The organism is Nostoc sp. UHCC 0870 (assembly GCF_022063185.1).
In the GTDB taxonomy this organism is placed as follows: Bacteria; Cyanobacteriota; Cyanobacteriia; order Cyanobacteriales; family Nostocaceae; genus Trichormus.
Genome location: NZ_CP091915.1, coordinates 57,672 through 115,342, shown reverse-complemented (window position 1 = coordinate 115,342; position 57,671 = coordinate 57,672). Strand labels below are relative to the sequence as shown.

The 57,671-nt window shown below is 41.4% G+C and carries 55 protein-coding genes and 4 pseudogenes (2 of these 59 cut by a window edge); 24 read left to right on the top strand and 35 right to left on the bottom strand.

Annotated features, from left to right (window positions below):
* The 10 genes from L6494_RS28850 to L6494_RS28805 all read right to left on the bottom strand — a co-directional run.
* Positions 1-1,027, bottom strand: partial view of an NACHT domain-containing protein gene (locus L6494_RS28850; protein WP_237997339.1) — the beginning only. 1,292 nt of this gene lie to the left of the window's left edge; only the first 1,027 of its 2,319 coding nucleotides appear in the window; its start codon is at positions 1,025-1,027; its stop codon lies beyond the left edge, outside the window.
* A 403-nt stretch (positions 1,028-1,430) separates the two neighbouring features.
* The gene (locus L6494_RS28845) at positions 1,431-2,114 is read right to left on the bottom strand and encodes a 2,3-bisphosphoglycerate-dependent phosphoglycerate mutase (RefSeq protein WP_237997051.1); all 684 of its coding nucleotides are present in this window, start codon (positions 2,112-2,114) and stop codon (positions 1,431-1,433) included.
* A gap of 56 nt (positions 2,115-2,170) precedes the next feature.
* Entirely contained in the window at positions 2,171-3,157 is a 987-nt protein-coding gene (locus L6494_RS28840) for an L-lactate dehydrogenase (RefSeq protein WP_237997049.1), read from the bottom strand.
* Between the two features lie 145 nt (positions 3,158-3,302).
* Complete coding sequence (locus tag L6494_RS28835) at positions 3,303-4,859, bottom strand: pyruvate kinase (protein WP_237997041.1); 1,557 nt, start codon at positions 4,857-4,859, stop codon at positions 3,303-3,305.
* 350 nt (positions 4,860-5,209) lie between these two features.
* Complete coding sequence (locus tag L6494_RS28830; RefSeq protein ID WP_237997034.1) at positions 5,210-6,109, bottom strand: polymer-forming cytoskeletal protein; 900 nt, start codon at positions 6,107-6,109, stop codon at positions 5,210-5,212.
* 94 nt (positions 6,110-6,203) lie between these two features.
* Positions 6,204-6,548, bottom strand: a complete 345-nt coding sequence (locus L6494_RS28825; protein WP_237997032.1) for a hypothetical protein — start codon at positions 6,546-6,548, stop codon at positions 6,204-6,206.
* An 841-nt stretch (positions 6,549-7,389) separates the two neighbouring features.
* A complete protein-coding gene (locus L6494_RS28820) occupies positions 7,390-7,836 on the bottom strand; it encodes a DUF1269 domain-containing protein (protein ID WP_237997030.1) in 447 nt (148 codons plus the stop codon).
* 186 nt (positions 7,837-8,022) lie between these two features.
* Complete coding sequence (locus L6494_RS28815; protein ID WP_237997028.1) at positions 8,023-8,406, bottom strand: hypothetical protein; 384 nt, start codon at positions 8,404-8,406, stop codon at positions 8,023-8,025.
* A 325-nt stretch (positions 8,407-8,731) separates the two neighbouring features.
* Positions 8,732-8,956: a hypothetical protein gene (locus L6494_RS28810; RefSeq protein WP_237997026.1), complete on the bottom strand. Its 225-nt coding sequence runs from the start codon at positions 8,954-8,956 to the stop codon at positions 8,732-8,734.
* Between the two features lie 221 nt (positions 8,957-9,177).
* On the bottom strand, positions 9,178-10,101 hold the full coding sequence (locus tag L6494_RS28805) for a transposase (RefSeq protein ID WP_237997024.1): 924 nt from the start codon (positions 10,099-10,101) through the stop codon (positions 9,178-9,180).
* 60 nt (positions 10,102-10,161) lie between these two features.
* Between L6494_RS28805 and L6494_RS28800 the strand changes: the two genes are divergently transcribed.
* Together L6494_RS28800 and L6494_RS28795 are read left to right on the top strand one after the other, a co-directional pair.
* A complete protein-coding gene (locus tag L6494_RS28800; RefSeq protein ID WP_237997023.1) occupies positions 10,162-10,926 on the top strand; it encodes an IS5 family transposase in 765 nt (254 codons plus the stop codon).
* A gap of 233 nt (positions 10,927-11,159) precedes the next feature.
* A complete protein-coding gene (locus L6494_RS28795) occupies positions 11,160-11,609 on the top strand; it encodes a hypothetical protein (RefSeq protein WP_237997021.1) in 450 nt (149 codons plus the stop codon).
* Between the two features lie 330 nt (positions 11,610-11,939).
* Here the strand turns inward: L6494_RS28795 and L6494_RS28790 are convergent, their stop codons facing one another.
* Positions 11,940-13,016: a strawberry notch C-terminal domain-containing protein gene (locus L6494_RS28790; RefSeq protein ID WP_237997019.1), complete on the bottom strand. Its 1,077-nt coding sequence runs from the start codon at positions 13,014-13,016 to the stop codon at positions 11,940-11,942.
* A 103-nt stretch (positions 13,017-13,119) separates the two neighbouring features.
* On the opposite strand from L6494_RS28790, the gene L6494_RS31030 reads away from it, so the two are divergent.
* The 3 genes from L6494_RS31030 (at position 13,120) to L6494_RS28780 (ending at position 15,054) form a co-directional block, all read left to right on the top strand.
* A complete protein-coding gene (locus L6494_RS31030; protein ID WP_237989128.1) occupies positions 13,120-13,491 on the top strand; it encodes a helix-turn-helix domain-containing protein in 372 nt (123 codons plus the stop codon).
* Positions 13,492-13,510: 19 nt separating this feature from the next.
* Positions 13,511-14,044 carry an HARBI1 family protein gene (locus L6494_RS31025; RefSeq protein WP_237989127.1) on the top strand — a complete coding sequence of 178 codons (534 nt, stop codon included), beginning with the start codon at positions 13,511-13,513 and terminating at the stop codon, positions 14,042-14,044.
* Between the two features lie 374 nt (positions 14,045-14,418).
* Complete coding sequence (locus tag L6494_RS28780; protein WP_237997010.1) at positions 14,419-15,054, top strand: type I restriction enzyme HsdR N-terminal domain-containing protein; 636 nt, start codon at positions 14,419-14,421, stop codon at positions 15,052-15,054.
* A gap of 126 nt (positions 15,055-15,180) precedes the next feature.
* Here the strand turns inward: L6494_RS28780 and L6494_RS28775 are convergent, their stop codons facing one another.
* The 4 genes from L6494_RS28775 to L6494_RS28760 all read right to left on the bottom strand — a co-directional run bounded on the left by L6494_RS28775 (position 15,181) and on the right by L6494_RS28760 (position 20,841).
* On the bottom strand, positions 15,181-15,552 hold the full coding sequence (locus L6494_RS28775) for a hypothetical protein (protein WP_237997008.1): 372 nt from the start codon (positions 15,550-15,552) through the stop codon (positions 15,181-15,183).
* Positions 15,553-16,003: 451 nt separating this feature from the next.
* Entirely contained in the window at positions 16,004-16,516 is a 513-nt protein-coding gene (locus L6494_RS28770; RefSeq protein ID WP_237997006.1) for a GNAT family N-acetyltransferase, read from the bottom strand.
* A 160-nt stretch (positions 16,517-16,676) separates the two neighbouring features.
* A complete protein-coding gene (locus L6494_RS28765) occupies positions 16,677-18,536 on the bottom strand; it encodes a hypothetical protein (RefSeq protein ID WP_237997004.1) in 1,860 nt (619 codons plus the stop codon).
* 160 nt (positions 18,537-18,696) lie between these two features.
* Positions 18,697-20,841 carry a peptidase domain-containing ABC transporter gene (locus L6494_RS28760; protein ID WP_237997001.1) on the bottom strand — a complete coding sequence of 715 codons (2,145 nt, stop codon included), beginning with the start codon at positions 20,839-20,841 and terminating at the stop codon, positions 18,697-18,699.
* Positions 20,842-21,274: 433 nt separating this feature from the next.
* Between L6494_RS28760 and L6494_RS28755 the strand changes: the two genes are divergently transcribed.
* The 5 genes from L6494_RS28755 to L6494_RS28735 all read left to right on the top strand — a co-directional run bounded on the left by L6494_RS28755 (position 21,275) and on the right by L6494_RS28735 (position 25,613).
* Positions 21,275-21,574, top strand: a complete 300-nt coding sequence (locus L6494_RS28755) for a microviridin/marinostatin family tricyclic proteinase inhibitor (protein ID WP_237996999.1) — start codon at positions 21,275-21,277, stop codon at positions 21,572-21,574.
* 380 nt (positions 21,575-21,954) lie between these two features.
* Positions 21,955-22,944, top strand: coding sequence for an MvdC family ATP-grasp ribosomal peptide maturase (locus tag L6494_RS28750; RefSeq protein WP_237996989.1), 990 nt, complete (start codon positions 21,955-21,957; stop codon positions 22,942-22,944).
* A 2-nt stretch (positions 22,945-22,946) separates the two neighbouring features.
* Positions 22,947-23,924 (top strand): MvdD family ATP-grasp ribosomal peptide maturase, encoded by a 978-nt coding sequence (locus L6494_RS28745; RefSeq protein ID WP_237996978.1) that lies wholly within the window; start codon positions 22,947-22,949, stop codon positions 23,922-23,924.
* Positions 23,925-23,941: 17 nt separating this feature from the next.
* Positions 23,942-25,453, top strand: coding sequence for an HlyD family efflux transporter periplasmic adaptor subunit (locus tag L6494_RS28740; RefSeq protein ID WP_237996968.1), 1,512 nt, complete (start codon positions 23,942-23,944; stop codon positions 25,451-25,453).
* Positions 25,446-25,613, top strand: coding sequence for a hypothetical protein (locus L6494_RS28735; RefSeq protein ID WP_237996966.1), 168 nt, complete (start codon positions 25,446-25,448; stop codon positions 25,611-25,613). The genes L6494_RS28740 and L6494_RS28735 overlap by 8 nt, the downstream gene beginning before the upstream one ends.
* 223 nt (positions 25,614-25,836) lie before the next feature.
* On the opposite strand, the gene L6494_RS28730 is transcribed toward L6494_RS28735, so the two are convergent.
* Positions 25,837-26,118, bottom strand: coding sequence for a hypothetical protein (locus L6494_RS28730; RefSeq protein ID WP_237996964.1), 282 nt, complete (start codon positions 26,116-26,118; stop codon positions 25,837-25,839).
* 35 nt (positions 26,119-26,153) lie between these two features.
* Between L6494_RS28730 and L6494_RS30930 the strand changes: the two genes are divergently transcribed.
* Positions 26,154-26,285, top strand: a complete 132-nt coding sequence (locus L6494_RS30930) for a hypothetical protein (RefSeq protein ID WP_269139265.1) — start codon at positions 26,154-26,156, stop codon at positions 26,283-26,285.
* A 56-nt stretch (positions 26,286-26,341) separates the two neighbouring features.
* On the opposite strand, the gene L6494_RS28725 is transcribed toward L6494_RS30930, so the two are convergent.
* From L6494_RS28725 to L6494_RS28715, 3 genes and pseudogenes are all read right to left on the bottom strand, one after another.
* Positions 26,342-27,313 (bottom strand): ExeA family protein, encoded by a 972-nt coding sequence (locus L6494_RS28725; RefSeq protein WP_237996962.1) that lies wholly within the window; start codon positions 27,311-27,313, stop codon positions 26,342-26,344.
* A pseudogene (locus tag L6494_RS28720) lies at positions 27,303-28,761 on the bottom strand (IS481 family transposase). The gene L6494_RS28725 and the pseudogene L6494_RS28720 overlap by 11 nt, the downstream one beginning before the upstream one ends.
* Before the next feature lie 16 nt (positions 28,762-28,777).
* Positions 28,778-29,038 (bottom strand): annotated as a pseudogene (locus L6494_RS28715) (recombinase family protein); the annotation flags it as partial.
* Positions 29,039-29,106: 68 nt separating this feature from the next.
* On the opposite strand from L6494_RS28715, the gene L6494_RS28710 reads away from it, so the two are divergent.
* Together L6494_RS28710 and L6494_RS28705 are read left to right on the top strand one after the other, a co-directional pair.
* Complete coding sequence (locus L6494_RS28710; protein ID WP_237996960.1) at positions 29,107-30,030, top strand: transposase; 924 nt, start codon at positions 29,107-29,109, stop codon at positions 30,028-30,030.
* A 229-nt stretch (positions 30,031-30,259) separates the two neighbouring features.
* Positions 30,260-30,835: an MT-A70 family methyltransferase gene (locus L6494_RS28705; protein WP_237996959.1), complete on the top strand. Its 576-nt coding sequence runs from the start codon at positions 30,260-30,262 to the stop codon at positions 30,833-30,835.
* A 64-nt stretch (positions 30,836-30,899) separates the two neighbouring features.
* Here L6494_RS28705 and L6494_RS28700 read toward each other — a convergent pair whose 3' ends face one another.
* The gene (locus tag L6494_RS28700; protein WP_237997335.1) at positions 30,900-31,856 is read right to left on the bottom strand and encodes a cytosolic protein; all 957 of its coding nucleotides are present in this window, start codon (positions 31,854-31,856) and stop codon (positions 30,900-30,902) included.
* A gap of 80 nt (positions 31,857-31,936) precedes the next feature.
* Between L6494_RS28700 and L6494_RS28695 the strand changes: the two genes are divergently transcribed.
* From L6494_RS28695 to L6494_RS28675, 5 genes and pseudogenes are all read left to right on the top strand, one after another.
* A complete protein-coding gene (locus tag L6494_RS28695; protein WP_237997334.1) occupies positions 31,937-33,319 on the top strand; it encodes a helix-turn-helix domain-containing protein in 1,383 nt (460 codons plus the stop codon).
* A 43-nt stretch (positions 33,320-33,362) separates the two neighbouring features.
* Positions 33,363-34,724 (top strand): replicative DNA helicase, encoded by a 1,362-nt coding sequence (gene dnaB / locus L6494_RS28690; protein ID WP_237997333.1) that lies wholly within the window; start codon positions 33,363-33,365, stop codon positions 34,722-34,724.
* A pseudogene (locus L6494_RS28685) lies at positions 34,724-35,489 on the top strand (DNA cytosine methyltransferase). Before dnaB ends, L6494_RS28685 begins: the two are co-directional and overlap by 1 nt.
* Complete coding sequence (locus tag L6494_RS28680; RefSeq protein WP_237996873.1) at positions 35,486-35,980, top strand: DUF1392 family protein; 495 nt, start codon at positions 35,486-35,488, stop codon at positions 35,978-35,980. Before L6494_RS28685 ends, L6494_RS28680 begins: the two are co-directional and overlap by 4 nt.
* Before the next feature lie 2 nt (positions 35,981-35,982).
* Positions 35,983-37,305, top strand: a complete 1,323-nt coding sequence (locus tag L6494_RS28675) for a DUF488 family protein, N3 subclade (RefSeq protein ID WP_237997331.1) — start codon at positions 35,983-35,985, stop codon at positions 37,303-37,305.
* Positions 37,306-37,338: 33 nt separating this feature from the next.
* On the opposite strand, the gene L6494_RS28670 is transcribed toward L6494_RS28675, so the two are convergent.
* The 3 genes from L6494_RS28670 to L6494_RS28660 all read right to left on the bottom strand — a co-directional run bounded on the left by L6494_RS28670 (position 37,339) and on the right by L6494_RS28660 (position 40,658).
* Entirely contained in the window at positions 37,339-38,148 is an 810-nt protein-coding gene (locus L6494_RS28670) for an SDR family oxidoreductase (protein ID WP_237997330.1), read from the bottom strand.
* A 291-nt stretch (positions 38,149-38,439) separates the two neighbouring features.
* Positions 38,440-39,210 (bottom strand): acetoacetate decarboxylase family protein, encoded by a 771-nt coding sequence (locus tag L6494_RS28665; RefSeq protein ID WP_237997329.1) that lies wholly within the window; start codon positions 39,208-39,210, stop codon positions 38,440-38,442.
* 329 nt (positions 39,211-39,539) lie between these two features.
* Positions 39,540-40,658: a Vgb family protein gene (locus tag L6494_RS28660; protein ID WP_237997328.1), complete on the bottom strand. Its 1,119-nt coding sequence runs from the start codon at positions 40,656-40,658 to the stop codon at positions 39,540-39,542.
* A gap of 284 nt (positions 40,659-40,942) precedes the next feature.
* Here L6494_RS28660 and L6494_RS28655 point away from each other — a divergent pair, with 284 nt between their 5' ends.
* Complete coding sequence (locus L6494_RS28655) at positions 40,943-41,227, top strand: hypothetical protein (protein ID WP_237997327.1); 285 nt, start codon at positions 40,943-40,945, stop codon at positions 41,225-41,227.
* 64 nt (positions 41,228-41,291) lie between these two features.
* Here the strand turns inward: L6494_RS28655 and L6494_RS28650 are convergent, their stop codons facing one another.
* From L6494_RS28650 to L6494_RS28605, 10 genes and pseudogenes are all read right to left on the bottom strand, one after another.
* Positions 41,292-43,151, bottom strand: coding sequence for a DEAD/DEAH box helicase (locus L6494_RS28650; RefSeq protein ID WP_237997325.1), 1,860 nt, complete (start codon positions 43,149-43,151; stop codon positions 41,292-41,294).
* Between the two features lie 190 nt (positions 43,152-43,341).
* The gene (locus L6494_RS28645) at positions 43,342-44,355 is read right to left on the bottom strand and encodes a hypothetical protein (RefSeq protein WP_237997323.1); all 1,014 of its coding nucleotides are present in this window, start codon (positions 44,353-44,355) and stop codon (positions 43,342-43,344) included.
* A gap of 55 nt (positions 44,356-44,410) precedes the next feature.
* Positions 44,411-45,220 (bottom strand): IS5 family transposase, encoded by an 810-nt coding sequence (locus L6494_RS28640; RefSeq protein ID WP_237994456.1) that lies wholly within the window; start codon positions 45,218-45,220, stop codon positions 44,411-44,413.
* Between the two features lie 155 nt (positions 45,221-45,375).
* Complete coding sequence (locus tag L6494_RS28635; protein WP_237997321.1) at positions 45,376-46,584, bottom strand: glycosyltransferase; 1,209 nt, start codon at positions 46,582-46,584, stop codon at positions 45,376-45,378.
* 604 nt (positions 46,585-47,188) lie between these two features.
* Positions 47,189-47,584: a hypothetical protein gene (locus L6494_RS28630; RefSeq protein WP_237997341.1), complete on the bottom strand. Its 396-nt coding sequence runs from the start codon at positions 47,582-47,584 to the stop codon at positions 47,189-47,191.
* A gap of 81 nt (positions 47,585-47,665) precedes the next feature.
* Positions 47,666-48,574: pseudogene (locus tag L6494_RS28625) on the bottom strand (IS982 family transposase).
* Between the two features lie 53 nt (positions 48,575-48,627).
* The gene (locus L6494_RS28620) at positions 48,628-48,855 is read right to left on the bottom strand and encodes a hypothetical protein (protein WP_237997319.1); all 228 of its coding nucleotides are present in this window, start codon (positions 48,853-48,855) and stop codon (positions 48,628-48,630) included.
* Between the two features lie 171 nt (positions 48,856-49,026).
* Positions 49,027-49,758, bottom strand: coding sequence for a response regulator transcription factor RpaB (gene rpaB, locus L6494_RS28615; protein ID WP_237997338.1), 732 nt, complete (start codon positions 49,756-49,758; stop codon positions 49,027-49,029).
* 122 nt (positions 49,759-49,880) lie between these two features.
* The gene (locus L6494_RS28610; RefSeq protein ID WP_237997317.1) at positions 49,881-50,564 is read right to left on the bottom strand and encodes an SDR family oxidoreductase; all 684 of its coding nucleotides are present in this window, start codon (positions 50,562-50,564) and stop codon (positions 49,881-49,883) included.
* A 278-nt stretch (positions 50,565-50,842) separates the two neighbouring features.
* On the bottom strand, positions 50,843-51,727 hold the full coding sequence (locus L6494_RS28605) for a hypothetical protein (protein WP_237997315.1): 885 nt from the start codon (positions 51,725-51,727) through the stop codon (positions 50,843-50,845).
* 146 nt (positions 51,728-51,873) lie between these two features.
* Here L6494_RS28605 and L6494_RS28600 point away from each other — a divergent pair, with 146 nt between their 5' ends.
* From L6494_RS28600 to L6494_RS28590, 3 genes are all read left to right on the top strand, one after another.
* On the top strand, positions 51,874-52,137 hold the full coding sequence (locus L6494_RS28600; protein WP_237997313.1) for a hypothetical protein: 264 nt from the start codon (positions 51,874-51,876) through the stop codon (positions 52,135-52,137).
* Between the two features lie 77 nt (positions 52,138-52,214).
* On the top strand, positions 52,215-52,721 hold the full coding sequence (locus tag L6494_RS28595) for a hypothetical protein (protein WP_237997311.1): 507 nt from the start codon (positions 52,215-52,217) through the stop codon (positions 52,719-52,721).
* A 482-nt stretch (positions 52,722-53,203) separates the two neighbouring features.
* On the top strand, positions 53,204-54,007 hold the full coding sequence (locus tag L6494_RS28590; protein WP_237997309.1) for a filamentous hemagglutinin N-terminal domain-containing protein: 804 nt from the start codon (positions 53,204-53,206) through the stop codon (positions 54,005-54,007).
* A 35-nt stretch (positions 54,008-54,042) separates the two neighbouring features.
* On the opposite strand, the gene L6494_RS28585 is transcribed toward L6494_RS28590, so the two are convergent.
* Entirely contained in the window at positions 54,043-55,335 is a 1,293-nt protein-coding gene (locus L6494_RS28585; RefSeq protein ID WP_237989459.1) for a hypothetical protein, read from the bottom strand.
* A 2-nt stretch (positions 55,336-55,337) separates the two neighbouring features.
* Positions 55,338-55,583, bottom strand: coding sequence for a hypothetical protein (locus L6494_RS28580; protein ID WP_237988609.1), 246 nt, complete (start codon positions 55,581-55,583; stop codon positions 55,338-55,340).
* Positions 55,584-55,627: 44 nt separating this feature from the next.
* On the opposite strand from L6494_RS28580, the gene L6494_RS28575 reads away from it, so the two are divergent.
* Both L6494_RS28575 and L6494_RS28570 read left to right on the top strand, forming a co-directional pair.
* Complete coding sequence (locus L6494_RS28575) at positions 55,628-57,262, top strand: hypothetical protein (protein ID WP_237997307.1); 1,635 nt, start codon at positions 55,628-55,630, stop codon at positions 57,260-57,262.
* 95 nt (positions 57,263-57,357) lie between these two features.
* A protein-coding gene (locus L6494_RS28570; protein WP_237997305.1) for a ShlB/FhaC/HecB family hemolysin secretion/activation protein crosses the window boundary here: on the top strand, positions 57,358-57,671 show its start. The gene runs 1,105 nt beyond the window's last position; 314 of the gene's 1,419 nt are visible here — the first part of the coding sequence; it begins with the start codon at positions 57,358-57,360; its stop codon lies off the right edge, out of view.

The following is a 57,671-nucleotide window of genomic DNA, read 5'->3' as shown; positions in this document are numbered from 1 at the left end:
CTTTTTGGCTGGTCTTGCTAAAAACCATAAACCATTTTTGAGCGAAGGCTCGGATTTGTTCTAAGGTAAATGGGGCAATTTCAACATCGGTAAAGCCTCGAAGTCTGAGTTTTTGAGCTGCTGTTCGACAGGTCGCCACGAACCGATTTTTGTGATACTTCTCTGAAAACCTCCGAATTTCGTTCAAGACAGCATTGCTTTGTTGATTAAGAACTTCATCCATGCCATCAAGCAACAGTAATACCCTACCTTCATTCAGCAAGGTTTCGATGACTGAGGGATCAGGAATTCCAGATGCAAGGAACTCCTGGCTGATGTATTTTAATAAGCTGAAATCGTTGGTAATCTTAGACTCTTGAGCAAAGTTTCTCAGTGTGATGAAGATTGGTACCTGATTTGCCGCAAATGCGTTTTGGTTACACCCAATGGCAAGATGTTGCAAAAAGGTTGTTTTACCTACTCCTGGTTTACCTAGTACCCTAATTTTGGAGTAAGTTTTAACCGCCTGTGTACCAGGTATCTGTTTCTCGTCAACTTCACCTAAGCCAAAACGGTCGAATTCTTTGCGATCAAGGTTTTGCAGATCGGTGATTTCTAACCACTGAAGGCTAGCAATCTCCTCCAAAATATTCACATCTATATATATGTCATTGATCGCAACTGGACGGCTAATATCCAATAACTGCAAAATACCACACTGGTCTTGAATTTTGTCGAAGCGTTGCGATCGCACTTTCTGCACTAGTTTATCAATATCCAGTACAGTCGGCTGGGCGTATTCTTCTAGTTCACGGAATTCTGCTGGAGGATTAGTCGTAATCTCCCGCCAATTCAGTTCTAAAATCAAACAAATTTCAATAAAGGTATGACGCTCAACTGGACGACCACTGAAAAACCGCCAAATTGGTTGTCTAGTCTTGAGGTTGACTTCTGCTGCTAGATTCTCTTGTGTCCACCCCTTACGGGCAAACGCTCTTTTAGCCTCTTGAATCCCAGTGAGTGATGCTTCAAGCGATCGCTTGACCATAGGACAAAGACTTGATCCTAAAATCAAGAACTCAAACTTTTATTAACATCTTTCATCCTAGAGCTTTTTTTTGTGGTAATCACTCTCTCCTTGGTTAAGGATATACACAATTAAGAATTAAGAAAAAATACTCTAGCTCTAGTGAGATCCTGTTAAATATATTAACTTTTGTAATAACTCAAACACTATAAACTTATTTTATACATTTCAAGCTTGTAGCAATACTTAATCTCAAGCATCCACCCCAGAACAATTTCCCATACCCTCGCCGAGGCTAAGTATTTAACCCACATTCCGCACGTCATTTTGTAGTATAAAAAGCAATACAAAAATTTGGAAGTAGTTACTGAATTATCCGAATATAAATACTAAATCTGTATTATCACTATAGTCAGCCTCGATCTCAATTCAAAATGATTTTGTTAGTGGTCTGACCATGAGCATCAATATCATAGATAATTGGAATTGCTGTTCCTAACTCAACATTGACAATCTCCCCTTCGGATAGGTTTTCCAGGTGCTTAATGATGGCACGAAGTGAGTTTCCATGTGCTGCAATCAAGACGTTATCTCCTGTGATTAACTGCGGCAAAATGCGATCGCAAAAGAATGGAACAGTGCGCTTCACCGTATCTGCCAAACTTTCGCCCCCTGGTGGAGGCACAGCATAGGATCGTCGCCAGAGTTGCACCTGTTCTTGTCCAAATTTTATGGCGGTTTCAGCTTTATTCAAACCTTGCAGTTCACCATAGTACCGTTCATCCAGCATAGCTGTGGGATAAACTGGCAGTTCCCGTTCGGGGCTACCCTTGTATTTATCCCAACCATGCCAGGCTTGATGCTTGATGATTGGAATTCTCCCGTCGCAAATATCATCGACTTCTGTTAAGATAATAATTGCTGTTTCAATAGCTCGAAACAGCATACTGGTAAAGCAAACTCTGACTCGATAATGCTTCAGTCTACAGGAGGCGATCGTTGCCTCTGCTCGTCCCTGTTCGCCTAAAGGAACATCAACCCATCCTGTAAATTTATTCTCTGCATTCCAAAGGCTCTGTCCGTGACGGATCAAAATTAATTTAGCCATTGTGTACTGCTTCGGTATGCGATAGCGAAGCGCTGCTGCAAGCAGATCGCGTGGTTCTAGAGTTCCAGGGTGTCAAAAATGTCACGCAGAATCTGTGCAGAATGAATAAGCTGTTGTTGCTCCATGTCGTTGAGAGTAAAGTTGACCCTCTTAATGACACCTTTTTCATTGACGACAGAGGGTAGGCTGAGACAAACATCGCTAATGCCATAGAAGTCATTCACCAGGGAGCTAACTGTAAGAATACGCTCCTGTCCACGCAGAATGGCTTGGACAATTTCAGTCGTTGCCAATCCAATGGCGTAGGAAGTACACCCTTTGCGTTTGATGATTTCGTAGCCAGCGTTTTTAACGCGCTCAAAAATCTCTTGTGCAGCCTTATCTACTGCCGAATTACCCTCTCGGTCATAGAGAGGCATTCCGGCAATATTCACCTTGCTCCAAACGGGCACTTCACTGTCGCCATGTTCACCAATGATGTAAGCATGAACACTGCGTGAATCAATGCCCATTTTCTGCGCCAGCAGGGTACGAAAACGGGCAGAGTCAAGCACCGTTCCAGAGCCAATTACCCTAGCAGCAGGAAAAGCGGAGAGCTTTAGTGTCACATAAGTCATAATGTCTACGGGATTGCTGACAATCAGCAAGATAGCATTGGGGCAATATTTGACGACATCTGCAATCAAGCTCTTAAAGATGGCAACGTTGCGTACAACCAAGTCGAGGCGGCTCTCTCCCGGCTTCTGACTGGCTCCAGCAGTAATAATTACCAGGTCTGCATTCTCTCCGACATCGGCAACTGTGCCAGCTTTAATCTCAACAGGTTCGACAAAAGGAATGCCATGCCTTAGATCCATGACCTCTCCCTGAAGCCGCTCTGTCTGAATATCTTGAAGAATTAACTCATCAAAACAGTTTTGGATCATCATCGAATAGGCACATGCCATCCCTACTTGTCCAGCACCAATAATGACACCTTTGCGAGGACGGATGCTGACTTTATTTTCAACACTGGGATTAGGCGTAAAGAGGGTTTCAAACATTTTTACTGCTGCAATAACTTAGTAAGCGATCGTCAACATAATTCGTAGTTACAATCAGTGGGGGCTTGTACCCTCTTTAATTACGAATTACGAATTAGTAATTATTTGGTCAATCTAAAATCCAAAATTGTTTGACCTTATGCACTTACCAGGAGTGGAGCGCCCGGAGTTGAGGTGTTTTCTTTAATTGATGCGTCTGCATCCGAGTCAAGACATCATCCAAAATCGTCACGGCTTCAGCAACAAACGGGCCCTTGTTGAGCATGACGCACTCAGCCCGCTCTGCCATTGCTGCATCCGTCATTTCTGCTCGTGAGGGAATGCCTTTCTTCACCAGATTTTCTAGCACCTGAGTTGCCCAAATCACCGGGATATGAGCCGCCTCACAGAGCCAGAGAATTTCTTCTTGCATTTCAGCCAGTCGTTGATACCCAATTGCGATGGCCAAATCGCCTCTAGCAATCATCACCGCAAAGGGTTGTTGACCTGCTGCTTGCACAATCAACTCAGGTAAATTACTGACGGCTTGGGGTGTTTCAATCTTAGCAACAATGGCAATTTCACTCTTTTGAGGCATCCGATTTGCTAACTCTTGCTGGAGCAGTTTAATATCATTCGCAGATTGCACAAAAGAATAGCCCACAATATCGGCATGGGTGGCAACAAAATCTAAATCCTCTCGATCTTTATCAGTAAGTGGGCTAAGTTGCAAATCTGTATCGGGGAAGTTAAGCCCCTTGTCTGGCAGAAGTTTACTACCCTTTAAACTCGCATGGGTGATGCGTAAAATAACACCCTGATCCGTAAGAGATTCTACACGCGCTCCAATACGACCATCATCAATCCAGGCAGTTGCGCCCACCTGCAATTGATCGAGTACTCCAGGGAGAGTACAATTTGCCTGGAAACACTTAGCATTTGTCATACTAGGCATATCACGGGTTAAGACAAGACATTCCCCTTGAAAGATGCGGTGTTTCTGATTAGGTGTCATTACTAAGCCAATCCGGGGCTTCGGCCCTGCCAGATCCATTAAGACTTTGCAGGAATTTCCGGTTTCTTTCTCTGCCAGACGGACATTGCCAATCATCGCTTCCCAAAGGTTAGCGTGATCGTGGGCACAGTTAATGCGTACACAGTTAGTCCCTCGCTGAAGCAGATCCCGGACAAATTCGTAATGGCTGGCGGCTTCCATTGGCAATGTCACCATGATTCTGACCCGGCGATGAGCTAAAGTCTGACCAAACACATCTTCGGTATGTTGGTGAAGTAGGCGATCGCCCTCCAGAAATGCCCCAATAGAAGGACGAATCGGCAAACTAGCCGAACTTACCTGACAGATTGCCCCCAGAGTGGCAATCACCGCATCTAAATTCGGCATGACTCGCGCTTCCAAACGACCCAAAGAAGATAAGCCCCAGGGGATTAAGGTAGCTTGCAGAGGACGTAGGTCATGTCTTCGTAGAGCCATGTAATGGGCAAGATTGAGTCCACTGCTGAGAAACTCTTGTCGTTGAATGCGCGAGATTGCTCCGCAACGCTGGCGCGAACGCCACTGGTAAAAAATGTCTTGCCCTTCTTGAACAACCACCTGACGCAATTTTTGCAGCGTATTTAATAAGACACAAGGATTAGATAGGTCTAATGCAAGGTAGTCAAAAGTATCTTCTTCCTGATTATGCTCTAGAGTAGAAATTGTCATTAAATAACCCTCAAAAGACTGTATTAACAATTTAATAACGAACCACAGAGGCACAGAGAACACAGAGAGAAAGATTCTAAAACTTAGTTTACGTAAGCATTTTTGGCTTGACAGACTACTAGTAGTCCACCACACTAACGGTGATGGGTGAATAAGTTCGTACTAAGGACTTTAGTCTTTGATTTGAGCGGTGAAGCTCTCACTACAAACCAAGCATTGTTGACTTGGCGTACTACTAGTTGAAACGATAAAAAATAATTCAGTGGCGATGAGATGCTGCAAAGCTGATTTAAGTAACTGTTACTTAATCGCCGTAATATCTCATCCATCTACAGGATGTGGAGCGTCAGTTACCCCAAAACCGGGGGTTGTGTCTTACCAAATTGCCAGCTAAGGAGCGATCCCAAGCCCAACAGACTCACAACAAACACTACAATCCCGCCCACAAATGGAATCAGCGCAAGTACTGTGACAATCAGCAACCCAATCAAGAACTGCTGCAAGCTGCTTTGCCGTTGGTGTAGCCTCTCTGTAAGAAAATCGCTTTTTACCACTTGTTGACCGATGAATAGTGAAATTCCCAATGCCCCAACCAATGATGTCAGACTCACCATCAACATCAGGAGTGGAATCAATGGAATACCAATTAGGGTGATTGCTAAAAAAATGTTAAGGGCAAATAAGGTAAACATTGCCCCAATTCCCCATAAGGCGCTTTTACCGGGATATTGACGCACGGTAGCTGCTAAATTCGGCAGAAAAGGTGGTGCGGTTTGTAATAAAATTATGCCCAGAATTGCACCGACGATCTCAGAGAAAATCCGAAAAACAGCCTGAAAGAAATACATCGGCAAAAATCGATCTCGATGACGGTAAATTCCCGTCATGCCTCGTTGATTATATTGACCGTTGAATGTGCTGTTTGAGCCGCCAATTGTGGCTCCTTCTGCTAATACGACTTTGCCACCGATCGCATAGGCATCGCCATCTACCCGTGCGCCTTGCTTGAGAATGATATTTCCACCGATAGCGATCGCAGTTTGTGTCACCCGTCCATTGGGTTGGACGATCGCCGAACCACCAATGGCAATAGCATTTTCTACAACTTGTTTTTCTACAACCGTGACATTTCCGCCCAATCGAATCAGATTGGTATTATTAATATTTAGATCAGTCTGTGCGATCGCATTTCCGGCAAACAGAAATACTATCGTAGAGATAAACACGATTGTCAACTGCTTCCAGCTCATGGTTAAGACTCCTAATTTTATTTTCCAATCTCGCCAGTTAAATTAGGCAATACTTGACCGAAGAGGCAGAGGGAATTATCTTCAACAATCTTCTCTAATCTTCTTCAACTAGTTTCACCTGATTATGTGGACTGTAATCTAAACAATTAATGGCTTGATCGGTTAGCACAGTTGATGGATGGACGGTGCATTTGAGATATGAATTATGACTAAAATATCGACAGTGAGGACACTTGGCTTTGTGAGGCAATTTGAGGCTAAATAAATACTGCTGCACCCGCTTAGGAATGAAGGCATAAATTAAAGTAGCGATCACCGAAATAATCATAGCGCTGACTACTATCAGGAAACCCATATCTAGCACAGAAAGAGTTTCTACTCCCCGATGATCTAGAGGGAGTGAATTAGCTGGCAGAGTTGCGATCGATTTTTCTTCCATGACTCCATTACGCTCCTATATTCTGTTATAAATAGGTTCAAAATGAAGATACTTAACATCATAGTCATTAAATCATCTCGTTTTTTATACTGTTCCACTACTTTGGACGAGTACCGTTTGATTTACTGCATGAATTAATTGATTACGATATAAATTGTAATCAAAAGCAATAAAAATTTTGAGGATACAATAACGGGTAAAGGTATTTTTTATAGCTTTACCCCTATAACTAAATACAGTTCAGTATGCTTTACTAATAATCACAGCTTTTAATGCTGCTGTGCTGTATCTACATATCTACAGGTTATACCCTGAGATATTGTGATTTGAACGATAATTTAGCCAAACGGTCACGAAATACTTCACTCTGTACTAGGACAACATATAGTTCAAAGCTATAAATGGAGTTCAAAAAACTCAAAACTTAATTACAGCAAGGAACATGGTCTTATAGTTCATTTGTACCGTACCGCGATGAGAGAGAAATAAAAATTCAGATTTCAGGCGATCGCTTTATCACTCAATTTTTGGCTAAACATATTTTTGAACCATATTGTGGGCATTTTGAACCAAATTTTGACCGAAAGTTTAAAATTTAAGGGTTAAATTAGTGTGTCTTGCTCTGCATTTTTTACCAAGTCAAAAAATAAAACTTTTGGTTGCATTATGGTTCGCATTTAAAACACGCGGACATAATTTGATTCATAAAGTTAGGTTTTTGATTGGCTAAAAACCTTGAAATTACGTTAACTTTTGGTCACGCTATGGTTCACAGTTTGGTCATGCAAGGAGTAAAATCACAGATATTTTTTTAATCAATTGTCAACTTTTCAAACAACCTCTAAGCAGGACTAAGAGTTTTTTGCAAGTTCTCAATTTTGTCTTGAGAAAAACTTGTTCTAATTAACTTTCCTCCAAAACGATTAAATTCTGCAATTATTTTCTCTAGATTAACGGAGGAAATTAGAACAAACAATGATGAAGAATTTGGTTTTAAAGATTCTTCAATTTCTGTTAAAAAACTACTATCAAATGTACCCTCTTTAATAGTAAAAGTGCGATGAAAGAAAACTGCGCTAATGATTCCACCCCAGAGTTCATTACTCAGGTCTCCAGGTTCAACCAAATCGTGATATGGTTTAACCCTAATCTTACCATCTGCATTTTTGGTAATCACAACTGCATCTTTCAAATCTGCTAAGTTTTCTCGCTCAAGTTTGAGTAGTTCTAAAAGTACTTCATCTGCTTTATATTTGTCATCGAAATTGACTACAACTAATTCACTCATACTATTTTTGGATTGTAATTGTTTAAAGGAAAAATGACTTTTTACTCGATCTGCATTTTACCTCATAGACCGCTTATTTTTAGTTTACGATACCTGCGATCGCTGCTACTGCATTTACTGATTCTGCGATAGACTTGGCGTAAATGGGAAAGCGATCGCCCAATCCAACCTTTCAAGCGCATGATGCTAAACGCGACGGTTTACCCAGTGTCCTGGCACCCATCGCCGAGATTGGTAATGTCCTGCCACCCATCGCCGAGATTGGTAATGTCCTGCCACCCATCGCCGAGATTGGTAATGTCCTGGCACCCATCGCCGAGGTTGGTAATGTCCTGGCACCCATCGCCGAGGTTGGTAATGTCCTGCCACCCAGACACGGCGTGTAGTATTGCGCCGAGTTTGTTCGCGCTGGGTTTGAGCCAATCGATCTGGTGCAACCCGGCCTACCTCGACGACACCGGAACGAGTTGAATTCTGCCTATCATTAACATTGAACTCTGCGGCTGAGGCAGATTTTGCCAAGACTCCAAGGGGAAGAGCAAGCATCAGGATAGCGATTATGCGTTTCATTAGATGTTCCTTCCGATAAGTTGAGAGTAGCTAGAATTAAAGCGGTTGAACTGGAATTTCCTGCCTGCTTGACACACTGACAAGTTCATTGCTGATACTCATCAATTCATTGCGCTCTTTTTCTGAAAGTTAGTCAATCAGGCAATGTTGTTGGACAAGATTTCAGATAACTCTCCTCGTTAACTACTCTGAGGGGCTATAGCTTGATTTCTTGAGTGAATTGATTCATTACGATATAAATCGTTACCAAATTCATCTTGACGGTTAGAGAGATGCGATAAATCGCCGTCTCTACAGGAAATTTATCCATCAATTATTTATGTTTTCAAAGCTTGTGCTGCAATCTGTTAGGGCTTTTATTTCTTTTTGCTTCTTGCCTGATCAAGCGTGCCATTCGGTTCAGTCTCTTTCTTTCTGGTTGGTTGGGATTGGAGTTGCCACCATGAGGTTTCGCTTGGTGAGCATAAAGTTTGCGGCGTGCTGGATTAGCGATCGCTTTGGCGTTAAGATGCGTTTGGGAGCGAGACTGACGAGACTGTGGGGTTTTCATACATATTCACCTGTGGAATCAATTCTGCAAAGACCTTATGAAGATGGAGTTGCGGGCTTCTATGTATTAGACATCTCCGAAAACAGTCAAAGCCTTTGTTTGGCTAGGCTGTAGCCACTAAATGCAATCATCTTAAATTAGCTATTCTGTACGATGAAATAAGACTTTGAGATATTTGCTGTTGATAATTAGGCAAAAATATCTAGTTATATGCGATAATTTTAACCTGATGATATAGCTGATATTTCTAATGGTAATATTAGCCCTCGAATCCGTAACCTTACTAGCCCACAAATCGTCAAAATTACTTGCTTATATTTGCGGGTATTTAACCTAAATCTCTCTTGGACAACTCGAAAGATTTTGACTGACCGTATTCGATGTTCAACAAAGATTCGTTTAGATGAAAATATTTTGTTCTGTTCTTTCTGTTCAGTTGTTAGTTCTTGATTTCTTGGTTTCTTAATTGGAGTTGTAATTAAATCTTCTCCAAGATATGCCTTATCTCCTTTAAATCTTTGTTTGGCATCAAACTCTGAACGATATTCTCGGAACAAAGTTATATCGCTTTTTGGACCAGGTTCACCTGCCACAACATCAACGATATCACTAGCATCAGGTAAAATAATCATTTGAGTTTTAAATGTATGATTACTCTTCTTACCTGAAAAATATTTCTTTTGTTCATCATTGTCTCTAGGTCTTTCTCTGACTTGTTCATAGCTATCTACTATTAATTCATATTCTGTGAGCATTTCTTTTACTACTTCATAGTCAGAAGCGTTTTTTTTTACTTGTTCAAGCAAACTTGATGGCAGTAATTCTCGCAAGTTAGGCAACCAATAGTTAAACGTATCGTTGGCTGTAGACTCACTTACTTCAAACTGAATACCTAGAAGTTGAAAGGTTGTCAGATGTCGGAGATACACTAAAGTTAAAATGATATGTTCAGAAATAGATAATTTTGGTTTCCGACCTCCTCCACCAGCAATAATTCTCACTTTCTTAGATTCCAGTAAAGCTTTTTTTTCATGATATAATCTTTCCCCATTTATGATTAATTGTTGTAACTGTTCATATTCCAGACCTATTAACCTTTGGGTTTGTTTAGGATTCTCTTCAATGTAATTCAGTATATTGCTCATGCTTCTGTGTCAAAATAACGCTTTAATGTTCTTTTATCACAGAATAATACTATTTTGGAGATGTCTATTAAATCAATGATTCCAGCAGAACGTAAGCACAAACGTGGAAAAAAGCGTGAAATCGAGATGCGGGAAGTGGTAAATGCGATTTTTTACATCTTGCGCGCTGGCTGCTCATGGCGAATGATGCCTCACGATTTACCAGCATGGCAAACTGTATACTCATATTTTCAACGTTGGCAGCGCAAAGGTACATGGCAAAAAATTCATTCAGTTCTGCGAGCGCAACTCAGGCAACTCGAAGGACGAGATGTAGAACCATCCGCAGGAATTATAGACTCACAAACAGTGAAAACAACTGAGAAAGGAGGGGTGAAGGGCTATGATGCCGGAAAAAAGATTAATGGTCGCAAACGCCATATCCTTGTTGATACGATGGGTTTAATTTTGATGGTTGTTGTACATACAGCTTCAATTCAAGACCGTGACGGAGCAAAACTGGTACTAGATAAAATTCAATACTCATTCCCCAAACTGCATTTAATTTGGGCAGATGCTGGATATGCTGGAAAACTAGTTGATTGGGTCAGGTATTTTATTGGCTGTGCAATTGAGATTGTTAAACGCTCTGATGACACTTCAGGCTTTAAAGTATTACCTCGACGTTGGGTTGTGGAACGTACACTTGCATGGTTAGGTCGTTATCGTCGTCTCAGTAAAGATTACGAGTATCATCCCCAAACAAGTGAAACCATGATATACGCCGCTATGACGCATTTAATGTTACGTCGATTAGCCCGTAATCATAGTCGCTCAACCGCTTAAGAATTATTTTATAAACACCCTCTTAGAGAGGCTGTGCCAACGCTTAGAGCGAGTCTGCGTACCCTTACAGGGGATCTTGCTACGCTTTTAGCGTCTGTCTGCGACACGCTGCGCGTACCCCTCCGGGGAAGCAAGCTACGCGTAAGCGTCCCGCAGGGAACGTAGAGAGCGTCGGCAGTTTGCAATATCAAAGCTTTGAAAAATACTAAGTACTGTCTTCAGGGATTATCGCAATGAACCTAACCGATCGCCAAGATACAGATTTTCTCAAATTTATAGGAAAATTGCCACCCCAAGACAATTACATCCCTGTTCAATCTTTTAATCAGGGTGCATGGTATTGGGTCGATAAAAACACCCCTTGCCTACAAATTATTTCGCTCGATCCACACCCGTGGGGTCAGGAGTGGGTAATTTCACTCATAGTAGATAGAGGGATTAAAGACCTCGTTGAATCACCTCCATTAAGTGTGAGCTTAAAACTTTCCCCTCTCCCACCCTTAGACAAGGTTACTTCTGTGGAAATAACTCGGCAGATAGAATACGGTAAGTTTGTCCACACGCAAGAGCAACTATATTACTTTGTGACATTTATTTGTCAAGGCGATAACTCTTTGGCAGAACATGAAAACCCACTGAGTGAGTGGGTGACATATTTGTTTTATCCGAAGGCGAAACGATGAGAGGAAAGGAACTTCCAACTAAAAAAATATACCATCACTAAGTCAGCAGGGGAGCAGGGGCGCAGAGGAGAAACAGAAAATATGACCTGACTAAAATAGTTAAGTAATGCTTGAGGCTAAAACAACGGTAAGTCAAGGTTTTCGGTATCTAGATTTACATAACTTTACAACGTGTCCCATTTTGCCGTTATCTCGGCGGATACCCATCTACGACTTCAACATTTCTCCCCTCGGGACGCTTGCGGCTAATAATAAGATTTACAAAAAGTGCAACTGCACACCAGAATTTTAAAAAAATAAAGCGGCAGGAAAACCCACCGCCTTATCACATTAGCCCAGAATCCCAATTACTGTCGCCAGCACACCAGCAGCACGCTCTCCAGTTGGTACAAACACCCGCTTGCGCCATTGAATAATTTCGGTGAAACATCCAACAGCCACAAGCTGATCAGCCAGTGGAAGGGCATCGACTATTTCTAGACGTGGCTCACCAGCAATATAAGAACGTCGCAAAGTTACGCCACCGGGCAACTGCTGAGAGTACCCTTCGTTCAGCACCAATGAAACCAATTCCTCTGGACTCAACAGCTTGTTCTTCATACCCAATTGTTCAGCCACAGATTGGATATCTACTGCTTGAACCATCCGACCAAGAATCTTCTGTCCATCCGAAGTTTGCAACCGAAAGACCCGGCTATTCTTCTGCGGCAGAATTTTCCAGATTGGTAGCAGTATGCCTGTCACAAGGTGAAGATAATCAGTAGTGAATCTGGGCAGTTCGTCTACCTCCTTCGACCACGCCGCAACAAATGCATCAGCCGCAACCTGCTGCCAAGTGGAAGATGAGAGCTTATTAACAGGTACGCGAGTCTCTTTCTGTGGTCGCACAAGCAGAACTCGTGGAACAACGCCACCATCAGAGTCAAATATGCTATGAGTAGGAATTGATACGGCTGCATTCCCAGACTTGGAGTTGATCAGAAATTGCCCCTGATACTTGTCAACAAACTCAAGCATTTCATCAGCAGTTCTGATGTTGTTCTTTTGAGTGCGTTCTATCTTCAAGTAATTGGTCACGCTACCAGTTTGAGGATGTGTATAAACCGATTCCTGGCTATCAATGGTAAACCGTTCAGCCCGAAGAGTTTCTACACCAACTTCAAAAATACCATTTGCGATCGCAGTTTCAATTTGTTGAGAAAGCAACAACTCGAAACGCTCGAAAATCACGTTTTGCATCCCAATCCTTAAAGCCAGCAGTCTATTAAGAAACTGTCGCAAGGGTGGGAGGTCTATTTTCATGCCCCCTTCCTGGGATGTGAGTGATAGTCCTGTCATCTGCTCGAATGTCCCTAGTGGAACTTCATAGAATCGACCTTGAAATATCTGCTTAAACAGTTCGTACAATGCGTACTCTGCATACTGGGATTCAAGGTTATCCTTAAGACATCTCCAAAATAGTATTATTCTGTGATAAAAGAACATTAAAGCGTTATTTTGACACAGAAGCATGAGCAATATACTGAATTACATTGAAGAGAATCCTAAACAAACCCAAAGGTTAATAGGTCTGGAATATGAACAGTTACAACAATTAATCATAAATGGGGAAAGATTATATCATGAAAAAAAAGCTTTACTGGAATCTAAGAAAGTGAGAATTATTGCTGGTGGAGGAGGTCGGAAACCAAAATTATCTATTTCTGAACAAATCATTTTAACTTTAGTGTATCTCCGACATCTGACAACCTTTCAACTTCTAGGTATTCAGTTTGAAGTAAGTGAGTCTACAGCCAACGATACGTTTAACTATTGGTTGCCTAACTTGCGAGAATTACTGCCATCAAGTTTGCTTGAACAAGTAAAAAAAAAACGCTTCTGACTATGAAGTAGTAAAAGAAATGCTCACAGAATATGAATTAATAGTAGATAGCTATGAACAAGTCAGAGAAAGACCTAGAGACAATGATGAACAAAAGAAATATTTTTCAGGTAAGAAGAGTAATCATACATTTAAAACTCAAATGATTATTTTACCTGATGCTAGTGATATCGTTGATGTTGTGGCAGGTGAACCTGGTCCAAAAAGCGATATAACTTTGTTCCGAGAATATCGTTCAGAGTTTGATGCCAAACAAAGATTTAAAGGAGATAAGGCATATCTTGGAGAAGATTTAATTACAACTCCAATTAAGAAACCAAGAAATCAAGAACTAACAACTGAACAGAAAGAACAGAACAAAATATTTTCATCTAAACGAATCTTTGTTGAACATCGAATACGGTCAGTCAAAATCTTTCGAGTTGTCCAAGAGAGATTTAGGTTAAATACCCGCAAATATAAGCAAGTAATTTTGACGATTTGTGGGCTAGTAAGGTTACGGATTCGAGGGCTAATATTACCATTAGAAATATCAGCTATATCATCAGGTTAAAATTATCGCATATAACTAGATATTTTTGCCTAATTATCAACAGCAAATATCTCAAAGTCTTATTTCATCGTACAGAATAGCTAATTTAAGATGATTGCATTTAGTGGCTACAGCCTAGCCAAACAAAGGCTTTGACTGTTTTCGGAGATGTCTATTCTATTTTAGACTGCTGGCTGAGAATTCAATCTGATAATCTACGCAAAACAAACACCACATTTCCAGCACAGGGTCTTGTTTTCAGTTTTCCCATAGCAGCAATTGCTCTAACAGATTGCCGAAAATCATCAGATGTACCTCCAGGGTCACACATTATTCTTGAAATACCATAGATTTCTCAATTATCCTAATATTAAGCAAGTAGTGCAAATTCCACCATGACCACAAGCATAGCCATTGCAGAAAAAATTACTACTCTCCGCCAAGTCAAAGAAAAACTAGGTTTAACACTTAGTGAAGATAGTCAATTTTTTACCGAATGGATGGCTGATTTACCTGCATTAAGTGAAGCAGAGCAAACAAGATTGGCACAAGTTAGACAAAATTATCTCTATCAAATCTCCTATGGCAATCTTTTAGAAGAAACTGTTAAAATGGTCGTCCTTTCACCATTACTGGAACTTGCAGGTTTTTATCAAGCACCTTACAGATTTCAAACCGAGGTATCCGTTGAGATTGAAGCACAGGGAGATAATCAGGAGATTTTACGAGGAAGAATTGATGTCTTAGTTTTGCAAGGTAGATTGTGGATTGTCCTCATTGAGTCAAAAAAGACAATCTTTGATTTAGAATTAGCAATTCCCCAGACATTAGCTTACATGGCTGTTCATCCCCACCCAGAACAACCTTTGTACGGCATGATCACCAACGGTAGCAGCTTTTTGTTTGTCAAAACCTTGGCTAAACAGTATGGCACTTCTGATCTATTTTCCACGCGATCGCAATATCTCAACAATTTATCTGGAGTTTTAAGAATTCTCAAGCACTTAGGTAGTATTATTACGGAGTCTTAAGTTTTTAACTCCAGCAGTTTAACCCTTTTGTACCAAATTGAAACAATCCCATCTCTCTCAGTTTCAGAATCAGGCTTGGATAATGGTTTTTCAAAAGTGACACAACAGGGTTAATTACCAACATTTTTAGTTGAGTCTACAGCTTGCAGTAAGTTCTACATTTAAGAAAGTTCCTGAGCGGGGTGTAATTGAACGCAACTGCTGAACAAAAGCTTTAAATTTGGCATTAGTTACGCCGAACCCAACTTCAGCGCAAGCAGATAACCCACCTTCTTTCGGAATAGGACCACCTTCTCTTGGGCTATATACAATAAATTTATCGACAGTACCAGTCCCAACCGCAAACCCGATCACTTGGCGAACTGTTTGCAAAACAGCATTATCTAATGCACCACCAATACTGCCAATACTGACATTAACCGCACGGCTTTCAGCTAATGCCGGCGCACTTATCGACAATATTGCTCCGACAATCATCAAACTGCTAAAGTTTTTCATTTTCTCTTCTCTAAAAAATTGCAAAACTAATACAGATATTTCGTTGCCTACTGATTAACATACGGGCATTATCTGAAGATAATCATTTATTAAAGCAGGGTTTAAGAAACAGCTTTTTAAAGAAAAATATAACTGCAAAAGTATTATTCACATACAACAACTATTTTCTATAGGAATCATATTTGATCTCTCAAAAAGACTGCAAAATAGTACAGGCAGAAATATCTGTCTAATAACGACCAATGATAAACCAGCATCTAGAAATGGCGATCACAGGTGGTTAATTACCCTTCCACATCCCATATTGTACCAAAAGCCGCCCTAGATGGTTACTGAGGTTGCCGAATAAGGACGAAGTTTAAAACCCAATTTTTCGATAACATTTCATCAAGCGATCGCGCTGGATGATTGGGAAAATCAACTGACCATTCAACGAGTGCGAGAAATTGATCTAGACATACACTTCACTTTCGCAGTGCCAATCTTCTTGGTTTAGGCGATGAACAAAGCACTCATCGTCACCGAAACAGCGATGCTCGATGAATTTGAAGCCAAGGCGTTCATAAAAGCGATGAACACGGGTATTGCTGGCTAGCGGATCAACAAGTATAGCTGTCACAAGTGGATCAGCAAAACATCGAGCAAGTGCAAGCCGCATCATTTGTGTTCCATAGCCTTTACCTAAATCAATCTCTTCACCAATCCAGATATCAATTGCACGAAGATTTGCCTCAACATCACCCCAGTAATGGCTATCCTCGCGTGCAGGATCAATGATCTGGATAAATCCGATGGGGCGACCATCAATTTCCGCAATCAATTGCTCTCTCCAATCGGGAGAACGAGCAAGTTCTACCTCCCAACCCCAGTCATCATTAGGATCTGAGGAAATCACATGAGGTTGCTCATCCCAGTGTCGCAACAAATTCAAATCGGCTAAGGTGGCGGAGCGTAGGTTAATCACAACTTGTTTGCAGACTGAACTTTTTTTCGCTTAGATCATCGTACAGCGTTGATCGGCTTGGTGATCGCCTACTGCGGGGTATAAGCTCATCGCATATTTTACTATCTCATCGTCGCCTTCTCGAATCAACATAGTCAACTCTCACAGCCAGCCCCATGCCCTATGTCAACCCCAAATTTTTCATCGCCTTCCACAAATTAGATCGTCGCTTGTGCTGGACTTTCCATTGGGATAACAAGCTCTGATAATTCTCTGGTGCTAACTCTTTCAAGGCAGACATCCATTGTGCATTTTTCGTATAATCTGAGTTTTGGGATGCTTCTGGTAATGGTACGAAATTGTGTAAGTTTGCTTGCCAATAAGCCATTACTCTTTCCCACAAATCGGGGGGTGCATATTCTTGGAGGTACATTCTCCTAGAAATATCATCCGGTGTTGATAGTTGATTAGATTGAATCACAACTTCATAAAATTTAGGTAATGGGGATTTTCCCTGGTACTTTATTTGGGTCAAATCTCTTGTTAACAAATGTATTACATTGTACTCCCTACCTAGTTGTGCCGGATCTCCAGGTAAATTCTCTAACCACTCGATAATTTGTTGCCTAAACCAAATATGTCCTTTTTCTTCAGTCGTAATACTATCGAGTAACCAATGTAACCACCAGGTATCTACGGTTTTTATATTTGTATAAAAATCTGAGTATCTGTAAGGTGTACCACGTTTAATTATCGATTCACGCCAAGAAGTAAATAAGGCTTGCTGAGTATTTTTACTAACTGGTATCTCAGCAAAAGCTTTGAACATTCTCGACCAGTCGTAACAACATTCAAAAGTAATCTGCTGAATTTCTAGAGCATTTGCCCGTTCTATTTCTCCCAATTCTCGAACAGCTTGCTGGTAATAGCGAAGTAAAGTTTTTTGCTTTTCACCATTTCCAGGATCGTAAGAAAATCCACCCAATGTTACAAATAGTAGCGAATTTTCTGGTGTCCAAGGATTTTTATCTTGTTTGTTTTTTAATAAGGCATCCAAAGTCTCTTGAATTACTATCAGACTTTCTCGATATTCCTGTTTAGTCAACAAATCCTCAATTACAGGTAAACCATTTTGCCATTGCTGGGAAATAGTCGCCCGAAGATTGCTCAAATATACCTCTGGTGTTGCAAATTGCTGCATTAGTTCCATGTAGAGTATATGCCAACAAGAGTGAGTATTCTCTAGGTCATACTTCCACTCTTGAACCTCTCGATTAGCTGTCATCCCATCTAAAACTAATTTTTTTTGCACATCCGGTAAATTAGAGAAGAAATCGATTACAGTATCATCATCTAAACTAGTGTTAGAAAACTTTTCTTCCCATTCTCTAATTTTTTGAGCTAATTTAAACCCATCTTGTCCTTGTGACTGCACTAACAACCATTCCCACTCCAACAAGCAGCTTGTTGTAGCTCCTTCCACATGAATACCATTAGCAATTTCCATCCAGTCGGGTATACCATCAGCGATTTCGCTTTCTGCTGACAACAAACTGGCTGCAAAACCATCATCATTACTAAAGCCATTCTCAAAAGCTATTTTTACCAATGGCTTCATCTTTTGTGCAACTGCTTCTAAATCTTCGACGAAAGTACAATCATCAAAATAAGGTTCTTCCCAGCTTACTTCTTGGACTATATATTTCCCCTCTTCCTGGGATGCTTGCCAAATAATTTGATTCCATTCTCCCCATAATTCCGACCAACTTTGAGCTAATTTCGCTAAAGAAGCTGGTTGTGCTTTGCTTATTTTTTCCTGTTCTACTGTTTGAGGTGGAGCGATGATTTGATTTAAAGTCTCTTGAGTATCTCCTGATAGTTGAGCCAAGGCACTTTCTCGCTGTTCGTCGGATAAAACTGCAAATAATTCATCGATTAGCTGGGAAATTTCACTTTCGGTAAGTGCTTTAAGGATGCACTTACCAACAGAGTCTTCTTGCTTTACGTTACCTTTAGAATTGCTCTGGCTGTTTTTTGACATCTTGTGAATCTCCGTAGCACTATATCAATAGACTATTTTCACTAGAGGCAACGATGGCAATTTTTATTGGAATATACTGAATTTATTTATGCTATTTTAGCATAACTACTCTGAGAGAGCCAAAGTTTTCATGCCCACCTACTTAAAACACCGATAAAGACTAAGGATTTAAAAAGTCTAGATGTTCTCCAGTTAGATTTTGCAGTTCTTCTGGAGAGCCTTGTATTTTCAAACCCCCTTTATCTAAAAGAACAATAAAATTTGCCCGTAAAATTACCCTGGGACGATGGCTAATAATAATTGTCGTTTTACCTTGACGATAATGTAATAGTTTATCTAATACTTGCGCTTCTAAGATGGGATCTAAGGCACTTGTAGATTCATCTAAAATTAGAATTGGTGGTTCTATGACAATAGCTCTAGCTAAAGCTAATCTTTGTTTTTGTCCCCCAGATATATTCACACCAAATTCCCCTAAAACAGTTTGATAATTATCTGGTAACTCTTGAATAAATTCATCAGCACTAGCCATCTTACAAGCCTGTACAATCTGTTCAAACGTCGCTTGGGGATAACAAAAGCGAAAATTATCTAAAATTGAGCGACTCCAAAAATGTGCTTCTTGAGGTACTAAAATTACTTGTTGTCGCCGACATTCTAAAGACAAATCATTTTGGTTATATATCCCAAATCTAATATTGCCTGATTGGAGAGGATATAAACCAGCAATCAGTTTTGCTAAGGTACTTTTGCCACAACCAGATTTACCAATCAAAGCCGTAACGTTACCGCCAGGAATAACTAAAGAGAAATCTTTTAATAAATCTGATCTACCTGGATGATGAAAGTTAATATTAGTGCAATTAATATCAATATCACCTGGAATTACTGCCCAAGGTTTATGATTTTCATTTGGCTCTTCTGGTGTAGTATCAATAATTTCTGTAATGCGCTGTGTCGCAGTTTGGACTATAGCAAATTCATCCACCAAGGCAATTAAACTAGTAAAAAAACCGTTGAAGCTGGCATTCATAGCATTAAATGCTAACAATTGCCCAATAGTTAATTCTTGACTAATCACCAAACTACTACCAAACCAGAGAATAGCTAAATTACCAAAAGCCGAAACCAAGCCAGAAAATACATTATTAATAATCCCAATTTGTACAGTGGTAAAACTTAAATTGGCTAGATTACCAAAGCGGCTTTGAATTTCTTCCCAAGCCTGGGGAGCAGTATTATTAGTTTTTAAAGTTAGTATGCCTTTAAAAGTCTCTACTAACATTCCCTGATTGTCAGCCTGACCAACTAAAAGATCCCGAATTTTTCTTTGGAGGGTAGGTAGAAAAACAATTGTTGATGTAGACATAATCATAGCTATAAATACCGACAGAATCAACAATTTAAAGCTATAGAACCCCATAAAAATAATCGAAATTACAGCAATAAATATCTGACTGGGCAGACTAATAACAATTTGGGAAACTAATTGATTAATTTCTTCAATATCTCGCAACCTGCTGACAATTTCACCACTCCTATGGGTTTCATAATAAGTTAAAGGTAGACGTAAAATCTGTCTGCCAAACTCCAGAGTTAGACTTAATTCTAAGCGTTGAGCAAAATGGGCAATTAAATTAGATTGCACAAGTTTTAAGGTACTACTAAATAGATTCATTGCCATCACACCAATCACAACTGTGGTTAACAGTTGGGTATCTCTTCTCACTAATACGTCATCAGTTAAAATTTGAATGAGAAAAGGTGTGGTTAATGATAAAATTCCCATTGCTAGGTTAATTAGAAATGCTTCAGTTAAAATCTGACGATGGGGTAATACACGCGCCACAAATCGACTAAAACCATTGAAAGTTTCTGATGGTTGCTGATAAAAACGCACTTCATCTGGTGCTAGTAACAGCATGACGTAATTTAGCCAATCTCTAGCTAATTCTTCTCGGCTAATGTAACGAACTCCCACACCAGGATCGGCGATGACGTATTTTTTACCTTTTTGTCCGTATAAAACTACCCAATGGTAGCCTTTCCAATGAATAATTGCCGGTAGAGGTGCTTCGTGGAGTTTCTCAATTAACTGTGGGGTCGCTCTGACTTGGCGCGCATGAAATCCCAGGGTTTCCGCACCGCGTCTTAAACCTACAAGAGTTGTACCTTGCACTCCTGTACCGACGGCTTCTCTGACACGGTTGAGAGCAAAATTACGTCCGTAATGTTTAGCAATAGTTGCAATGCACGCCGCACCGCAATCTTCCTCGCTGCGTTGCAAGACAATTTTATATTTCATTGGTAATCAATGAGAGAATTCGGCAATGATAGTGTTTTTAAATATATAACGTTTTTTTATCTAAACAATGGTTAACCGTGACTTAGGAAAATATTGTCCTGTCTCATGAAATAAAGTTATTGGTTTTTAATTTTTTAGTCATTTTAGATAAATTATTTTTATTGTTGGATTTGCATAAATCTTGATATTGGCTCTGATATTATCATTAATGACACTAATTGAGTGTCTATAAAAATGTCAGAGATTAATTTTATTTGGCTATTGACTATTGATAGTTAATGGTCGAAATGTTTGTGCGGAATAAAATTATTTATCTGATGAAAAGCCATCTAAAGTTAACTAAAGGTTAAGGTTTAGAAGATTGCTTTTTTAAGAAAAAGTGTAATACTAAAAAACGGATATATGTTTTATCCGCAACAATATCGGAGGTTTTATGCCTGAAAATCAACCAGAGAATTTAAATTCTGAAACAGTACCATTTTTTGCTCGATTTTTAGAAGGGCAAAATGCTGAAGAAATGTCTGATGAGGAATCAGAAGCATTTAACGGCGGTTTAAGATTCGCAACTAAAAAATATCCTTCTGATAAGGAAGATATAGCCGTCACTCTTAAATTCCCTTCTGATAGAGAAGACGGAGTCGTAACTAAAAAATATCCTTCTGATAAGGAAGATATAGTAGTCACTCTTAAATTCCCCTCTGACGGTGATGATGATGTTGCTGCTATCGAATAATTTAATGAGGAATTTAGCAAGCTGTTGGATGTAAAAATAAGTATTCCTCAATGGATATCATTTGCATCACCAACCTTATATCAAGGTTGGTTTATTCTTAAAATAATTTTTGAACAGTCATGAATGATGTTTCATGTATTTTTATCCTACACTAACCTTCTCTCTTACACTTTTAAACAACCTCTAAATTTAGTTGAATATACTTTGAAAAACCCTAGGTACTTAGTAAAATATTGTTTGAAAATAGCTCATATATCTTGCCGAATATGACAATATTTTCTCTTAATTGCTGAGTATGCTTAAAACTACTGATATACTGCAAACATTGGTTTTCCCCATAGATTATATAGTTTCCATTTGCGTCAAAAAATATATGTTTTATGAGTTTTAAACAAGATATCGTTTTATTGATTACCCACAGTGGCGATTATTTCACTATTGATAGAGTGATAGGATCACTATTGAAACGTGGTGTCCAGACAATACGCTTGGACACTGATAAATTTCCTATGAATATTAAAATTAATGCCTATTTAAATAATGACGGAAATCATCACAGGGTAGAATTCGACGATATTGTATTTGATAGTCAACAGGTCAAATCTGTATGGATTAGACGCATTTGGGAAGCAAATTTCAGTCCAGATTTAGCACCAAAATTTCGTGCAGCTTGTATAAATGAATCGTCGGCTGTGCTAGCAGGTTTTTGGGATAGTCTTAAACAGGCTTTCTGGCTAGATAAATTAGCAAAAATTCATGCGGCGGAAAATAAATTATATCAATTGCGGGTAGCGAGGGAAGTTGGGCTTTTAATCCCGAAAACTCTAGTGACTAATGATGCTCAAGCCGCTAGAGATTTTTTTGGGCAAGTTGATGAGAAAATGATTACTAAAATGCTGCGTCCACTTTCTTATGGGATGGAAGGCTCGAATTTTTTTATGTACACTAGTGTCGTCAAAGCAGCAGATTTAGAAGACGCTGAGAGTTTGCGCTATTGTCCAATGGTATTTCAAGAACAGATACCCAAACTTAAAGAATTGCGAGCTATTTATGTAGATGGTAAGCTATTTGTTGGGGCTTTAGATGCGTCGATTTATGCTGATTCTACTCAAGATTGGCGACGTAATACTCCAAGAGATTGTACATGGAAAATTTATGAATTACCAGAGGAAATAATTCATCGTCTTAGGGAATTCATGGAACGTTTAGAGTTAAAATTTGGTGCGTTTGATTTTATTGTCACACCAGATGGAGAACACATTTTTTTAGAGGTGAATCCTAATGGTGAATGGGGAATGTTGGAGAGAGATTTAGATTATCCCATTGCAGATGCGATCGCAGAAACTTTAGTGAGTAATTTTTCAATATAATTATGAGCGTATTAATTATCACCCATAGTCAAGATAATGAGAGTATTTCTCTCGTAATGCAAGCAATCAAAGCACAAGGCGGTAAAGCCTTTCGCTTTGACACAGATAGATTTCCGACAGAAGTGCAGTTAGATGTTTATTATGGTAATGGTGAAAAATGTATTTTCACTGCTGATGAGCAAACACTCGATTTAAACGAAGTCTCGGCGGTTTGGTATCGACGCATCGCCATAGGTGCAAAGATTCCCAACACAATGGATAAACAATTACGACAAGCTTCTATCCAAGAGTCTCGCGTCACTGTTCAAGGAATGATTGCTAGTATTAAAGGCTTTCACCTTGATCCTTTACCTCATATTCGTCGTGCTGATAATAAACAATTACAACTGCAAGTAGCCAGAGAAATTGGCTTAGATACACCACGCACATTGACGACGAATAACCCCATAGCGGTGAAACAATTTGCCCAAGAATGTCCGCAAGATATGATTAGCAAAATGCTTTCTTCCTTTGCGATTTATGATGAACAAGGAAGAGAACAGGTCGTATTTACTAATCCAATCTCAGCCGCAGATTTAGATAATTTAGAAGGCTTACGTTTTTGTCCGATGACTTTTCAAGAAAAGGTAGCTAAAGCCTTAGAATTGCGGATTACTATCGTAGGTAAACAGGTATTTGCGGCGGCGGTTGATTCCCAAGCTTTGAATCAAGCACAATACGATTGGCGTAAACAAGGAGTGGCTTTACTTGATGCTTGGAAACCCTATAATTTACCCCAAGATGTGGAAGAAAAGTTGCTGAATTTAATGGCTTACTTTGGGTTAAATTATGGGGCAATTGATGTGATTTTAACTCCTGATGAGCGTCATGTATTTTTAGAAGTTAACCCCGTGGGAGAATTCTTTTGGTTGGAACGTTGTCCTGGTTTCCCAATTTCTCAAGCGATCGCACAAGTGTTACTATCTCAATCTGGTGCTTGACACAATAATTACTTATTATGGCTGATGTAAATTTAGTTTCGCCTGCTGATTCTCCCAATCATCCCCAGAAAATCACTAATCCAGATTCTCTACACCTCGCTACTCCTAACGAGTTTCTACCACCGATTAGTCAATGGACAACTTTAGGCGGTGTGGTACTTCTGGGGATTTTTGCTGTTACTATTGCTTTAGCAGGTGTACTCAAGTACAAAGTCACAATTAAAGCCCCAGCGACGATTCGTCCTAGCGGAGAACTGCGTCTTGTACAATCTCCCATCGAGGGTACGGTTAAAGATATTACCGTAGAAGTTAATCAAAGAGTGAATCAAGGTGATATCATTGCCGTCATTGACGATCGCAGACTACAAACGCAAAAACAGCAATTATTAATTAACATTCAGCAAACTAGACTGCAAATATCACAAATAGACGCTCAAATTATAGCTTTAGATCAGCAAATTACCGCCGAACAATCCCGAAGCGATCGCAATATTGCATCCATTCAAGCCGAACTCAACCGCAACCGCAGAGACTTGCAAGACAGAGAAGTAACTTCCGTCACCCAAGTTGATGAAGCTAAAGCCAATCTCCAGCAAGCACAAAAAGAGTTACAAAAAAGCCAAGCACAGTTAAAATCTGCCGAAGCTTCTCTAAAATCTAATTTAGCTTCTTTAAAAGCCGCTAAAGCGAAAAGAGATAGATATCAACCCTTAGTACAATCCGGTTCACTTTCCCAGGATCAATTTCAAGAAGTACAGTTAGCGGTAGAACAACAACAACAACTGCTAGCAGCACAACAAGCCACCGTAGAAGAACGTCAACAAAGCATCCTACAACAACAACAAGCCATAGCCGCAGCCGCAGCAAGACTCAAAGCCGCCTATACAGGCTTAAATCCTAGTAACGCAGATGTCACAATCACCCAAGAAAGAATTGCCAGCGAAACAGCTAGCAGTAGAATTAGTTTGGCGAAATTCAATCAAGAACGACAACAACTCATTCAACAAAAACTGGAAATTCAAAAGCAAGCCAGTAGTAATCGTCAAGACCTGATGCAAATTAACCGCGATATTGCCAATACAGTCATTCGTGCTACAGCATCAGGTATAATTCAGGAATTGAAACTGCGAAATAATGCCCAAATCGTGCGTTCTGGGGATACGATAGCGCAAATAGCACCCAGTCACTCACCTTTAGTGATTAAAGCACTAGTTGGTAATCAAGATATTCGGAAAGTAGAGAAAGGACAACAAGTACAAGTACGTCTTTCTAGCTGTCCTTACACCGAATACGGTACTCTAAAAGCCAAAGTGCAAGCCATTTCCCCAGACACCATCTCAACCGAAGATCAAGGTGGAAGCACAGGCACTTACCAAGTTACCATCCAACCAGAAACAAAAGTGTTAACAGCAGGCGATCGTCAATGTGTGATTCAATCTGGTATGGAAGGTAGAGCCGATATTATCTCTTCAGAAGAAACAGTGTTGAATTTTATTCTCAGAAAAGCCAGACTGTTAACTGATGTGTAGTCAGTTTGCTAGTAAATCGAATTTTGGCACAGGGATTAACACCAACACAACTGGTATCAATCCAATAGCTAATATCAGGCGGACTAGCGATCATCTTGGGTGGTTCAATGATTTGGGCGATCGCAAAAAGGCGGGGCGTAACCCCATCGCTTATATCTGAGCCTGATCTTCAGATTTCCAGATCAGCACCCCGTCACCAGCAGCCATGTCTTTTTCGTAGCGTGTGAAAAGCCAAGACATCTGCAAGGGAGTTGCGGATACCTTCAATGATGCGGTAATACTTTGGGTTGCCTTGAAATAGCCAGTAGATCATTGTTTGGTAGATTTTCTCTAAGAATGGGGTGGAAGAGGCGATCGCTTATTAGAACAAAGGGATTTTCAGATTAATCAATTGGTTCTTTGGTGCAAGAAAGATAATTGGAATTAACCCAACCCTTCAAACCCTCAACTTTTTTATTAGGCCCATTAATCACGGTGACATAAGCCCAAATACCCTGTTGTTGATGTAGTTGTAAATGATTCCCATTGTTTAACCCTGCTCTGGGTTTACCATTGGGAGTCAAACGCAGTGCTAACTGTCCAGATTTAATATTGACGACATCACACCAAGTAGCCCATGTAAGAGGCATTACAGGTACTGCAATTTCTGTTAATTTACGGCGCATTATCCGCTTATCTCCGTTATATGTAGCGACCTGCAATGCTAATCGCTCAAACCTGCAATCATGACATTTACAAACCAGGATTAAATGCAACTATAATTACGCTTCAGCCAGGATTATTTGCAACTGAGCCAGGATTATCTGCAACCAACCTGCAATCATCGGTTTGAGCCAGGATTATTTGCAACTATAAATGAACCTGCTGGAAATTGCGCTTTCAATTAGTTCAAAGTGGCAATCCCGCCGCCAACATTTGCTCCTGCAACTCCCGCGCACGCATTGGGTCAAGTTGACCACGAAACAACAACTTAATTTCAGCCGGTTTGGCATTGAACTGTTCAGCCAAATCCCTCACGTTATAGCCATGCCGAGTGAGAGTTGGTTCCAAATCATCAAGAAGCTTCGATAGCACCGACTCAATAAGCACCGTAGTAACAGGCTTGACTGCAACTCGGTACGCAGCCTCTAAAGCTAGTGTCAAATGTTGTTCGATTTGTAGTGGAGTTCTCAACCGCGCAGCAAGTAATTCAATAGCAGAGGCCTCTAGTATGTCACTGATAGAAGTATCATCCGTAGTACATTCAGATACCAACCATTCAATATATTCTCGTTGATTACCGACAATCCCCTCCAAAGAGAAGACCGTCGCCCGATACCCAATTTCCTCCATCGTGGGACGGCGCAAATCATTTTTCAGTTTGGGATGACCAGCCAGCACTACCGAAAGTGTGCCACCACCGTCTTCAACTACCTCGATTAAACGTTTAAGTCCCGTCAGCGTACTGTAATGTAGGTCATGAGCCTCATCCACAAACAGTGCTACAGGCTTTTTACCTTTTCTAATCAGGTCACGTAATTCCCGTTCCCGTTTTTCGCCGTCTTTCGGAATTTTAATTTCCTTATCTGTGGATAAATCATAGAATAAGGCAGCAATCAGAGTGGGTAGTGTCGCTCGGTCTTTATCCACAGAAAGCGATTTTGAGACGGTAATTTTACCTTCTTTCTCCAAAACGTCAAACAAACGTCGTAAAGTCGTTGTTTTACCACACCCGATAATTCCTGTAATGGCAACCAACTTCCCCGAATGAATTGCCACTTTAATATCCTTGAACATTTGTTTTTGGTGTTCAGTCTCGTAGTACCCAGCTTTGGGAAACTCCTTAACCAAACTAAAGTGTTCCATGACCTCAGTAAGCATTTTGTTCCCCTCCTTTTGGCTTTTGGAAATACTCCCTTACCCGGTCAATAATCACTTTTTTGTTGAGGGTTTCAGTTAGCAGTGCATTAATAAATGCCATTTGTTCAGGAGATAATTTGGCCAACGGCTGCGCTAGATAATCTGAAATCGCCAATTTAGCGAATATTATGCTGGGATATGTAAATTCTTGGAATGGGTCTGGGTCGTTAAAAGGTGTGACAGTCGGCTCAAGTTCTTTATACTTGTCCACTAGAAATTGGAGATCGGCATTTTTGTCCAATGCTGTCCGTGGCAAACCCAGTTTCTTTGCTAAATCCGCAATCCTGTCTGCCCGTTCTTCGGTTTTAGTTTTTTTGTGTTTGCGATAGCGATGTAATGGAATTGGCCCATCAACCGGGTAAAATGGGCCGTAGCGGCGATCGCTAAACTCAACATATAGCTCGTTGTCAAATAAACCCCACCAAAGGACGACAGTTTCACCAGCCAAGTCTGGCTCTACCTCATAAGCTACGCCTTCAATTGATACCCTGGCATCGGAACCAACCTTTCTACGTTGCGGTTCGCGGGCAAAGTTACAGAATCGCTCCCAACTGCACATTGCGCGTAAACCTGACTTGGGGAGATTTCGCAGCCAATCTTCTATGCGCGAATGTGGGGACTCTCGGTGTGGCTTATCGTTGTAAAGCAACAGATACTGGCGCAACCAAAGGTTAGCCTCTACCTCGTTTTCCGGTTCGTGAAAGTGATACAGAGTTTCGTAAGCTTCTTTTACCGTCCGAAACGGTCTTTCTACTTTGCCCTTGGAACGAGCTGTCACCCGACGACCATCCTTGCCATTGGGCAGATGCGTGACTAGCTTGATTCTTAGGCAGTCCATGACATTCGCTATAAAGCATCAGCAGGGGATTACCTTTACCCGCATCCACCCACAATGGCTGCTTTACGTGTTTCAAATCAGACTGACTCAGGTCGAAATGCCAACATTCATTGCTGTATTCTGCCTGAAAACGCACCGCCGGAGGTTGCCGGGTCATTCGTTCATTGTCATATCCCCATACTTTCAAGTAATAGTTGACGGTACTTCTAGTTAACGTACCCTTGCTCGGTTGGATAAAGCCATTTGGTGTATCCATCCCAAAATCTTCCAGTAGTTCAATCGCCCGTGCAGTTGAGAGGTGTCGCCCTTTCTTATTACTGGTGCGGATTTTCATCGCCGCAATGATTTCACAGTAAAGTTCCATTTCAGCCTGTGATAGCTTTCGAGGTGTTCCACTATCTGAGCGGTTGATGGATTTGGGGCGTGATAAGTTACGCAGAGCGCGATACAGAGTATCTGTTGACACACCGTATAGAGCAGATGTCTGTTCAATGAGAATTCGACGCTCTTGGCAACGACTTGGTAATCCGTCGAGGCGGTGGCGTAAGTTGATGAGTGCCTCTACCGGGATTTCCTTGTGTGCCATGTTATGTTTTTATCTCAGCGATGTAGTTATAGAGAGTTGGTTTAGAAATCCCCATGAGTCTACAGATTTCAACAATGGTGTGTTGCCTTTCGGTATAAAGCTTTACTGCTAATTGGCGTTTTGCTCGGTCTAGTGCTTTTGGTCTACCTCCCTTATGACCACGCGCACGCGCTGCTACAAGACCCGCCGTTGTGCGTTCACGGATGAGATTGCGTTCAAATTCTGCCAATGCACCGAACAGATGGAAAATTAGCCTGCCACTGTAGACATCTCCAAAATAGTATTATTCTGTGATAAAAGAACATTAAAGCGTTATTTTGACACAGAAGCATGAGCAATATACTGAATTACATTGAAGAGAATCCTAAACAAACCCAAAGGTTAATAGGTCTGGAATATGAACAGTTACAACAATTAATCATAAATGGGGAAAGATTATATCATGAAAAAAAAGCTTTACTGGAATCTAAGAAAGTGAGAATTATTGCTGGTGGAGGAGGTCGGAAACCAAAATTATCTATTTCTGAACAAATCATTTTAACTTTAGTGTATCTCCGACATCTGACAACCTTTCAACTTCTAGGTATTCAGTTTGAAGTAAGTGAGTCTACAGCCAACGATACGTTTAACTATTGGTTGCCTAACTTGCGAGAATTACTGCCATCAAGTTTGCTTGAACAAGTAAAAAAAAACGCTTCTGACTATGAAGTAGTAAAAGAAATGCTCACAGAATATGAATTAATAGTAGATAGCTATGAACAAGTCAGAGAAAGACCTAGAGACAATGATGAACAAAAGAAATATTTTTCAGGTAAGAAGAGTAATCATACATTTAAAACTCAAATGATTATTTTACCTGATGCTAGTGATATCGTTGATGTTGTGGCAGGTGAACCTGGTCCAAAAAGCGATATAACTTTGTTCCGAGAATATCGTTCAGAGTTTGATGCCAAACAAAGATTTAAAGGAGATAAGGCATATCTTGGAGAAGATTTAATTACAACTCCAATTAAGAAACCAAGAAATCAAGAACTAACAACTGAACAGAAAGAACAGAACACAATATTTTCATCTAAACGAATCTTTGTTGAACATCGAATACGGTCAGTCAAAATCTTTCGAGTTGTCCAAGAGAGATTTAGGTTAAATACCCGCAAATATAAGCAAGTAATTTTGACGATTTGTGGGCTAGTAAGGTTACGGATTCGAGGGCTAATATTACCATTAGAAATATCAGCTATATCATCAGGTTAAAATTATCGCATATAACTAGATATTTTTGCCTAATTATCAACAGCAAATATCTCAAAGTCTTATTTCATCGTACAGAATAGCTAATTTAAGATGATTGCATTTAGTGGCTACAGCCTAGCCAAACAAAGGCTTTGACTGTTTTCGGAGATGTCTAAAGTGATTTAAATATCTTTCAAGTCGATTTTGAGTCAATCAGCGCAACCATAGTTCAACAACCACAGGAAATAGCATGAGACTAACAACCCTGCAAGGACAATACCAGTGCATTGTTATAGATCCTCCTTGGTTCTATCGTCTTCGTTCCAAAGATAAAACTCACCGCAACCGCATCCCATATGAACCAATGCGGACTGAGGAAATTCTGGCTCTACCCATTCCCGAATTATGCGACAAGAGTGGCTGCGTACTTTGGCTGTGGTTCACGAATAATCACATGATTGAAGCGGCTCAATGCTTGCAGGTGTGGGGATTTGAACTTAAAACCATCCTCACCTGGGAAAAAGTCACTAAAGATGGCACTAAAACACATATTGGGGTGGGACATTGGCTGCGAAACTCGACCGAACACTGTGCTTTGGCTGTTCGTGGGAATGTCAAAGCTTTCTCTGGGCGGACACTCACCAACGAGTCCACCATCCTGCACGCTAAGAGGCGTGAGCATTCCCCTAAGCCCCCTCAGTTTTTTGAACTCGTAGACAAACTCTGTCCAGACATGACCAAGCTGGAGATGTTCGCACGAGAGTCTAGGGACGGCTGGGACTCTTGGGGGGATGAAGCGGATTTGTTTGATGAATTGAGTGCTTGATTAACGCTAATTTCGGCACTCAAAATCTACTGAACCTTGAAAACCAAATATCAAATAAACAATGCTAATTTTCTGGAGGATTTTCAGCTGTTGGCTGATACAAGGAACGCAATTCATTTAAGTTACTTGCTGTTTCTAGTCCTTTAAGAACCGCCCTTAATTGCTCGACATCTTCAATCCTTGAAATTTCTGGTAATAGGCTTAAACCTTCAGTACCAAATTTTAGTTTCAAACCAACTTCAATCCCTTCTAACAAAGATTCCATACGGGCAATTCGCTCAAATGATGTCACGTACTGCATACGCTGTTGTGCCTCCAATTGTTCGACTTCTCTTTTAAACTCTAGTTCTAAATCCAATGGTAACGTTAGCATCCAGTCAATAAAAGCCAACAGGTTAATAACAGCCTCACGCTCAAACCCCTGCTCATATAGCCGACGCACCAAAACCAGTTTCTGCTGCTTGGGTTGTGACCTATTACTGCGGGTTTGTACTGCTGCCAAATGAGCTAACACAACCGTAGCAAATGGATTGCGACTGGCTTCTAACTCCGGCAACCTTTCTTGATAGTCTAGCAGCTTGATTACAGGAAACTGAAAATCAACTGTACAGCCAAACAACTCGTAACCAAACTGATTTGGTCGCCATTTGGGGTTGTCATCCCCCAGTATCGCTAAGGATGCAACCGAGCGATCATAACGGTCAAAAATTCGATAGTTGTAAACAAACATTCGTTTAGGGAAATCTGTTTCTTCTTGACTTTGGACTTCGATATGGATCAATAGCCACGATTCTTCGCCCCCAATGCGATAGATTTTCACCAATTTGTCAATCAATCGCTTTCCTAATTCGGCATCCCGGACTACCTGCTGGAGTTCCTGATCTAGAAACTCGAAACCTCTACTCCAATCAATTTCAGCATGAGCTTGAGGAAAGAAGAATTGCATGAAGTCTTCAAAATACAACTGCAACATCTGCTTCCACGGAGAATCATATTCAGTTTGGGGTGTTTTATTACTCATAAAAAAAGCCAAAACTTGCTGCTATTTAACAAAATAATTCATCCAAAACATTTCCTTCTCACAAACCAAACAGAGGAATTATGACTAACGATATCTTGAGCGATAACAGAAGAAAACGCCACATTTACATGGATAGTAAATTAGATGATTTACCTCTAACAATGGAGGCATATCGTGTTTACTGTCATTTGTGCCGTCGTGCTGGTTGTGACAACAATGCTTTTCCTTCCTATAAGTCTATTGGAGAGGCTTGCTTTCGCGGTTCTTTCCCCAACTCCCCAATTGATTCCTTACGTCGAAAAGCGATCGCCGCAGTTAATGAACTCCTAGCCTGGAATTTAGTCACCAAAACCAGTAGAGAAAAAGACGGATTCCAAACCTCAAATCATTACAGCCTGACGGATCTGGGAGATTGGTTTCCCTACCCCACAAGACCATCTTCTTTAATTAGAGGTACTAAACAATCATCGAATGATGCCGAAAAAATCAGTAGTGCGGAGGGAACACCCGGTAGTGTTGGGGGAACACCCCAGAGTGTGCTGGGGGAACACCCCAGGGGTGTTGGGGGAACACCCCCGGTAGTGTTGGGGGAACACCCCGGTAGTGCTGGGGGGACACCCAAAGATTATCCAATTGAAGATTATCCAATTGAAGTCTATCCACTTAAGAACGCGCCCCCCAAACCCGGCGCATCCCCCACCCATGTGTGTGTGTGTGAAAAAACTGAACAACCAAACCAAGAAAAAGAACCCATTCCCGAATCTCTGACTCCGTTGTCCACAAAACCAGATTCTTCGCTTCAACCCGATAAACCCTCATGTAGACCCACTATTGCGGCGGGATCGTTCGATAAAGCCGAACAATCGAATAAAACAGCTACAAGGTCAAAATTTCAGTCGATTGGAGATTTAATCAATCAAGTTTTGGTAGACCCTGGCATCATGGCATCTGATCCGTTACCTGCGGTTTACAAAAGCGAAATCAAATTGCGGGGCTGGCGTTTCCCTTGGAGAACACCCACCAGGGACAAAATTTACCAAACTTGCTCCCGCCGACTGGTAGAGTTAATCGCCAAGGAAAGAGCTAAGTGGAGTGGGTGCGAGTGGACAGAGAAAATTCCCACAGTCATCAAATCCATCGGCAATCTTGAAGGCTCTAAAGCGGGTTTGGAAGAATTAATGGGCTATTGGTCAAAAGTGCTGGAGTCGGATTTATCGCTCACTCAAGAATCACAACCGGATAACCAACCCATTGGCTATTACTCAAACCGTTCCCTTGACTGGCACAAGGCCACTTTCTGCGAACTACTCGACCTTGTAGATCGAATAGGCAAAGACCACGCGCTCGCACAGTTCACTACTCGCTACGACCAGCAAGACAAGGGTGCAACGGACAAATGGCTGGAGTGGTTAGAGACGAATTATCCCCAAATTTATGCACATCTGCATCAATCCGCAGCCTGAAGTCCATTGCGAATTGCGAATTGTTAAAAGAGGTTTGTTTTTTATGACGCAAGATTTAGATTTCACATCCAGCACTGACAGACTGCCCCCGCAAAACATTGAAGCGGAAGAAGCAATACTTGGTGGTATCATGCTTGACCCAGAGGCTATGAGTAGAGTAGGAGATCGCTTAATTGCCGATGCTTTTTACATCACTGCTCACAAAGATATTTACCAAGCTGCACAGCGACTCTACGGGCAAGGTAGACCCACCGATTTACTTTCTGTGACCAACTGGCTGTCTGACAATGGTTTGCTGTTTCGCATTGGTGGACGCAATAAATTGGCCACGCTTGTAGACCGTACAGTTTCCGCCATTAACATCGACGCTTTAGCCGCTTTGGTCATGGAAAAATACCAACGGCGGCAGTTAATCAAAGCTGGGAACGAGATTGTCAAACTTGGGTACGAAACCCAAACTGAGTTACCCGTTGTTCTTGACCAAGCCGAACAACAAGTTTACGGCATCGCATCGGAGCATTCTGCTACTGATTTGGTTCATATCTCCAATTCCCTACATGATGCCTTTAGCGAGATTGAGGCTCGTCATGCTGGTACAACTTCCCCTGCCCTCTCCACTGGTTTTTACGATTTGGACGCTCTGCTGGGTGGTGGTTTTCGCAAAGGGCGATTGTATGTTATGGCTGCTCGCCCCTCTGTTGGTAAATCTGCTCTGGCTGGTAATCTCGCTCTTAATGTTGCTCAACTTAGCCGCTTGCCCGTTGCTATTTTCAGCCTGGAAATGTCTACTGCCGAATATGTACAACGTTTCTTAAGCAGTGAATCTGGTATCGAAAACAACTTTTTGGAAACTGGACGAGTCTCTCACAATCAGTGGCAACCCTTAAGTCAAGCGATCGCTCAACTGAGTGATTTGCCCATTTTCATCAACGATGATTCTTGCCCCTCACTCACAGAAATTCGCTCCCAAGTCCGTCGCGTTGCTTCTGGGTTTGGTGGTGTTGGACTTGTGGTTATCGATTACCTGCAATTGATGGCTGAAGCTACTAATTCTCGCTTGAATATGGCGCAACGGGTAGGCGAAATTAGCCGGGGGTTAAAGAAACTTGCTAAAGATTTGGATGTCCCTGTCCTGGCACTTTCCCAATTAAACCGTGAAGTTGAAAGCCGCAACGATAAACGCCCACTACTGAGTGATTTACGAGACTCAGGCAATGTTGAACAGGACAGCGATGTTGTCATCATGCTTTACCGTGATGAAGTTCATAATCCTGATACTCCTGACCGTGGCATTTCTGAGTTAATCGTCCGCAAGCAACGCAATGGCCCTACTGGTACAGCAAAACTTTTGTTTGACCATCACTTTACTAAGTTCAAAAATTTATCTTCCGGTCGAGGTTTTTGATGATATCTGTCCTTTCGCTTTTCTCCGGCATTGGCGGACTTTGCCATCACGGTATCTCTACGGCGGGTTTGTCCCACAAGTTCCAAGTCAGGCAATTTGTCGAAATTTCTCCCTACGCACAATCACAACTGCGCGATGAACAGCCCCAAATCCCAATCCACCCGGACATTACCACCTACTTCTGCCACCGGGGACAGTTCGATATCGTGTGCGGGGGATTCCCTTGCAGTGGCACAAGTAACTCCGGCAACCGCCAAGGACTTGATGACCCCAGATCCGCACTCTGGGCTGAACAGTTCAGGATTATCGACTCCAACAGACCAGCGATCGCTCTCATCGAAAATCCCACAGGGCTACTCGCGCTTAGGAATGGCAACTATCCTCAAAGACCTTTCCCAAATCGGGTATATATGCGAATGGGAAACTATACCCGCATACTGCCTTGGCTTGCCGCTTGAAAGGGAACGGGTCTTTATTATTACCTACCCCAATGGCTTATTCCACGGTCAACAGCCGACCTCCTGGGCAGACCAAATTGGAAATCACATTGCGGAAGTACGGCTCTCTCACGAAATCCGAAGCTATCAACCCGGAGTTCTTGCGGTGGCTCATGGGGTTTCCATTGGGGTAGCTAAAAAAATTCCTGGTAACTTTGATGCTCGTCGTGCTTTCGGGTTGAGTTGTTCCCCACGACAAGCAGCTGTTCCTTGGAAACGCATTCATTATTTGTGCAGTCTCATGCTTCATCAGGAGGTCGTTTCGTGAGTTATCAAATTAACACCCTAGAATCCTGCTGGTACATCTCACCACCCTGGGGTAAAAATATCCTGCCGTTGGTCATCAGCCTGCTGGAAAGGGTTTATCTGCCCAAAACCAAAGCTTTCGGTTACTGCTGCGGGGTCGAATGGTCATCCGACGGCTGGTGCTATTCTATTGCTTTGGACAGCCAAATTATATTGGTCTCAGGAGTCGAAATTGTTGCTTCTGGTCAACTTCAGGCTGTACGTCTTCCCAAACCCACTTTTATGGTGGGCGAGTTGGTCAAATTCCGCCTTGCTGCTGATGCCGTCAAGGTTCGCACTGTTTTGGGACTACAGCTGATCAACGATTCGTGGTTCTACAGTATCGAGTTGCGTTCTCCATTTCTGCCAAAATTCGATGAGCAACCCCTGTGCATCCTCCCCCAATCCTTCCAGCAACCCACTGTGCAAAGTCGTCTTGCCTGGGTTACTGACTACGATTTAACGGGGGTTTGAGTATGACAATTTACACCTCATATTACGCAGGGGAAATCAAAGGTGAAACCATTTCCATTTCGCTTTATCCTCCCAAAAGTTGGACTGGCAAACATCTTCCCCTATTCTCCCCTACTCCCGAACTCCTCAATTGGTGGAAGTCCTCCGCAAAAGATACCACCGCACAACAGGAATACAAACGACAGTTCCGCGAGATTCTGGACTCTCGGCTTACTCTGATACAGCTTTGGGTAGCCAAGCAGAAGGACAACCCTGTGGATATAACGCTGTGCTGCTTCGAGAAAACTGGAGATTTCTGCCATCGGTATCAGGTTGGAGAAGAAGTAGTACAAAAATACTTACCTGAGCTTTGGGGCGGAGAAATCGGCACTGTTGACCGCAAGAGGCAGGGAGCAAGGGGGACAAGGGAGACAAGAGACAAGGAGAAAACTTCTCCCCTATTCTCCCCACACCCTGCCCCAATTCCTCTTTTTGCCCACAAACCAGTTTTCTCTGCCACTTATCCACAACGAGTTTTGAGTCTCATCGAACAGTGCCACTCGTCCGGTTATCCTGTACAGTGCGATCGCCTAGCTTGCGGGTACTATCGGGTTTCTCTGCATGGCGAAGATTTGGGCGATTGGTCAGAGTTGGGGGTGCTGGGGGTTCTGTCGGGGTTGCAGCATGAGTTTTACCGTGGTCGGTTGTTTCCGTCGTTGGCTATTGCAACTCCTCAAGTTCCAGATGTACCACAGCCTGTTGCCGCACAACCCGAATCTCCTGAACTGATTACTCGCTTAAGCAAACTGGAGGGTGCTGAGTTGGCACAGATTCAGGATTGGTGCAAATCTATCAAAAAACAGATGTTTCCCTCAGTCTCTCAATACGCTGATGGTCGTCTAGAGTTGCATCTGCGACGGTTCGTTAGTTTGGCTAGTGCCAAGTCCGGTAAGAAAGCTGAAGTAAAATTGATTGAGCCGGGGCGTTATGCTGGTGCAGATGTGATTGAGGCTTTGGGCGAGAAGCTACTGCCGGATTTTCACCAAGCACTCGTTTTGTTTTACCCAGCCGGGACGCAAATCAAAGTACATCGGGATTCACCAGCTTATGCTTCAGGGGCAGCGCAAATTAATGTGATGGGTCGGGCGAAGTTCTCAATCTCTGGATGCCAGGATACTCGGCGGATGGAATCATATTGGTTGGAGGAAGGCGATTGCATTGCTTTTGACAACAAGCAGCCGCATGGGATTGAACGGGTGGTGGGCGATAGGTGGTGTGTGTGTTTCTTTAGGCTCAAGGCGGAATGTTTGGAGCAGGAGTACGGGAGGCAGTTGAGCTTGGTTTGATACTGATAAATCTGGTACTCCGAAATATTACTATCAGGTGGAAGTTGTCTTACGAATGCTAGTAGCAACAATACGATCAACAAATCCTGGTACAATCAGCTTTGCCCAAGGGATTGCTTTTCCTTTCAACGTCATAATGTGTTCTCGTTTACGCCGCTCCATTGCCCAGATAATTTGACGCACACACTCGTCTACTGACATATTGCCTTGAGTTTCATCACGCGGACTTTTGCCTAATGGTTTTCCATCCGCTCCCAACGCTCTTTGTCGGATATCAGTTGCCACAAACCCCGGTGAGACAACCAATACATCTACTCCTGTTGAGTGCAATTCAATTCGCAATGTATCAAAGAAGCCTTGCATAGCGTGTTTACTGGCAACGTAACCTGTACGAGTGGGTACACCTGTTTTGCCACAAATTGAAGAAATAGCCACTAATTGTCCTCGGCTTGCTTTCAGGTAAGGTAGGGCATAATGGGTACAGTAAACCGCACCCAGATAGTTAACCTGCATTACCCGCTCAAAAATGGACAGATCCCTCACTTCATCAAAGCACGTCAGCATTCCAATTCCAGCATTATTGATTAAAATATCAATCTGCCCAAACGTTGCGATCGCTCTCTCTATCAACTGCTGGCAAGCTTCTGCTTGAGTTACATCTGTAGATACTGCAATCACTTTGGCTGGATAGTTTTTGCACCCAGTAATTGTCTGTTCTAATGCTTCTTGATTGCGCGCAGCCAAGACTAAATTTGCATCCTGTTGGGCTAACGAAATTGCCAGCGTTCTGCCAATTCCAGCCGATGCACCTGTGAGAACAATCGTTTTATTCGCAAAGCTCATGATCCGTGTTTCAAGTCAGAACATCGCTTATTTTAGATGTTTACGAATCAATCTGCTCCCACTGCAAAATCTCTGATGTTGAGAATTACTTATGTTGGGAATTTTCTTAGAGGAAAAAAGCGATGCCTCCGGCAAGGCGATCGCTAGTTGCTAGTCCAGTATTCCATCAGTTCCAACAAAAAACCCTCGGTGGGTAGCCGAGGGTGGATAACAAAAGGTTGCCGGTTGCCTCCTGTAGTGACAAGCTTACTGATGTAAAACAAATATAAAGTTTGTATTGGCTAACACTAACTAGTCTTTTATTACTGAAAAACTTTCAATTACTGGTGTTAAAATAGCTTGATGTTGAGGTGCATACTGATAGCCTATAATCTTACCCAAGTTCCACTGTTTTAATTCCTCGGCAATAGAATGCTTTCCTAGTTCAAGGCTGACTCCAAAAGCTCCTTGATGACCCATTTGCTGCCGTTCACTGACTATCAAGTCACAACGCAGCAGATACCCAGACCTGACGGTAATAGGTTGCATCCGTGAGCGAGGAACGTTTTGAAGGTTTCCCTCTTGAGCAGTCAGGGTAAGAATAGACTGATTTGCTTGTTTTAGATGACACCTAACCCACTTCCCATCTCTTTCAAAATCAATCTCTGCTAGAAACTTGGGATAACCTGCGAATTCTACACCTAAATCCCGTGCGATTTCTGTTGTTACTGGTAGATGGTGAATATAGACTTGTGGGACTTTTGGTACTTGATTTAGAGTGCCAATAAATAAGGGAGACGATTCATCTAATATCACTGGTACTGCAATTGATACTTCATTGTACGCACCAATATCGCTATTCCGATACTCAAACGCTGAGATAGAGACAACACAATGCCACGGTGTAACTCGAAACGGTTGCATCCTCCCAGAAGGCAAAAATTGACGAACCTTTTTAATCGAAGCTAGAAATTGCACACAAAGGGTAGAAACATCATAATAAAAGACTGGTAGGGAAATTTTTGTGCTTCTCCAAGGAATATCTACCTGCTTAATTTGTTGAAAGAAATCTGTATTCTGCATATGTTTTTTGTTTCTACCTATTTAACATTGAAAAATTTTGATTGCCTTGGCTTTTCAGGCTCAATTACAAAAGAGATTATTATTTGCTTCGGAGTTTGTTTGAACTGTGCATTGAAAAGTCACACTTACATCAGTAAGTGTACCGTTATTCCACTCAAAGCCGACAAAAGAAGTAATTGAGTTTGGTTTAGCTATAATAATTCAAAAGCATAAAGCAGGTGTGATTGAGGCTTTGGGCGAGAAGCTGTTGCCGGAGGTAGATCAGAAAAAACTGCACCAAAAACCAACAATAAGCCAATTAATCAGCCTAATATTCATGCTGATTTGGCCTAGGTATTGCGTTTTGTCTGCTCTCGTTTTAGCCATGAAATTGAGAGAAACACTCCTAAAGATAGTAAGCTGACGGACGTACTTGCTTCAGGAACGGTAGTCAAGTTTTCCGTTGTGAAGGCAATACCGATTGGACGTGACAATTTATCAGTAGTAGGTACAAAGATAGCGTTACTATTACCCAGCGATGGTAATGGATCTCCTGTCACTCCGTTATAGCGAAGAATCGCCCCTTCATTATTTTGAGTGAAATTAAAACCGACTGTGTAAAGTGTATTATTTGCTCCGAAAGCTAAATTGCCAATGAAATTATTACTAGGATTAGTACCTGTATAATTCGTTGATAAAGTATCGATTAAAGCTCCCGTTTCCAAACTGTAACGCCTAATATCGTTGGCAAAATCGCTAACAAATAAGTCACCGTCTGTTCCCACAACTAATCCGAGTAAACTCACGAATCCGAAACTATCTGGTGATGGTGTTGGCTGCTCGATAAATACGCTAGAGGTCTTCGTAGCTAAATCGAAGCGCAATACCTGACTTGGTAGGCCAGGAAAGGTTGCTTGGTTATCCACAGCAATACTTCCCTGAGTAGTAACGTACAAGCTACCATCCGGCCCAAATAACAAGTCATTTGGCCCATTTAATCCACCAGGTATACCGTTGCCTGTTGCAAAAACATCGATGAATGTACCTGTTGTGCCGTTGTAGCGGAGAATTTGGTCGGTAAGAAAACTACTGACGTAAAGCAATCCATCCGGCCCAAACGCAGCACCGTAGGGTCGCGACAACCCTCCACCAGAGGCAAAAACATCGATGAACTTACCAGTTTTTCCATCGTAGCGAAGGATTGCTGAATTACTTGGGTCATTACCGCTAGAGACATAAAGATTGCCATCCAGCCCAAAGTTCAAATCATCGGGACTGATTAGCCCACCACTACCCGATGTAATAAAATTTCCTAAGAATTGACCGTTCTGTTCGTCAAAAAGTACAACATTATCTCCTCTAGTATTACTAATTAATAGGGTGGCATTGGCAGGCAATATTCCTAAGCAAAAGGCACTAGCAGCACCAAAGACTACAGAAAATGGAAGGGCGAAAATGTTTTTATTCATGTCTTTTTAATAAAATTTTTGTCTGTGAATAATTAATAAATTGAGCTTTAGAAAGCGAATCAGACTGCCAAAAACAAACTCCAAACAACTTCAGTTTTAGCTAAAATTTGTTACATTCATGCAAAATATATAACTTTAATTTTAACTGTATTTGTAATCATCCCTGATTATAAGATAAAAAACTGTATGCTTTTGAATAACTTTTCGCAATTTACCTAGTCTTAAAAAAATATTTTTAACTAACCAGTGAAAAATTTCCTAAACTATACGGTCTAGTTTGTTATATGTATCATGCTAAATCGGGGAATAAGGCTGACGTTAGGTTAGTTGATTCTGCGATGTATCCTGGTGCTGAAGTAATTGAGGTGTTGGGCGAGAAGCTGCTGCCGGATTTTCACCAAGCACTTGTACTGTTTTACCCAGCCGGGACGCAAATCAACATTATGGGTAGGGCGAAGTTCTCTATCTCTGGTTGCCAAGATACTCGCCCGGATTTCTCACTTGTGCGAAATCCAGGCTCGGCTGATGGAGTCGTATTGCTTGGAAGATGGCGATTGCATTGCTTTTGACAACAAGCAGCCACATGGGATTGATCGGGTGGTGGGCGATAGGTGGTGTGGCTCAATACCAAAATCAGTAACTAGCTTTGTCAAGTTGTGCAATCCACTGATTGATTTGGTCGCGTTTATCAGCACTTAGCCGCTCAATTGCTGCTTTAATAGCTGGTTTTTTATATATTTGCCATAAGCAAGAAAACATTTCTATATCTTGGCAGGCTTCTAAATACTCTGCTGTCGTTGAGAGATTTTCTTCACTCAACCATTCCTTCGTCTCATTTTCATACTCGGCTTTCATTTTGTTAAGTCTGTTTTTTTCTAGATGAGATAACCTAGTCCAAATAACTTTCTTCACATTGTCTGGACGACTAGACATAAATTTGGTTACGTCTAACCATTCTTGAGCGTTGCGAACACGGTAGGCTAAAAATTCTATGCTCTCATCAAATATTTCTTCTGGACAACCAAGTAGCTCAATAGCGTAAAGTAATTCTCTGAGATTTACTTCTTGGCAATTTAAAAACCAGTTTCTAATTGTAGAATTATAGAAAATTAACTTTTTTTCTGGGCTTCTAAACTTGCGTTTTTTGGCTTGAATAATTGGCACAAGTAAAATTGAACGGACTTCAGGCGGAACTTCTTTGAACTCAATATCAACGCTAGAAACAATTACTGGTACTCCATCATTTTCTCTAACAGAAGATTCTTCTAATACCCACTTAAAAGATTTACGGCAATTAGGACAATCTGCTTCATATTGGATAACAAATTCTGCTGTCTTAGAATTAAAGTATTCTTTGGTGCGAACTAAAGCTGCCATTGGTTTGAAGACATGATGACAGTGGGGACAGCATCTCACCCCTTGGGTATCTGGGTCGCAGGATACTGGGTCTAGACTCCATTTTCTGTTGTCACATGGGCGGCCTAGCCTAAACCAGTTATCCGTCATATCTAGGATAGTTGCAGATTCTTTTCCCGGTGCAGGACGCAATATTCTGCCAATCATTTGCAGCCAGAGAGTCACACTGCTAGTAGGTCGAGCAATCACCGCCGCACTAGAGTCAGGACAATCAAATCCCTCTGTCAAAATTGCACAATTGCTAATGACCTGTGTTTGACCGCTACGAAATCTATCTAAAATTGCTTTACGTTGATTATTTGGTGTTTCTCCGTCCAGATGCTCGCAGGTGATGCCATCAGCACAAAACACTGCTGCAATCTGTTGAGAGTGCTTGACGTTGACTGCAAAGATAACTGTCTTGTTACCAGGACAAAAATTTTTCCACTGCTTTAATACCTCAGAGGGTTTGTAGTCAGAAGCTACTTCTTCTAATTCTTTTTTGGTGAAGTCGCGTTTTTGAGGGACTTTGTGCTGGGAATATTTAAAGCCTGCGATTAATTTGTAATCTGTTAAGTGTCCCAGGGCAATTAATTCTTTGGTCGTGATTGAGCAAATCAGGTGGTCAAAAATATCTCGCAATCCATAACCATCTTCCCGTCTTGGTGTGGCTGTCAGTCCCAAAATCAAGGCATCTGGATAAGCATCTAACAATCTGCGGTAACTATTAGCTGAAGCATGGTGCGCTTCATCAATGATGACAAGCTTGGCAGTCGGGTAAGTTTGACGGCGAGCAAGAGTTTGGATACTGGCTACTTGAATTAACGAATCGGTTGGTTTGTATCCGGCTTTGATGATGCCCGGTTGCACTTTTGTCACCGCCGCCAGTTTCTCTGTGGACTGGGTAATCAACTCCTCTCTGTGAGCGACTACCAACACGCCTGAACCCTCGGCTGTCAATTTAGATGCCACTGCTGCAAAGATAATAGTCTTGCCACCACCCGTGCTTAGTTGCAGCAATACTTTTCTCATTCCATTCGACCATGTGGCAAAGGTTTTTGAAACTAAATCTTGTTGGTAATCGCGCAGACTGAACATTCTTGGTAATGGTCGCAGGAGTTCTAATCAGGATTTTTTCACCCACTAGGGGTGAGGTTTTGAACCTAGTACAGTTCGGCGGAAATAAACAGACCATTCCAAATCAATGAAACGCTTACGCTGTATTCATTTTGAATTTTGAATTTTGAATTTTGAATTCCGCCTTGCGGTACTAGCTTTTTCTGATAAACTATTTGTCTGTTTTTTCCTCACCCCCAAGCGGCTTTTTCTTCAGAATTGGTAATGGTGGCGGATTACTACCCTCTGTGTTGCCGCCTAATTTATCCTTTTTAGATGGTCGCAGCCCAAAGTGTTGATTCTTTTTGGACTGTTGCTGGACTGTGGCTTTATCTTGTTTGGACGCTTTGAGAAATCTGGGTGCAGTTTCTAGGGGTGGTGCGGTGAGTGCCACAAAACCAAAAACATCACGCCCTGGTATAAATTTCGCTTTCATGGCCACAAATACTGCGTGTCCTTGCTCTTTTTTAGGGACTTTGGGATTAAATCTGAACGGTCTAACTGGTGCATCCTTCCACAGCAAGGGTAGATGACTGGATTTCATGAATTTCACCTTCCGGGCTGGTTCGGCTTGCTTAATATAGTCCAGTCTTTCGGGGCTAAAGTTGCGGAATATAGAGATGCAGGGAGTAGGGCAGACCGGGATAAACTGCCACAGTCCTGATATCTTAAACTCCAGGTCTTCTAACTCTCCTGAGATTGTCTCCTGGAATCGCCCTTTGTCAAACCCTACTAGCTGAAAAGCAATTTTTAGCGGTTGCTCTCTGCGTGGAAAATGAATTGCCTTTGGATAAACTACTAAACGTTGAGTACGGTTGCCAGTAGTTTCTATTTCTCTCTTGAGTGCTTCAAATACTTTCAGTTTTCTCGGAATATAGAAAAGGGGGTATTGATTTTGACCAATCGTAACAGTGCTGCTGCCAAGAGCATTTAGGTTTACTTCCCCCGTAATTACCCCAACAGCTTGAAATATCGCTCCTGAAGCTTCAATCTCATCTTTTGCTGAGTCTGTCTCAATATTTACTTGTTTATCATCTGTTGGTTTTTCCAGTAGGGGATTTACCTCTACCTCGGTTGTCGAAAGTTCTTTTGATTGGAGTTGAGCTACGTCTGCTTGCACAAACAGCTTCTCTTTATGCAACTCAATCTCAGTGTACTCCAAAGGCTTAGGTTCGTCAGATGCCATGATGATTGTCAAAGTTTGCGAATCGCGGTCTAAGAGGGTGTTTATAAAATAATTCTTAAGCGGTTGAGCGACTATGATTACGGGCTAATCGACGTAACATTAAATGCGTCATAGCGGCGTATATCATGGTTTCACTTGTTTGGGGATGATACTCGTAATCTTTACTGAGACGACGATAACGACCTAACCATGCAAGTGTACGTTCCACAACCCAACGTCGAGGTAATACTTTAAAGCCTGAAGTGTCATCAGAGCGTTTAACAATCTCAATTGCACAGCCAATAAAATACCTGACCCAATCAACTAGTTTTCCAGCATATCCAGCATCTGCCCAAATTAAATGCAGTTTGGGGAATGAGTATTGAATTTTATCTAGTACCAGTTTTGCTCCGTCACGGTCTTGAATTGAAGCTGTATGTACAACAACCATCAAAATTAAACCCATCGTATCAACAAGGATATGGCGTTTGCGACCATTAATCTTTTTTCCGGCATCATAGCCCTTCACCCCTCCTTTCTCAGTTGTTTTCACTGTTTGTGAGTCTATAATTCCTGCGGATGGTTCTACATCTCGTCCTTCGAGTTGCCTGAGTTGCGCTCGCAGAACTGAATGAATTTTTTGCCATATACCTTTGCGCTGCCAACGTTGAAAATATGAGTATACAGTTTGCCATGCTGGTAAATCGTGAGGCATCATTCGCCATGAGCAGCCAGCGCGCAAGATGTAAAAAATCGCATTTACCACTTCCCGCATCTCGATTTCACGCTTTTTTCCACGTTTGTGCTTACGTTCTGCTGGAATCATTGATTTAATCAAATCCCATTCGGTATCGGAAATGTCTGTGGGATAAGGTTTTCGACTCATGGCATCCGATTCAAATATGACGACTGTCTTTTTTAAAATACCTGTCCTGCGAAATGACTGCGATCCTCTTTATTTTTTATTTATAAACACCCTCTAAGTGAATCTTAGTTGTCTACAATTATGATCACAAAATGCCTATTTGTAGAGATCCTAGTTCACTCAATCAAGCCCAAATGTCGGTGAATCACTTCCACAGCAATAGCTACACCCTCTTCTTTCCTAATTTTCTCACCTAACTCTTGTGCTTTTGAGCGCATCACTTCATCACCCAACACGACCTTAATCGCTGCTGCTAAAGTCTCTTCTGATACTTTCTTATACGGTATTGGTGCAGTACTTATCCCCAGCCTCATTAGTTTTTCACCCCAAATTGGCTGATCTGCAAAAAAGGGTACTATCACTGAGGGTATCCCTGCTCTTAGTACGGCCGCCGTTGTACTTGCTCCTCCATGATGAACTACTGCCGACACTTGAGGAAACAGCCAATCATGCGGCACTTCATCTATCACAAACACGCGTAATGAATCTTTAACATTAACTATCCTGCCCACATTCCCCCAGCCTGATAATAAAATGCCGCGTTGACGAACTTTTTTCAACGCCTCCACAATAAAATACGTCAAATACTCTGGACGTTGCATTGTCATACTGCCGAATCCAAAACACACAGGTGTTAGCTTTTGTCCCAAACAATCCACCAGTTCTTCCGGCGGCTCATAGGTGGAAGCAAGGTCAATAAACCAGTATCCTGTCACATACACCCCGCTAGCCCAGTCCTTTGGTCTAGGAATTACATTCGTGCTGAATCCATACAGTGCCGGGATTTTTGCTACATTAGCCGGGGGTTTCTTACGGAAGCGTTTGCCTAGATACGGCAAGGGAGGCAGTTGCAATATTTGGGTTCTGTATGTGTTGATTAGTTTTCGGTATCTCTGCCAGTACAAAAACTCCGCTACAAAGTAACTGGCATAGTTAATCACTTTTTTGAGTGGATTGTTTGTTGTTCGGGCAAATCTCAAAAATGGGAACATTCCTGTTGGAGTCGCTGGCAGAACTGATGCAAAAAAGCAAGGTACGCCTAATTTTTCTGCAATATGATATGCCCAGTTTGTAAGCGGGGTGTAGATGATTACATCCGTTCCTTGGCAAGCTTCCCAGCCCGACTCTAATTGTTGCTTAAATAGCTCTTCGCTCACCAGTTGAACTTTTTCTCCCGCAATTAATTCCTGACCTTTTTTTGATTGCAATAGTTCTTGGAAATTAGGAGCGATCGCCACAAACTCTAAATCACACTGCCTCACGAATGATTCAAAGTTTTCGTTTGCTGCCACTGTTACCTGATGCCCCGCACGTTTTAAACCCATGCCCAAGGCACAATAGGGTTGAACGTCTCCTCTTGAACCTATCGTGAGGAGCGTAATCTTCAATGTTCGGCTTGGTGGGGTGGGTGAACTTTGGGTCAACAGATGTTCCAACGTATCACTAGGGTTTTATTGACCAATTGTACTAAATCGATTGTCACAAGTGAGCTTAGTTTTTGCCACCTCATGAGGCGATGCCTGCGGCAACGTTTCCGACGAACGCACGACTCACCCCACCCGGTTATACATCTGGGTGACAGCTAAAAAGAAGCTACGCGACGGGTTAAAACCGCGTCGCGTAGCATCCTTTTAGAATCCCCCGAATGAATTCGGGGGAGTAGTCATTTCCAATTCGCAATTACCAATGGGCTAAACGCCCCGCTTCCGCTAACGCAATTCGCAATTATTACCCCACACCTAAAGGTGGGGGCTTGAGTATTGATACTACGTGTTTTGTTTTTTTTCATAAATAAATTTAGGGGCTTGTACCCTGAGTGAAGCAATTAACAATTACGTCCGCAATTGCGAATTGCGAACTGCGAATTGTTTTGGTCAAGCATCACTCATAAAAACCAATACCTCAGCACTGTGAGGCTTAAAAGTTTTGCTAACTATGCGAATTTTTATGCTTTGTGGGGTCAACTAATTTATAAGATTGGTCAGCTTGCTTCGTTGGCGGAAACGGATGCCCAGCAGTTGACGTTACTTCTAATCCTGTACTTTCTCCATCTGGGTTGATTAGTTCGTACTGTCCACTGATAGGTGTGCGATCTCCTGGACTATAAAAAGTCGATGAACGCTCGTTGGTGAGTTCATCTGCTTGCTTGGGTTGTACAGTCCCAGCACTATACACTAGATTAAACTGGCTTTTAATTTCAAAACCTGGAAGATTACCTCCGTGGTACGGTATGTCTATCAACTGGCTCAGTGTTCCTTTTATTTCGGAAATTGGTTTGAGTAATTGTGAATTTTCCTGGCTCCAGGCGATGATTTGTGCATCCAATAATTCAAGAAACTCAAGAGCGTGTAGGGTCGCCTCCTCTTGAGAAATTGGGCTATCAACAATAATTAACCTGAGTTCGGGTTAAAGATAAGGAGGTAAAAGCCACTCCAGTTGAAGGCTAGGTTTCTTAGGTTGATGACAATAAGCGATTAATCCGCAAAGAACGTTAACGCAAAAATTAACAGGGCTGACGCCGGGGTACCGGCTACCGCTTCGCTATCGATGTCTGGAATGCTCAATTTGAGAAATATTTTTGAGTTGGTCATTAATCGTCTCAATAATTGAGCGTTTACGGGACAAAAGCTTGTCATGAAGACGCATTAGCTTATTCTTCATATTGCGACGGGGTTTGGCAAAAAATTCAATTCCGAAGTCTTGTAAAAGTTGAGAAGCAAGTTTTTGTGAAACATAACCTCTATCGGCAAATATTTTGCCAAACAGACCACTCAGTAAATCGGGTACTGGTTGACGGTCATCGACATTACCAGGAGTCAGAGATACATTTAAGAGTTGACCAAACTCATTGACGACCAGATGCAGCTTAAAACCAAAAAACCAATCCACAGAAGTCTTGCCACGAGCGGCTAAACCTTCAAACACCTTATGCCTAGAAATCCGACGATTATGACATACCTTCAAGCAAGTTGAATCGATAAAACCGATACCTGTACATTGTCCAAAACAATGCTTCAGATAGACACACAAAGGTATCAAGGTTGATGGCATCCATTCAATAAATCGTTGATAAGAAGGAAGACCTGGAAATGCAGAACTCCACTGTTGTTTCACTTGATTTAAATAAAAATGCTTGAAATTCCGGTAGTGATTTTGATGAAAAGCGATGATAATTGTCATGATTTCACTTAAACATAAGCTTTTAGCACGAAAACGTTTTATTCCTCCATGATTTAACAATTTTTTGTGCCATTGCGCTTCAAACGCTTTACAGAAATCATCTACATGACAGAACAAAGCATCTAAACTAAACATAGGACAGGCTGCTGGATTTGTTGTTATTTTCAGCTTACTACCTGTCCTTTTCCTTATCCCGAACTCAGGTTAATTAATAACTTGAGAGCCAATAAAAGTGTTGTCTGTATTTTGACTACATCTTCATTCGACACAACCTGCGTAGAATACTCGTCTACATGAAAACCAAACTGAGCTTTAAAATTTGAAAAGCTGGATGTTTGCAGTTGCCCATTCAGATATGGTAACAATCCGGCATTCGTATTTAATAATATCTGACGAACGATTGATATTTGTGTCATGTCTGGCCTACAAGCTTTTAATTGACAACTTTTAGACTCACACTCTGGCTTACTCCAGTAAGTTGGCACATCTATCAAACTGAACAATATTAGCTCAATCCATTTGTCGATTTACTTGTAGCGTTTTTCGTGATGCTCTTATTTTTAAGTAGAGATAGGTTGCAAGCTTTATTAGTCATGTTCCGCTTGAGTAATTCGTTGAAAGAAATAGCCTGTGCCTCTGGATGTCAGTATATATTCTGGATTATCAGGGTCATTTTCTAATTTCGAGCGTAACCTTGAGATATGTACATCCACTACGCGAGTATCCGCGTGTTGTTCTGCACCATAACCCCACACTTGCTGCAATATCTCTGCACGGGAAAACGATTTTCCACTGTGACTCACCAGTAGCTCCAACAAGCTGTATTCTACCCCTGTCAAGCGAATCCGCTCGTCCCCCCTATAGATTTGTCGTTTATTTGTATCAATTTTGAGATTTTCTGCTTGGATTACCCCTGAACTGGGAAAACCCCCACTACTTGTTTTATTGACTCGCCGTCGCAAAACTGAGCGAATTCGCGCTTCTAGTTCTTTGGGCGAAAATGGTTTGACAATGTAATCATCCGCTCCTAATTCTAAACCAGTAATGCGGTCTGCAACATCTGCCAATGCTGTCAGAAGAATAATTGGGATATCAGATTCCTTGCGTAGTTCTTGACAAACACCGTAACCATCTAACTTCGGCATCATCACGTCTAAAACTACTAAGTCCGGGGCAGACAAGCGAAACGTGTCTAGTGCCTCTTTGCCATCACTTGCTGTGACGACATCGTAGCCAATCATTGAAAGGCGCGTCTCCAAAATCCGGCGAATACTTGCTTCGTCGTCTACTACCAGGATTTTTTCTGCTCGGCTTTCCAAATTGCCCACTGCTCCCTCAAGCCCAGAACTTTAACCCATCATTATGATGTCCAAGTAGGTCAATTTTGCCCCTGGTATTGCAACATATCTTATTACAACTTCAATTCAACAGATATTCGTTTTCATCCGGGAATAGTTAGGGGAATACCATTATCTTTGGGTTTCAGCTTTAGAATAAATGGGACAGCTTTCAATGTCCATTGAGATACTGGTGTATAAGAGGCTGCTGATTCTCCCAAGCTGATCGTCAGCATATCTGTATGAATAATCCCTGGATTCAAAGGGATTGCTGCCATACCCACAGGCAATTCTTGTGCCAAAGACTGTGTTAATCCTTCTATTGCCCACTTGGAAGCACAGTAAGGTGCAACCTCAGCTGAGGTGGAACGTCCCCACTCAGAACTAAATTTGACGATAATACCTTGCTGCTTTTGTACCATTGCTGGCACAAAATGACGGATTATATTGACTACTCCTTTGATGTTGATATCTATTAACTTTGAAAATTCTTCGGATGGTATCTCCCACAAAGGTGCTGGATGATTAATAATTGCCGCGTTATTGATCAGTATATCTGGTGGCTCATATTTACTTAGTACCTCTACTGCCCATTTTTCTACTTGCTGCTCATCCGCTACGTCTACAGTTGTAAAGTCATTGGGCGCACTAAAACTGTTTTTTATTTTCTCAATCGCCTCTTTAGAACGAGCGCAACCAATCACTGTATGCCCCTGCTTTATAAAACCTTCGGTCATAGCATATCCTAGACCTTTGCTTACACCCGTTATCAAAATCAGCTTGCCCATAATTTCCCAGATTCTTAGTTTTTTTTGACCTCTCCCCGCCATAAATGGACGGGGATTCTAAACTGTTGCTACACGGCGATGCTCAAGCCGCACCGTTCCGCTTTTTAGTTTTGGTTTCCCAGATGCGAAATCTGGTAGTAAAAACGAGTTTACTTTTCTCCCCTGTGGGGATAATAATATCTTCACAAGTGATGTTCATATATTATGGGCAAGATCACACCCTTCCAAAAGCAAGAAATTCTCCGTCTGTATCGTTGTTAATTTGTGGCATTGCTGCATTACTTCTGCTGCCTCCAAACCAAGTTATACTCTTTCTCGACAGCCCCTAGCAGTTTCGCCTGCAACGATGACAGATAAGGCTTCGCTTGCTTCCCCAACCCTTGCAACAGCCAATCTACTGCGGGGTCACGTCCGCCCACTTCATGCAACCGCCGCAGCCGCATACATAACTGCTCCATGAATTTGCAATCCTCCTCCAGCAATTCCAGTGACTTCAAATGCTCAACTTTGGCTGTATAGTCACCATCCCAACACTGTATAGTACAACTGTATTCTCCAACTTGTGTCACCACACCCCAATAACCAGCTTTACCCCTTAAGTCGGGGTTGTCTTTGGGCTGGATCACGCATATTTCTCCCAGGTGGTACGGATTGGGGACTTTGGTTCTCTCTCTGATTCTGTCTACGATGTCCTTGACTACCCGACCTGAAGGAACTTTACCGCCAGCTTGGTCTACTGCCTGCTCCCAAACGCTGGCTTGTTTATTCGGTTCTAACTCGGCTTTAGCTAACGGGCGTAATTGACGTTCATTGGTCGGCAAATTCCAATGCCGACCAATGGTCGGCAAAAATTTCTGAATATTTTCATATACCTCAGTAGCCGAAATCTTCAAGTACGCCGCATCACGACTGTAACCAAATCTGTCTTTGCAATATTCCTCAAATGTTCGGTGCGTATTTCGGTACAATCTGCGATCCCTCAACTCCATCAAGGCTTTCCCCGCCTCATAGAACGCCCTTTCGACTTTTCGCTCCAGGTGCAGGCGATCGCGCAATTCTTCTTCGGTTAACTCTGGTACTTCAACCGCCGCCACATCAATCGTTGCTGAACCTGGATTGTCCTTTGTCGGTTTTGGCTGCTTACGAGATGGAGGTTTGTTCATAAATCCACCTCCAGTCTGAAGATGCTTGAGCAAGTATTCCGTTGTGTCATGATGGTAGATAGTATTTTATATCCCCCCAACCTGTCTCATGGGCTGGGGTTTTTCATTTCTTTTTTAATTTTGGCAGCCTTAAAACCATCCGCAATATGAAACCCACCAAAAAACCTGAACTTCTCTCTCTTAAAAAAGCCATCCCCCCACAGCTACCACAAGAACTAATTGAGGATTTTATTCCTTCACAACCAATCGCTGATCTAGAGCAATCTGTAGATACAGAAAGCCCAGCCACAGAATATCTGCAAAGCTATCCTCCCGGACAAGACTACCCCACATTCCCCTCTGCGGGTAACTCCGGCTGGCAAGCTTCTGATATTTGGCGCGAGTTGCGTGTTGATGGCTTCTGCGATTAATTGCTTCAAGTTTAGTTATACATAACCGCAAATCAATGGATGGTTTTTTTTGGAGTGCAATACTTCTGTGCCTCACAATGTCTGCTGTTCACGAACGAGTATTGAGGCTTCGCCTTCGACTCAGTTGGGGCTGGTGGACTGTTGCTAATATGTTGGCTGTTACTGTCGGTTACTTCTTCGGAGCTTTGGTGACTTTCTCTGTACTGTTGTCCTTCACTTGGGATCTTCTCAAAACTAAGGATATCGCTATTCTACTCGGTCTTTTCACCATCATCTTGGCTGCTTTCGCTGTTCTCACTCAATGGTTGTTACTCAAAAGACAAGGTATTCCCAAGCCACTTTTTTGGTCTAGCATCAATATATCATCTGCAATCACCGCATACATTCTGCTGACTTGGCTAACCCTAGATGCCCTCTGGAGAGGCGACTGGAAACCTGTCCTCGCTTCTATATTCATTGGGGCTATCCTTGGTGCTGTCACTGCTAAGGCTACTGACTACTACTGTTGGAGACTTGAACTTCTGGCTCTACAGCAAACTGATGAATACTGGGAAGAACAAGCCTGGAAAGAAGATCAGTTCTAACGTCAGAAATGAGAATTTGAATTATTCAGCAGGACTGTATCCTTATGTTTTAATGCTAATATCAAGTTAATTGATTGATTAAATAATTCACTATTTGCTACTTTTCGCAATTGTCTATCAAAAGATTTATCTTCAATACCTACTTACACCATAAAATTGTCAATCACGCAACTATCTTTTTATTGATTTTCGTAGCTTTTGTCCTACACAAAAGAATTTTAACTAAAAATATTTAACTATCTTTTTCGTTCTGTTTTTGATAAACTCTCTCATTAGGTTTATGACAAAGAACTCAGGAGTCAGGAGTTATTATTCTTCGACTTCTAAATTCTGAGTCCTGAAGTTCCTTTTCCCTTGATCAAGCAGTTGAAAACCCACTAATCATTGGGGATTTTCAAGCTGCTCACTTCCCTATGACATATCGGCTTTTCATTTTTTTTAATTTTTTGTTGTTGTGTGTTCTCTCAAAGGCTCAAGCGCAAATGACCCCTGATCTAACTCTGCCTAATAATTCCACCACCACATTAGATGGAAACACCAGAATTATCGAAGGGGGAACTCAAGTAGGAAATAATCTTTTCCACAGTTTTCAGGACTTCTCCATACTTACAGGAACTAGCGTTCACTTCAAAAATGGGCTAGATGTGCAGAACATCATCACTCGAATTACTGGTGGTTCTGTATCTAATATTGATGGATTAATTAGTGCTAACGGTACAGCTAATCTGTTTTTAATTAACCCCAGTGGCATCGTCTTTGGCCCTAATGCTCGTTTGGATATCGGTGGTTCGTTTTTGGCTACTACCGCCGATGCTATTGAGTTCCCTAATGGTTCTTTTAGTGCTACTAATCCTCAAGCACCGCTACTCACAATTGATATTCCTATTGGTTTGAGGTTTAATGGCAACTCTGGAAGTATTACGGTGGAGGGAGCAGGACAAGGGTTGATTGCTCCTAGTTCACTCTTTTCACCCACTATTCCAAATAATAATTCACTGCATTTATCTGTAAATGAAAAGCAAACATTAGCTTTACTGGCTGACAAAATCACTTTAGAGGGGGCTAATTTAGCCTCTCAAAGTGGAAATATTGAGTTAGGCAGTATAAATTCAGGTTTTATTAACCTTATTCCCGCTTCTAACGGCTGGTCTTTTAATTATGAAGGAGTATCCCACTTCGACGATATTAATATTTCTAAGCAATCTCTAATTAATGCAAGTGGCAATCCCGGTGGATTGGTTCAAGCACACGGAGCCAATATTGATTTGCAAGATGGTTCAATCTAGGGTGTTGACTTTGTAGGAAAAGCATTAAAAAAAGTTCATACAAATTCTGCGTCGTTATCTAAGGTCGAAAATACGATTTTTCTTTTCGAGAGCATGGACTGACCAAAAACTTGAGATGACCAATCCTTAAGGTCTATATAGCGAACATTTTCTAATGCCTGTTTAACCACAGATGTGGTCAAATTCATCGTACATAAACAAATGCTTAAAATCATCTGACCTATCTGTTTGAGAGGGCATCTAGAGGAAAAATGTTTGTATTTACCAAAAATAGATTCAATGATATCAGAAGCTGCCAAAAAAGTTTTATCCTTGGGAATCTGTTCGATTTCAGTTTTTATATATAACCAAATATTTTGTGGGAAAGTTATATCCAGAAATGTTGAATTGTTTTTTAACTGGAATTCAGCTAGAGATTCTTGATTAATACCGTTTTGTTTAAGTTGAATTTCTAAGGCTCTGGTCATCATCACCATTTGACTCCAAATCCGGATGTCTTCTTGATAATCTTTTAACCATCCAAACTTCATAATTAATTTTTGATTGAAAATGTCCGGGTCAGAAGTTTCTGCTAATTTTAATAAAGTCTCAATTGGACATTTCAACAGTTTCTCTGCCCAATTAATCAACTTCTCTACATTGAAATAACGACATTGAGAGCGTTGCGATGGTGGAGATATAAAGGCTAATTCGGTTTGTTGAAGTTGATGCCGACACTGATTACATTTTTGAATAAAAGATTGATATTTTTCGGAATTAGCTAGCTCATGTTTGAGTAATAAAGCCATTGCATGAGTTACATCATACGTATAAACTACATCTGGATATTTTTGTATGTAAAGCTTAATTCCTTTTTCAATGTCACTACCATGATCTGCTATTATTTGTACTGGGCAGCCCACTTTAGTAGTTAGTTCACAAAGCTTTTGTTCAATCAATTCTCCTCTGGTCGAATCCATGATTTCCAGTGCTAATACTTGAACATCATGGTGTTTTAATCCTCTTTTTGATGGGAAAACTTCCGATTCTAAGTATTGTTGAGATACTCCCAAAACCACCAAACACTTTTGCTTTCCTAATTCTACTGTTAGGTCTATAATAAAAACCCAATCACTTCGGTATTCTTTGGCTCGTTGTAGTTCATATAAACCAATTCTTCCTAACCAACTTCTCACACTACTGAAGCAGGGAGTTTTTACTTCCTCCGCCGATGCTTCCCACTTCAAGTTATTCTCAACTCCTCGTAAGCTACTTCCAGAATCAATGCTTTGTTGTATGGCTTTTTGTACTGTTTGAACGCTATATTGATGCCCGAACGCTGCCACCATCTCTATTTTTTCGGAATTTTCTTCCCCTTTTTTTGTCCATCAACCAAATTGGTATGAAGGATACGTAGTTCTTTTTCTGCTTTCATCGCCCGTGTTTTCCAATTCTCTCTTGAGAGCAATAAATCCCTAACTTTTACTTCTAATGCTCTGAGCTTTTTTTGTCTCTCAAGGGCTATCTCTTTCCAATTCTCTCTACTTTGTTTAAACAGACGAATTAATCGGCTGGAGGAACTTTTTAATTTATTCATTAACCACCCAACCTCAATTTGATATTTTTAGGTGTCTATCCTGTATGAAGAAATATCATCATAAGATACCCAAAGTCAACACCCTAGGTTCAATCATATTAATTCAAAATCTAGGAAACACTTCATCTGGAAATATTAGCGTAAGTGCTTCTGCTTCTCTATTGGTACAAGGAACTTCTCCAGACGGCAATATTTCGAGTAGCTTACGAGTAGAAAGCCTAAATACCGGAAAAGGTGGTGATATTAGAATTTCTACTCAGAAGCTAGTCCTTCAAGATGGAGCAAGAATCAACTCAACTACATACAGTGATGCTTTAGGAGGTAATGTAATTATTGATGCCTCTAATTCAATAAATTTATTACCTAATAGATTTGCTAATCCTTTTCGTAGAGGAGATATTATCAGTACGATGGGTGCTGTTACAGTTTCTAAAGGAAATGCTGGCTATGTCCAGATTTCTACTGATCAGCTATACATCACTGATGGCGGAGCAATAGCATCCTCAACTTTTGGCTCTGGAAACGGAAATACAGTAACTATCAATGCCAAATTTATCGAAATTACAGGCTTCAAATTAGAACGCTCTGCACCAAGTAATATAGGCTCTGCAACCTTTAGCTCTGGAAATGCTGGGGCTGTTAATATAAATACATCAATTTTAAAATTAAAAGACGGAGCAATAGTTAACTCAGCTTCTTTAGCATCTGGAGATGCTGGTAGTGTCAATATTAATGCTAGAGAATCTGTAGAGGTGAGTGGACAATCGATAAACTCTCAGCCTAGCTTCATCAGTTCTTCAGCTAACACTGTTAACGAAGCTGTGAGAGGAATTTTTAACCTACCTTCAATTCCTTCTGGTTCTAGCGGAAGAGTAACTATTAATACTGAAAATTTGAATATTAATCAAGGAGGGCTAATTAGCGTAGGAAATATTGGCACAGGTAATGCTGGTGATCTTAGCGTTACCGCTAATACAATTCAGCTTAAAAGCGGAAATATTAATGCCACAACATCTGTTGGTCAAGGCGGCAATATCAGCTTGAACTCGCAAAACCTTGATTTGTCCAACGGTATTATCTCTGCAACCGCAGGTACAAACGGCACTAATGGCAATGGTGGAAATGTTGACATTAATACAGGCGTATTAGTCTTGCAAAACAATAGCAGCATCACAGCTAATGCTTTTGAAGGAAGAGGCGGGAATATTAAAATCACAACTCAAGGCTTATTTGTGTCACAAAACAGTAAAATTACAGCTAGTTCCGAACAAGGTGTTAATGGCTCTGTTAAAATCAATACTTCACAACTAGACTTTGGCTTCTCTGGGATCAAGGCTTCAACTTTTGACCCTACTGAAATTAAAAATACTTGTTCTCCAGAACCGCCAAATCAAACTGAGCAACTATCAATCACAGGTAAGGGAGGAATACCTAGAAACCCTTCCGATATTCTCGATGCTACGGTGGGATGGACAGACGAATCCTCAGAATCAATCGTCGCTCCCACTACACCAATAGACCAATCTAATCAAATTGAAAATCAAGCTATCGTTTCAGCACAAGGCTGGAAAAATAACGGTGACGGAACTGTAAGTTTCACTGTTACACCTAATGATTTAACTATTTCTAACCCCATATCAGAACCACCCTGTCATTTCAATATTTCTGATAGCCAGTAAAATTGACTGATAAAAACTGACGAAATCATCCCTAAATATTAATTCCGTCAGTTTGTAGAACAAATTTTAAAACAATTACACCATGAAAATATCCAGTGAATACACAATCACTATTAGCCTCTCTAGTAGCAAATAACTTATTTTTAACACCAGTTGAAGCCAATCAAATAAATTCCGAAAATATCCCAATTATACAGAATCTTCCTAGATTAACTTCGACTTTTACCCCACATCAACAGCCGACAATTCCGCCTACTTCCTTACCAATACCTTCTCAATCACCAATACCAAACACACAGCAAATAATCAAAATCAGAAAATTTATTTTTCAAGGAAATACAGTCTTTAGTAATCAGGAATTAGAGAAACTGGTAGCTTCTTTTGTAGGGAAAGAAATTTCTTTCTCTAA

Bases quoted from the DNA above. Each gene is read 5' to 3' on its own strand.
- L6494_RS28610 (WP_237997317.1), bottom strand. From the start codon at position 50,564: ATGGGCAAGCTGATTTTGATAACGGGTGTAAGCAAAGGTCTAGGATAT.
- L6494_RS28695 (WP_237997334.1), top strand. From the start codon at position 31,937: ATGACTAACGATATCTTGAGCGATAACAGAAGAAAACGCCACATTTAC.
- L6494_RS28760 (WP_237997001.1), bottom strand. From the start codon at position 20,841: ATGAAATATAAAATTGTCTTGCAACGCAGCGAGGAAGATTGCGGTGCG.
- L6494_RS28810 (WP_237997026.1), bottom strand. From the start codon at position 8,956: ATGAAAACCCCACAGTCTCGTCAGTCTCGCTCCCAAACGCATCTTAAC.
- L6494_RS28750 (WP_237996989.1), top strand. From the start codon at position 21,955: ATGAGTTTTAAACAAGATATCGTTTTATTGATTACCCACAGTGGCGAT.
- L6494_RS28600 (WP_237997313.1), top strand. From the start codon at position 51,874: ATGAAACCCACCAAAAAACCTGAACTTCTCTCTCTTAAAAAAGCCATC.
- L6494_RS28660 (WP_237997328.1), bottom strand. From the start codon at position 40,658: ATGAATAAAAACATTTTCGCCCTTCCATTTTCTGTAGTCTTTGGTGCT.
- L6494_RS28645 (WP_237997323.1), bottom strand. From the start codon at position 44,355: ATGGCATCTGACGAACCTAAGCCTTTGGAGTACACTGAGATTGAGTTG.
- L6494_RS28780 (WP_237997010.1), top strand. From the start codon at position 14,419: ATGACCACAAGCATAGCCATTGCAGAAAAAATTACTACTCTCCGCCAA.
- L6494_RS28700 (WP_237997335.1), bottom strand. From the start codon at position 31,856: ATGAGTAATAAAACACCCCAAACTGAATATGATTCTCCGTGGAAGCAG.
- L6494_RS28635 (WP_237997321.1), bottom strand. From the start codon at position 46,584: ATGGGTTTAAAACGTGCGGGGCATCAGGTAACAGTGGCAGCAAACGAA.
- L6494_RS28670 (WP_237997330.1), bottom strand. From the start codon at position 38,148: ATGAGCTTTGCGAATAAAACGATTGTTCTCACAGGTGCATCGGCTGGA.
- L6494_RS28580 (WP_237988609.1), bottom strand. From the start codon at position 55,583: ATGAATAAATTAAAAAGTTCCTCCAGCCGATTAATTCGTCTGTTTAAA.
- L6494_RS28665 (WP_237997329.1), bottom strand. From the start codon at position 39,210: ATGCAGAATACAGATTTCTTTCAACAAATTAAGCAGGTAGATATTCCT.
- L6494_RS28725 (WP_237996962.1), bottom strand. From the start codon at position 27,313: ATGCTTACTGAGGTCATGGAACACTTTAGTTTGGTTAAGGAGTTTCCC.
- L6494_RS28845 (WP_237997051.1), bottom strand. From the start codon at position 2,114: ATGGCTAAATTAATTTTGATCCGTCACGGACAGAGCCTTTGGAATGCA.
- L6494_RS28710 (WP_237996960.1), top strand. From the start codon at position 29,107: ATGAGCAATATACTGAATTACATTGAAGAGAATCCTAAACAAACCCAA.
- L6494_RS28655 (WP_237997327.1), top strand. From the start codon at position 40,943: ATGTATCATGCTAAATCGGGGAATAAGGCTGACGTTAGGTTAGTTGAT.
- L6494_RS28745 (WP_237996978.1), top strand. From the start codon at position 22,947: ATGAGCGTATTAATTATCACCCATAGTCAAGATAATGAGAGTATTTCT.
- L6494_RS28825 (WP_237997032.1), bottom strand. From the start codon at position 6,548: ATGGAAGAAAAATCGATCGCAACTCTGCCAGCTAATTCACTCCCTCTA.
- dnaB (WP_237997333.1), top strand. From the start codon at position 33,363: ATGACGCAAGATTTAGATTTCACATCCAGCACTGACAGACTGCCCCCG.
- L6494_RS28675 (WP_237997331.1), top strand. From the start codon at position 35,983: ATGACAATTTACACCTCATATTACGCAGGGGAAATCAAAGGTGAAACC.
- L6494_RS28650 (WP_237997325.1), bottom strand. From the start codon at position 43,151: ATGTTCAGTCTGCGCGATTACCAACAAGATTTAGTTTCAAAAACCTTT.
- L6494_RS28585 (WP_237989459.1), bottom strand. From the start codon at position 55,335: ATGGTGGCAGCGTTCGGGCATCAATATAGCGTTCAAACAGTACAAAAA.
- L6494_RS28595 (WP_237997311.1), top strand. From the start codon at position 52,215: ATGTCTGCTGTTCACGAACGAGTATTGAGGCTTCGCCTTCGACTCAGT.
- L6494_RS28575 (WP_237997307.1), top strand. From the start codon at position 55,628: ATGAAGAAATATCATCATAAGATACCCAAAGTCAACACCCTAGGTTCA.
- L6494_RS28800 (WP_237997023.1), top strand. From the start codon at position 10,162: ATGTCTATTAAATCAATGATTCCAGCAGAACGTAAGCACAAACGTGGA.
- L6494_RS30930 (WP_269139265.1), top strand. From the start codon at position 26,154: ATGCTAATCGCTCAAACCTGCAATCATGACATTTACAAACCAGGATTA.
- L6494_RS31030 (WP_237989128.1), top strand. From the start codon at position 13,120: ATGAGCAATATACTGAATTACATTGAAGAGAATCCTAAACAAACCCAA.
- L6494_RS28815 (WP_237997028.1), bottom strand. From the start codon at position 8,406: ATGAAACGCATAATCGCTATCCTGATGCTTGCTCTTCCCCTTGGAGTC.
- L6494_RS28840 (WP_237997049.1), bottom strand. From the start codon at position 3,157: ATGTTTGAAACCCTCTTTACGCCTAATCCCAGTGTTGAAAATAAAGTC.
- L6494_RS28605 (WP_237997315.1), bottom strand. From the start codon at position 51,727: ATGAACAAACCTCCATCTCGTAAGCAGCCAAAACCGACAAAGGACAAT.
- L6494_RS28730 (WP_237996964.1), bottom strand. From the start codon at position 26,118: ATGCGCCGTAAATTAACAGAAATTGCAGTACCTGTAATGCCTCTTACA.
- L6494_RS28795 (WP_237997021.1), top strand. From the start codon at position 11,160: ATGAACCTAACCGATCGCCAAGATACAGATTTTCTCAAATTTATAGGA.
- L6494_RS28735 (WP_237996966.1), top strand. From the start codon at position 25,446: ATGTGTAGTCAGTTTGCTAGTAAATCGAATTTTGGCACAGGGATTAAC.
- L6494_RS28590 (WP_237997309.1), top strand. From the start codon at position 53,204: ATGACCCCTGATCTAACTCTGCCTAATAATTCCACCACCACATTAGAT.
- L6494_RS28640 (WP_237994456.1), bottom strand. From the start codon at position 45,220: ATGAGTCGAAAACCTTATCCCACAGACATTTCCGATACCGAATGGGAT.
- L6494_RS28740 (WP_237996968.1), top strand. From the start codon at position 23,942: ATGGCTGATGTAAATTTAGTTTCGCCTGCTGATTCTCCCAATCATCCC.
- L6494_RS28835 (WP_237997041.1), bottom strand. From the start codon at position 4,859: ATGACAATTTCTACTCTAGAGCATAATCAGGAAGAAGATACTTTTGAC.
- L6494_RS31025 (WP_237989127.1), top strand. From the start codon at position 13,511: ATGCTCACAGAATATGAATTAATAGTAGATAGCTATGAACAAGTCAGA.
- L6494_RS28755 (WP_237996999.1), top strand. From the start codon at position 21,275: ATGCCTGAAAATCAACCAGAGAATTTAAATTCTGAAACAGTACCATTT.
- L6494_RS28830 (WP_237997034.1), bottom strand. From the start codon at position 6,109: ATGAGCTGGAAGCAGTTGACAATCGTGTTTATCTCTACGATAGTATTT.
- L6494_RS28620 (WP_237997319.1), bottom strand. From the start codon at position 48,855: ATGACACAAATATCAATCGTTCGTCAGATATTATTAAATACGAATGCC.
- L6494_RS28805 (WP_237997024.1), bottom strand. From the start codon at position 10,101: ATGAGCAATATACTGAATTACATTGAAGAGAATCCTAAACAAACCCAA.
- L6494_RS28705 (WP_237996959.1), top strand. From the start codon at position 30,260: ATGAGACTAACAACCCTGCAAGGACAATACCAGTGCATTGTTATAGAT.
- L6494_RS28820 (WP_237997030.1), bottom strand. From the start codon at position 7,836: ATGAGTGAATTAGTTGTAGTCAATTTCGATGACAAATATAAAGCAGAT.
- L6494_RS28765 (WP_237997004.1), bottom strand. From the start codon at position 18,536: ATGTCAAAAAACAGCCAGAGCAATTCTAAAGGTAACGTAAAGCAAGAA.
- L6494_RS28775 (WP_237997008.1), bottom strand. From the start codon at position 15,552: ATGAAAAACTTTAGCAGTTTGATGATTGTCGGAGCAATATTGTCGATA.